Consider the following 40,773-nt stretch of genomic DNA (forward strand, 5'->3'; position numbering starts at 1 on the left):
CCGCCACCGCCGCCGCGCCCAGCAGCACCGCCGCGCCCGCCCGCCCGCGCGCGGGCAGGACGGAGAACACGGGCAGCGCGGGCGCCGGGGAGTGGGGCAGCCGGCGCCACGCCCGGACCAGGAAGGCCGCGACGGCCACCAGGGCCACTGCGGAACCGCCGTACTGGAGCTGGTGGTAGAGGGGCACGCCCAGCACCCGCTCCTCCAGCACCGAGATCCACCGCACGCCCCACCGGTCCATGTGCGTGAACGAGTCCCACAGGACGTGGGTCGCGGCCCCCAGCGCCGCGGACACCCAGCACCACGCCAGGAGGGCGGCGAGCGGCCGGCCGCGCCAGGGACGGCCGCGGGTGAGCGCGTACGCCCGCCCCCGCGCCTTCTCGGGCAGCAGGGCCAGCAGCGGCTCCCGCAGCAGCAGCCACACCCCCAGCAGCACCGCCGCGAGCAGGACGTCCACGGTGACCGTGCCGAGCGCCGAGTGGGTGTACCCGCCCAGCCGCATGATCCGCGGGTCGGCGCTGGCCGCGTAGTACAGCGTGTCCGGGGCCAGCGTCCCGGCGACCAGCGCGGACGCCACCAGCGGCCCCCGCCCCCTCCCGTCCGCGCGGATCCCCGGCAGCACGGCGGCGGCGTGGCTGAGCGTGAACGGCATGCATCCCCCCGGGCCGTCTCGGTGCCCCCGGCCGCACCCTATCCGTACCGCCCGGCCGTCCGGGGCGGTACGGCGGTCCGGGGCGGCCGGACGGTACGGGGCGGTACGGAGCGGAGCCGTCCGGGACGGTCAGCCGTTCGGGGCCGGGAAGCGGAAGCGGCGCGCGGAGCGGGGCGGACGGGGGGACGCGGACGGCAGCGGACCGGCGCCCCGGTCCCAGGCCGCCCCGGCGGGGTCCCGACCGGAGTCGCCGCCGGCCGGGCCGCCGCCCGCCCCGGAGCCCGCCGCGGTCACGGCCGCCTCCGCCTCCCGCTCCCCCGCACCCGTCAGCCGCTCGTACAGCGCCTGCGCGTCCGCCGGCAGATCACGCCGCCAGCCGCACGCCACCACCGGCCACAGCAGCACCATCGCGCCCCCCAGCGCACACCGCACCCCCACCTCCACCCGGCATCCGCCCCCCTCCCACGGCCACAGCCGGAAGTCGAACCGCGGCACCTGCCATCCCAGCGGCGTCCACATCCGCTGCCCCTCGAACGACACCCGCGCCGGCGGCTCGCACACCACCCGGCGCAGCAGGCACTCCCGCCGCCGCCCCGGGAACCGGTACCGGTACTCCCCCTCCCGCGAATCCACCCGGCGCGCCGAGACCACGCCCGAGTGCCAGGCCGCCAGCCCGCACCCGTCGGCCAGGCGCCCGAACACCTCCTCCACCGGCAGCGGTATGGACACGTACACCCGCACCTGCGGCATCCGGCACCTCCAGCGAGCGACAGCGCCGGCCACGCGATCGGCCGAGCACCCCGGCCCGTCCGGGCCCACCTCTACACAGCCAGGCTGGAGGCGCACGCTCCCGGTGTCCTGCGGTCGGGAGCCGTTCGGGTTACGTCCGCGGGCGCTCCGCCGGCCGGGGGACGCCGTGAAGGCCGGGGGTGCCAGGGGCGCTGGGGGCACCGGAGGCGCTGGGGACGCCGGGGACGTCGGGGAGGAGCCAGCCGTGGTGGCCGGGCGCCGGGAGGACGAGGTGGGGCGGGGGCGTCCAGGTGTTCCCCGCCGCGGCCAGCGACCGGTACACGCCCCACCAGACGCTCGCCGGGGCCGTACGGGTGCTCATACGGCCGTCAGGGGCCGGCGCCCCCCGGAGCGGCCGTCCGCCGCGGAAGCCTCCTGGCCGGGGGCCTCCGGCGCGGGCGGGGCGTCGGCGCTCCAGTTCCACAGGCGGCTCACCGCGTCCAGGTCCAGAGCGTGCCCCTCCTCCCACAGCCGGGCCGCGGCGGTGAGCACCGACCGCCGGTCCTCCTCCGGGCCGCCGGGGCGGGCCGGCAGCATCGGCACAACCGCGCTGGCCTTCAGCCGCACCGCCTGGTGGCGGCGGGCGAACGCGGTGAGCGTCTGCCGGGGACCCGCCTCGACCAGCAGCATGTCGTCGGCCGCGAGCAGTTCGTCCAGCGCGGGCCTGAAGTACACGGTGTCGGTGAGCTGGCGCGCCCAGAAGTCCGGCCGCAGGGCGTCGTCGGGGCCGAGCGGGCCCCCGGTGTAGCCGGAGTAGAGGGGGAGCGCGGGCGGGCGCAGCCGTACGCCCCGGTAGGCGCGCTCGACGGCCTCGGACGCCGGCGCCATCGCCGGGCAGTGGAACGGGCTGGTGGCGGGGACGGCGACGACGGTGTGGCCGTCGGCGCGCAGCCGCGCCGCCACCTCGTCCAGCGGCGCGCGGGAGCCGGCCAGCATGGTCTGCCGGCCCGCGTTGACCGCGGCGATGGCGACGTCGCCGCGCAGGTACGGGCGCAGTTCCTCCTCGGAGGCGGCGACCGCGAGCATCCCGCCGGGCGGTATCTCCACCGCGTACCGCACCCGCTCGCGCATCATGCCGACGGCGTCCGGCAGCGACACCACGCCCGTGAAGACCGCGGCGACCAGTTCGCCGGCGCTGTGGCCGAGGAAGGCGGTGGGACGCACGCCCCAGCCGAGGACGGTGCGGCCGAGCGCGTAGTCCACGGCGAACAGCAGCGGCTGGGCGCGGCGCACGTCGTCGATGTCGATCGCGGGCGTGCGGGTGGTCCCGTCGGCCAGCCAGTCGGCCCGGACGTCCTCGCCGTCCTCGCCGAACAGGTCGAGCACGGCGTCCATGGCGGCGGTGAACACCGGCTCCCGGCCGTACAGCCCGGCCGCCATCGCGGTGTGCTGGGAGCCCTGGCCGGGGAAGAGGAGGGCGACCGGGCGGGGGCGGCCGGTGGCCACGGCCTTGGCCCCGAGCACCGCCCGGGCGGCCCGGTCGGCGGTGGTGACCGCCGCGGCGCGCACCGGGCCGGGCTCCTGTCCGCAGGGCACGGCGGTGGGCAGGACGGGGAAGGCCTCGGGGAAGAGCCGGTCGACCATGGGGCGCAGCTCACCGCGCACCCGGGCCTCGTCGGCCTCGTCCCGGCCGGACCACAGCAGCAGCCGTACGCCGCCGGGATCGGTGCTCCGGCCGCCGTGCCGCAGGGGGCGGACCACGGGTTCGTCGTCGGATGCGTCGAGGGTGCCGGGGGCGTCCGGTACGTCCAGTACACCCAGCACGCGGTCGCCGTCCGCGACGGCCTCGGCCGCGCGCCGCACGGCGTGGACGGTGACCGCCTCCGACCGGGGCTCGCCGAATCCGGCGACGAGTGCGAGGTCGACGTTCTTGGCGAGGAGTTCGCGGTGCGCCCGGCGCAGCGCGCGGCCGGGCGAGGAGGCGGTGTGCACGGGGAAGCCCTCGTGCTCCGCGCCCAGGCCCGCGGCGGTGCGGGCGGCGCCGACGAAGACGGCCGTACGCGCGGGCAGGTCCTCCGGCGAGCGGCCGAAGGCGCGCAGCACCGCGGAGACGGCGGCGGCGGTGGCCGTGACCGGTTCGCCGCGGCCGGCCTCCCCGGCCGGCGCGCCCTTGGTGCTGACCACGAGTCTGCGGACCACGGCGGTGTGTTCGGTGAGCGGCATGGGCCCTCCTGTCGGCGGCCGGATCCCCGGCGGCGGATGGCTTCGGAAAGCGGGAGGCGGACGGCTGGCGGCGGACGGCGGGTGTCGGGTGTCGGGTGCCCGGTGCCGGACGGGACGGGAGGTGCGGGAGGGCGGGGTGCGGAGAGCCGGGGCGGCCGCCCTGCCGGAGAGCGTTCGGCAGGGCGGCCCGGGGCCGGCTCAGGCGGGGGAGGCCTGGCCGGAGTTGATGAGGTCCAGCAGGGCGTGCGGGGTCTCGGCGTCGACGACCGCGTCGTCCGGTATCGCGATCCCGTACTCGCGCTGGATCTGGCCGATGACCTGGAGCAGGGCGAGGGAGTCGTAGCCGAGGTCGATGAACGGGGTGTCCAGGACATCGCCGTCCAGGTCCACGCCCTCCTCCTCGCCGGCGCTCTCGCGCAGCATCCGGGTCAGGTCGGCCAGGGTCACCTCGGTCTTCGTGGTGGTCGTGGACATGTTGGTTCCTCTCTGTGGTGTGCGTGGATGCGGCGGTGCGTGTGTGGGGGGTGGGGGGTCGGGGGCCGGCGGGACCGGCCGGGTCGGCGCGGCTCGGTCGGTAAGGCTCGGTCGGCGCGGCTCAGTCGGCGCGGCGCAGGACGAGCGCCGCGTTGAAGCCTCCGTGGCCGCGGGCCAGCACCAGCACGGTGCGCAGGTCGGCCTCGCGGGCGCCGGTGACCAGGTCGATCCGGTGGCCGGGGTCGGCCTCGGCGACACCCGCGGTCGGCGGGATGACGCCGTCGCGCAGCGCCAGCAGCGCGGTGGCCGCGTCCAGCGCGGCGCCTCCGGCGAGCAGCCGCCCGGTCATGCTCTTGGGCGCGGTGACCGGTACGCCGCGGGCACCGAAGACTTCCTCCAGCACCTTCGCCTCGGCCCGGTCCAGCTCGGGGGTGCCCGCCGCGTCGGCGAAGACGACGTCGACGTCCGAGGGGGTCACTCCGGCGTCGGCCAGGGCGTTCTCGGCGGCCCGGCGCAGCGCGGACGGCCGTCCGCTGCCGGGCGCGGGGTCGAGGGTGGCCGCGTAGCCGGCGACGGTGCCGTAGACGTGCTCGGCACCGCGCTCCCGGGCGGACTCGGCGTCCTCCACGATGAGGATCGCCCCGCCCTCGCCCGGCACGTATCCGCTCGCCTCCGCCGAGAAGGGCAGATAGGCGCGGGAGGGGTCGGACTCGGTGCTCATCAGACCGGAGGCGATCTGCGGGACCCAGCCCCAGGGGCACAGGGCCGCGTCGACGCCGCCGGTGACGACCACGGGCACGCCCTTGCGGACGTGGCGGCGGGCGTGGCCGATGGAGTCGACGCCGCCGGCCTGCTCGGTCAGCAGCACCCCGCTGGGGCCGCGCATCTTGTGGCGGATGGAGATCTGGCCGGTGTTGACGGCGTAGAACCAGGCGAAGGACTGGTACGCGCTGACGTACTCCTTGCCCTGGCTCCACAGGTTCTGCAGCTCGCGCTGGCCGAACTCCACCGCCCCGCCGGAGGCGGCGGTGACCACACCCATGCCGTACTCGGGCAGGTCGCCGGGGACGATCCCGGCGTCGGCCACGGCCCAGTCGGCCGCGGTGAGCGCCAGGCGGGTCATGTGGTCGGTCTGCGGCATCAGCCGGCTGGGGATGTGCTCCTCGGCGACGTAGCCGGGGACCTCCCCGCCGACGGTGGAGGGGTACTGGGACGGGTCGAAGCGGGTGACGCGCCCCAGGCCGCTCTCGCCGGCCAGGGTGGCCCTCCAGTAGTCCTCGGTGCCCAGGCCGTTGGGGGCGGCGATGCCCAGGCCGGTCACGACCGCGGTGGTCCGTACGGCCGGCGCGGTCGCAGCCGCGGGCCGTACCGCGGGCGCCGTCGGTGATGCGGTCATCGGGCACTCCTCTCCGGCCGGGCGAGCAGCATGGCGCTCTGGAAGCCGCCGAAGCCGCTGCCGACGCTGAGCACCGTGTCGGTCTTCCTCTCCCGGGCGGTCAGCGGGATGTAGTCGAGGTCGAGTTCGGGGTCCGGCTCGTGCAGGTTGGCGGTGGGCGGCAGGACGCCGTGCTCCATCGCCAGCGCGCAGGCCGCGATCTCCAGGGAGCCGATGGCGCCCAGCGAGTGGCCGATCATCGACTTGATGGAGCTGACGGGGGTGGCGTACGCGTGGTTGCCCAGGCTGCGCTTGAAGGCGCCGGTCTCGTGGCGGTCGTTCATCTTGGTGCCGGAGCCGTGGGCGTTGATGTAGTCGATCGCCGTCGGGTCGATGCGGGCCTCGTCCAGGGCCGCGTCGATGGCCTCGGCCATCTCGCGGCCGTCGGGCTTGAGACCGGTCATGTGGTACGCGTTGCAGCGGGCGGCGAAGCCCGCGATCTCCGCGTAGATGTGGGCCCCGCGCCTGCGGGCGCTCTCCAGCTCCTCCAGGACCAGGATCGCCGCGCCCTCGCCCAGGACCAGGCCGCTGCGGGTCCGGTCGAAGGGACGGCAGGCGCTCTCGGGCGTGTCGTTGCGGGGCGTGGTGGCGTGGATGGCGTCGAAGCAGGCCGAGGTGATGGGCGAGATCGGCGCCTCCGTCGCGCCGGCGATCATCACGTCGCAGGTGCCCTCGCGGATCAGCTCGACCGCGTGGCCGAGCGAGTCCAGGCCGGAGGTGCAGCCGGTGGAGACCACCGCGGCCGGGCCCTCGGCGCCGGCCTCCTGCCCCACCTCGGCGGCCATGGAGCTGGGCACGAAGTGGCGGTACAGCTCGGGCACCGCGTACTCGTGGTCGACGTTCCACTTGCGGCCGCCGTCGCTGACCACCACGTACTCGCGCTCCAGGCTGGTGGTGCAGCCCACCGCGCTGCCGAGCGAGGTGCCGATCCGGGACGGGTCGAGGGCGGAGACGTCCAGGCCGCTGTCGGCCAGTGCCTCGCGGGTGGAGACCACGGCGAACTGGGCGGCCCGGTCGAGCCTGCGGATCTCCTGCGGGCTCAGGCCCGCGGCCGCGGGGTCGAAGTCGCACTCGGCGGCGACCCGCGAGCGGAAGGGGGAGGCGTCGTAGAAGGAGATCGCGCGGGTCGCGGTGCGTCCCGCGGTGAGCAGCTCCCAGTACTCCTTGACGCCGACCCCGCCGGGGGCGACGACGCCCAGACCTGTGATCACGACTCTGCGTACCACCGCTTACCTCCCCTTCGACGGGACCGGATGCCGCTTTCGGCATCCGGCGGTTGGAACTGTGCGGGCCACTGCCGTTCCCTTCGTCCGTGACGCTCTCGTGGCGTTTGCTGAGGGTTTCGGCGGCCGGGGCGGTTCGGGGTTCGGTCCCTCGCCGCCCCGGTGCCGGGCCGGGCGACCGCCCGCTCGTGACGCGCCGCCGCTTCCGGTGACCCCATGGTTGAAGCCGCCCCTAGACGGCGACTCGCGCCCCTCTGGACGGGCCGGCTGCCACCGCTTCCGGGGGCCTTCGGGCACTACAGCGGGACGTTGCCGTGCTTGCGCTCGGGCAGGTCGGCCTGTTTGCGGCGGAGCATGGCCAGGGAGCGGGCCAGGACCCGCCGGGTGTCGGCGGGGTCGATGACGTCGTCGACCAGGCCGCGCTCGGCCGCGTAGTAGGGGTGCATCAGCTCGGACCGGTACTCCTCGACCAGTTCCGCCCGGGTGGCCTCGGGGTCGTCGGCGGCGGCGATCTGCCGCCGGAAGACGACGTTCGCCGCGCCCTCGGCGCCCATCACGGCGATCTCGTTGGTCGGCCAGGCGTAGGTCAGGTCCGCGCCGATGGACTGGGAGTCCATCACGATGTACGCGCCCCCGTAGGCCTTGCGCAGCACGACGGAGACGCGCGGCACGGTGGCGTTGCAGTACGCGTACAGCAGCTTGGCGCCGTGGCGGATGATCCCGCCGTGCTCCTGGTCCACGCCCGGCAGGAAGCCGGGCACGTCGATCAGGGTCACCAGCGGGATGTTGAAGGCGTCGCAGGTGGAGACGAACCGGGCGGCCTTCTCGGAGGCGTGGATGTCCAGCACCCCGGCCAGCTGCTGGGGCTGGTTGGCCACCACGCCCACCACCTGGCCGTCGATGCGCGCCAGTGCGCACACCACGTTGCGCGCCCAGGCCTCGTGCACCTCGAAGTACTCGCCGTCGTCGACGATCTCCTCGATCACCGCGCGCACGTCGTAGGCCCGGTTGCCGTCGGCGGGGACGAGGTCGGCCAGCGCCTCGCAGCGCCGGTCGGCCGGGTCGCCGCCGCGGACGGCGGGCGGCAGCTCACGGTTGTTCTGCGGCAGCAGGGAGAGCAGGTAGCGGACGTCCTCCAGGCACTCGGTCTCGTCGTCGTGGGCGAAGCCGGCGACCCCGGAGGTCGCGGCGTGCGCGTCCGCCCCGCCCAGCCCGTTGTGGGTGATCTCCTCCCCGGTGACGGCCTTGACCACGTCGGGGCCGGTGATGAACATCTGCGAGGTCTCGCGGACCATGAACACGAAGTCGGTCAGCGCCGGGGAGTAGGCAGCCCCGCCCGCGCACGGGCCCAGCATCACCGAGATCTGCGGGATGACGCCGGAGGCGGCGGTGTTGCGGCGGAAGATGCCGCCGTAGCCGGCCAGCGCGGTCACGCCCTCCTGGATGCGGGCGCCGGCCCCGTCGTTGAGGGAGACCAGCGGCGCGCCCGCGGCCCGCGCCAGGTCCATCACCTTGTGGACCTTGGCGGCGTGGGCCTCGCCCAGGGCGCCGGCGAAGACGCGGAAGTCGTGGGCGTAGGCGAAGACGGTGCGGCCGTGGACGGTGCCCCAGCCGGTGATGACACCGTCGCCGTGCGGCTTGCGGTCCTCCAGGCCGAAGCCGGTGGCGCGGTGGCGGCGCAGCGGCTCGATCTCGGTGAAGGTGCCCTCGTCGAAGAGGACCTCCAGCCGCTCGCGGACGGTGAGCTTGCCCTTGGCGTGCTGCCGGCGGGTGGCCTCCGGATCGGGGCCCCGGCCCACCTCCTCCTTGAGCCGGAGCAGTTCGGCGGTGGCCCGGCGCAGGTCGGGCCCGGGTTCCACCACCTGGTCCGGGGCTGCCTGCGATGCCGGTGCGCTCGTCGTGATGTCGTCGAGGATCGTCATCGGCCGAACGTAGGAACGCCGCCTAGAGGTCGGCTGGAGCAGCCGGGCCGCTTCCGCCCCGGTCGCCCCGGCCGCGCCGGTCAGCGCGCCGCGTGCGCCGTGGCGTCGAGCTGCGGGTCGCCGGAGAGCACCGCGTGGTGCAGCCGCTGGAGCTTCGGCGAGGGCTCCATGCCCAGTTCGTCGATGAGCGTGCTGCGCAGCCGCTGGTAGGACTCCAGGGCCCGCCAGGAGTTGCCCGAGCGGTGCAGGGCCACCATCAGCTGGGCGCAGAAGTTCTCGTGCATGGGGTGACGGGCCGACAGGACCCGCAGCTCGGGAACGAGTTCGGTGTGCCGGCCGAGCCTCAGGTCGGCGTCGACGCGGCGCTCCAGAGCCGCCATCCGGTCCTCCTCCATGCGCAGGACCTCCAGCTCCAGGACGCTTCCGACCCTCACGTCCACCAGTGCGGGGCCGTGCCACATCTTCAGTGCGCGGCCCAGCAGTTCGGAGGCCGTGCGGTCGTCGCCGGCGTCGTAGGCGGCCCGGCCGGACGCGGCGAGCTGCTCGAACTCCTGGACGTCCACCTGGCCGGGCTGCACCTGGAGCAGATAGCCGCCGTGCTGGGTGATCAGCACGTCCTTGGCCTCCCGCGCCGGGTCGTCCTCCAGCGCCACCGCGATCCTGCGGCGCAGCTGGAGTATGTAGGTCTGCAGGGTGGTGGCGGCGCTGCGCGGGACGTTCTCGCCCCAGATCTCCTCCATCAGGGTCGGCACGGTCACCACGTGGTCGGCCTGTAGGGCGAGCAGTGCGAGGATCTGCCTCGGCTTGGCGGCGCTCGGAACCACAGACACTCCCCGCTCCACCGCCGCGAGCGGACCCAGAACCTTGATCTCCATGGTGTGCTCTCCCCTTGTCGAGCCTTACCCGCCGGCAATCCGCCTGGCGGTTCCTCTCGGAGCATTGAGCGAGGCTCGCACGGTGCGGGAGCGGCGCACAGTGAGGCGCTCATGAGCGCGGTCGTGAAAATCTCATGGGTCGGTGGTGAACCCCGCACTGGGCCCCCGGGTGGCATGGATCACACAATCATCACGATTGATTCGAACGCCCGGTCGTCCGACTCACAGGGGGTCTTCAGATGCGAACCGACACGCCCGCCACCACCTCGACGGAGCACAGCGGCACGGAGGACCGGCGCTTCGCCGAGCTGGCCGTCCGAACCGGGCTGGAGCCAGGCCTGGAGGCCCGCTACACCGCCGACCCGGTCGCGGTGCTGGCCGGGTTCGGCCTGTCCGCCGCCGAGGCGCCCTACGGCGGCGTGCCGGACTCCGTGGCGATCCTCGCGGAGCTCGGCCTGTGCGCCTCCGAGCCGGCCTACGCCGGCGATCCGCTGCTCATCGAGGACCTGGAGCAGCTCGACGCCCGTGACGCCGAGCAGCTGGCCTGCTTCGGCTGCACCCGCGCGGACGCCTTCCACCTGGAGGTTCCGGGAACGGTGGGGGCGTGAGACAACGCGAGGAGGCTGCCGACGGCGGCCCCTTCGTGGGCTTCCGTCGCCATCTGCGGGCCGAGGTGGTGCCCGGCGAGGCGGTCTACCTGCTCTCGCCGCGCGGGGTCAGGGCGCTGTACGGCAGCCGGGCCGAGGTGCTCGCCCCGCTGCTGGACGGCACCCGCACCGTGGCCGGGGTGCTGCGCGAGGCCGGCGCCCTGGTCCCTCCGGCGGAGGCCGGCCGGATCATCGGGGAACTGGCGCGGGCCAACCTCGTCGGCTACCGGTCCGCTCCGGGTGAGGGGACCGACGTCTCGGCTGCGGCCTACTGGGAGCTGGCCGGCCTGGACGGCGGCGCCGCGGACGCGGCGCTGGCCCGCACCGCCGTACGGCTGGTCACCGTCGGCGGCGTGGACGGCGACCAGGCCCGCGCGGCCTGCGAGGAGTCCGGCCTGAGGGTGCTGGGTCCGCTCCCCGCGCCGGAGGGGGAACCGGAGGGCGGCGGGGGTGACGGCGGCGGAGGCGGCGGTAACGTTTTCTCGCTGGTGCTCTGCGACGACTACCTGGCCCCCGGACTGCGGTCCGTGGACGCCTGGCACCGCGAGCGGGGGCTGCCCTGGATGCTGGCCGGCCCGTACGGCCCCGAGCCCTGGGTGGGGCCGGTGTTCCGGCCGGGCTCGGGGCCCTGCTGGTCCTGCCTGGCGCACCGGATACGCATCCACCGCCGCTCGGAGGTGCCGCTCCAGCGGGCCATCGGCAGCGACGCGCCCCTGCCCCGCCCGTCCGCCTCCCTGGCGGCCGGGCGCGGGATGGGGCTGCGGATGGCGGTGCTGGAGGCGGCCAAGTGGCTGGCGGGAGTGCGCAACGAGGGGCAGGACGCCGTCCGCGTGCTGGACACCCTCACCCTGCGCACCGGCCAGCACACGGCGCACCGGCGCCCCCAGTGCCCGGAGTGCGGCGACCCGTCGCTGGTCTCCGGGCTGGTGCGGCGGCCGGTCGCCCTGGCGGCCCGGCCGAAGGCGGCGCGGAGCGGGAACAACGACCGCGCCCTCACCCCCGAGCAGGTCCTGGAGCGGTACGGGCACCTGGTGGACCCGGTCACCGGGATCGTGCGCGAGGTGCGGCGGGACGCCCGGCTGCCCGACGGCCTCAACTCCTACGTCTCGGGCCACAACCTGGCGCTGGACGCCCACACGCTCGCCGATCTCCGCGGCGGGCTGCGCAGTCTCAGCGGCGGCAAGGGCGTCACCGCCCTGGAGGCCGAGGTCGGCGCCCTGTGCGAGGCGGTGGAGCGCTACAGCGCCACCCGCCAGGGCGACGAGCCCGTGGTGTACGACAGCCTGCGGGGCCTGGGGGAGGGGGCGATCCACCCCAACGCGTGCCAGCTCTTCGACGAGCGGCAGTTCCGGGACCGGGAGAGCTGGAACGCCACCGCATCCCCCTTCCACCAGGTGTGCGCGCCCTTCGACGCCGACCGCCCGGTGGAGTGGACGCCCGTGTGGTCCCTGACGGACCGGGTCCACCGGCTGCTGCCCACCTCCATGCTGTATTTCGGCCACCGCGCCTCCCCCGGCTCGGGCGAGCCCCGCGCCGACTCCAACGGGAACGCGGCGGGCGGCAGCATGGAGGACGCCGTCGTCCAGGGCTTCCTGGAACTGGTCGAGCGCGACGCGGTGGCCCTGTGGTGGTACAACCGCACCCGCCAGCCGGCCGTGGACCTGGACGCCTTCGACGAGCCCTGGCTCACCGGGCTGCGGGACGTCTACGCACGGATGAAGCGGAAGCTGTGGGTCCTGGACCTCACCGCCGACCTGGGTGTTCCCGTGATGGCGGCGCTGTCGCGGCGCACGGACAAGCCCGCGCAGGACATCGTCCTGGGGTTCGGCGCCCACTTCGACCCCCGGCTGGCACTGCGCCGCGCGCTGACGGAGATGGGGCAGCTGGCCGCCTCGGTGGCCCGTGTCGGGGAGAACGGGGCCGGGTACGGTGCCGCGCCTCCCGAGCTGTTGTCGTGGTGGACCCGTGCGACCGTAAGGAATCAGCCATATTTGGCTCCGGACCAGTCAACGATCCCCCTCACCCCCTCCGACTACGCGCACACCCCTCGTCACGATCTGTACGACGATGTGGAGACAGCCCGATCCCTCCTCGAAGCCCGTGGGACGGAACTGCTGGTACTCGACCAGACGCGCCCTGACGTGGGCGTTCCGGTGGTCAGGGTGATCGCTCCCGGTCTGCGTCACTTCTGGGCGCGTTTCGCGCCGGGGCGCCTGTTCGACATACCGGTGACACTCGGCCGACTCACGCGCCCGACGGCCTACGAGAATCTGAACCCGATCCCGCTGTTCGTCTGATTTCGGACGCCGCTCCTCCTCGGTGGCCAGAGTCAAGCCATGGCCAATACGATGCGGTCAACTCGTGGTTCAACGTCATGGCTTCTGACCGAGGAGCAGCCAGGTGCACGACACCCCGGACAGCGCCGCCTCCTCCCTCCGGGCTCCCGCTCAAGCGGGGGCCCGGAGCACGTATTCACGGTGGTCGCAGGCGCGCCACCGGGAACTGCCCGCACCGAAGCTGGCCAGGACCATCGCGGTCGCCACCCTGGTGTACTACTCGGGGATCTCGCTGCTCAACGTCCTGCGCAGCGGTGCCGAACGGAGCCAGGTGCTGCTGTGCCTGGGGTGTGTGGCCGCGGTCTTCGTCTTCCAGTTCCTCCACATATCCCCCCGGGCGCAGCGCTGGTCGTTGAGGCGGCGCTGCGCGACCCTGCTGGCGCAGGCCGTACTGACCTATCTGCCGTTCCTCTTCTTCGGTCTCAACTGGGGGAGCATGGCCGGCCCGCTGGCCGGCTCGATGCTCCTCCTGCTGCCCGGCCGGGTGGCCTGGCCCTCCTACGGCGTGATCGCGGGCACCATGCTGGCCATGACCGTCTCGGCGGGTCTGGACTGGGTGACGATCGCCTATCTGACGACCTCGACCATGATGGCGGGGCTGATCCTCTACGGGACGGCGAGGCTGAGCGACCTGGTGGCCGAGGTCCAGGCCTCACGGGCGGAGATGGCCCGGATGGCGGTCACCGAGGAGCGCCTGCGGTTCGCCCGCGACCTGCACGACCTGCTGGGGTACAGCCTGTCGGCCATCACGCTCAAGAGCGAGCTGATCTACCGCCTGGTGCACTCCCGGCCCGACCGGGCGCGTGAGGAGATCGCCTCCGTCCTGGAGGTTTCCCGGCAGGCGCTGTCGGACGTGCGGCTGGTCGCCAGCGGTTACCGCGACATGTCGCTGGCCGCGGAGGCGGAGTCGGCCGCCGCGATCCTCTCGACGGCCGACATCCGGGCGGAGACGGACGTCTCCTGCGGCCGGCTGCACCCGGTCACCGACACCGTGCTCGCGACGGCGCTGCGGGAGGGCGTCACCAACATCCTCCGCCACAGCAAGGCCCAGACCTGCGTGATCTCGGTCGAGTCCGACGGGGAGACGGTGGTGCTCCGCCTGGTCAACGACGGGGTGGCCGGGCAGCGCCCGGACCGCTCCCCGCACAGCGGCAGCGGCCTGGGCAACCTCCGCACCCGGCTCGCGGCGATCGGCGGCGAGGTGGAGGCGGGGGTCCGCGAGGACGGCCGGTTCCACCTCGCCGCCCGGGCGCCCGCGCACCCCGCCGCGGCGGCGCACACGCCGGAGGCCGGGGGGCTGGGCACGGCGGACACCGCGAGATCCGCGGCCTGACACGAGCGTTCCGGTCCGGGGGCCGGACACCATCCTGGTCTGGGGGGCCAATGCTGTCGGTGAAGATCCTGCTCGCCGAGGATGTGCACATGATCAGGGGGGCCCTGGTCGCCCTGCTGGAGCTGGAACCCGACTTCAGCGTCGTGGCCGCAGTGGACCGGGGGGACCTCGTCGTGGAACGCGCCCTGGAGACCCGGCCCGACGTGGCCGTCCTGGACGTCGACCTCCCCGGTGTCGACGGACTCACGGCGGCGGCCGAGCTGCACGAGCGGCTTCCCGCCTGCCGGACCCTGATCCTCACCAGCCTGGGCCGCCCGGGCACCCTGCGCCGGGCCCTGGCCGCGCACGTCACCGGGTTCCTGCTGAAGGACGCCCCCTCCGACCGGCTCGCCCACGCCGTGCGCTCCGTGGCCCAGGGCCAGCGCGTCATCGACCCCCAACTGGCCCTGTCCGCCTGGGACTGCCCCGACAACCCCCTCTCCCCGAGGGAGCTGGAGGTGCTGCGGCTCGCCGCGCAGGGTGCCGACGCCGCCGAGATCGCCGGCACCCTCTACCTGTCCAAGGGGACCGTCCGCAACTACCTGACGACCATCGTCGCCAAGCTCAACGCCCGCAACCGCATCGACGCCGTGCGGATCGCCGAGGAGGCCGGCTGGATCCCCTGAAGCCGCGCGCCCCGGGGACCGGCCGTTCACGCCCGCGTTCCGGGCGCGGTCGGCGGGGCCGCCGCGCCGAGCAGCGCGTCGAGGAGGCCGGCGTCCAGGGCGGTGCGCACCGACAGGTCGGAGTCCTCGCCGAACCCGGAGTCGTACACGGCGGTGCCGACGACGTACTCCCCGGCGTCCCCGGCGCTCCCGCCGTCCCCGTCACCGTCCCGGCCGCCCGGGCCGCCGCCCAGCACGCCGGTGCCGAACGTCCACTCGCCACCGCCCGCCGGAGTGCCGTCGGGCCGCACCAGCCGGATCCGGTCAGCGCCCAGGTCGAAGCCGAACTCGGTGAACCGGAAGCGCAGCCCCTGGCCGAGCGCCTTGCTGTACGCCTCCTTCAGGGTCCACAGCCGCACCAGCGCGGCGTTGCGGTCGCCCTCCTCCCCCTCGTCCAGCCGGGCCAGCTCGTACGGGGTGCAGCCCTGGGACTCCGAGCCGGTGCCGGCCATCCGGCGGTCCGCCGACTCGACGTCCACCCCGATCCGGCCCCTGCGGGTGATCCCGACGACCAGCGTCTCGCGGGTGTGGCTCAGGCTGACGTCGATCTGGTCGCAGCCGCGCACGTACGGCCGCCCGCCGGGCTGGTACGCCAGGTCCACCTGCTCCGGAGCCGTGTCGATCGCCGCGGCGACCACGTGCCGCAGCAGCAGCCGGGATGCGGCGAAACGTTCCTTCATGAGGGGTCGCGACATCGCCTCGTAGCGGTGCCAGTCCCGGCCCAGCATCCGGCGCAGCGCCGCGTCCCCGTCCGGCGGCCGCCAGTCGGGCAGCCGTCCGGCCACCACCGCGCTCCCCCGGTGCGCCAGTTCCCCGCGGACCCCTTCCCAGGGGCCGCGGGGGCCCGCGGCCCTCAGGAGGACCGGCGCCCCTCCCCCGTGCCCCCCGCTTCCCGCGGCATCCCCGGAAGGCGCCATCTCAGCCCTCCGCCAGGGACGCGGAGAGCGGACCGGCGTCCAGCTCGGACAGCACTCCGGCGAGGTCCACCGCGTTGCTCTCCGGCCCGCGGCACACGGCCAGGCAGACCGGCCCCCGGCTGCCGCCCATGCGCCGCACGAAGGGGGTGAGGACCGCCTTGGGACCGATCTCGACGACATGGGTCGGGGTCTGCTGGGCGAGCAGCTGCCGGGCGGCGTCGGCGAACCGCACCGTGGAGGTGATCTGGAGGGACCAGTAGGGGGCGTAGAGCGGCTCGCCGGTGTAGCCGCCCCGCACCGTGGAGTAGAACGGCACCCGCGGCGCGCCGCCGGGCAGTCTCCGGGCCACCTGCTCGAACCGCGGCAGGACCGGCGCCATCAGCGGGGAGTGGAAGGCGTGCGTGACCTTCAGCGGGGTGGCGGCGATGCCGCGCGCGGCCAGCTTCTCCTGGACCCGCTCCAGACCGGCGAGTTCACCCGACAGCACGGTGGCCTTCGCCGCGTTGACCGCCCCGATGCTCACCCCGGGCTCGCCGGACAGCAGCTCGACGGCCTCGTAGGCGGGGGCGCAGGTGGCCGTCATCCCCCCGCCGGAGGGCAGGTACTGCATGAACGCGCCCCGCAGCGCCACCAGTTGGGCGGCGGCCTCCAGCGTCAGCGCCCCGGCGGCGGTGGCGGCGGCGAACTCGCCGATGCCGTGGCCCAGCACCGCCACCGGGCACACCCCCGACTCCTCCAGCGTGCGGGCCAGGGCGTACTCGACGGCGAACAGGGCGGGCTGGGTGAACGCCGTCTGGTGGATCCGCGCGTCCCCGCTGAGGATCAGGTCGACGACCGACAGGCCGGTGTAGGGCAGCAGCGCGTCGGCCGCCTCGTCCAGGTGCGTGCGGTAGCCCGTGGAGTGCAGGTACAGGCCGGCGGTCATGCCGGGGTGCTGGGATCCCTGCCCGGTGAAGACGAACGCCGCGCGCACCCGGCCGTCCCCGCCGGGCCGGGGGTCCCGCAGCGCCAGGTACCGCGCCAGGGCGCGCACGGTCGGGTACGCCCAGACGTCGGTGGGGTCGATCAGCGGGCCGAACCTCTCCTCGATGTCGCCGTAGAGGCTGAGCGCGGCCACGGAGTCCAGACCGTGCTCGGTGAACGACACGGCCTCCTCCACCGGCCGGTCGAGGTAGTGGGCCAGGCGCTCCGTCAGCCATTCCGCGTACGCCTGCTCGCGCACCCGGCTGGGGGGTACGGACATCTCGCGCTCCTTTTCAGCGGCTCGGAAGGGGGGTGGCGCGGAGGGCGGTCAGGCCAGGTCCGTGCCGTAGAGGTCGTAGCTGCGCCGTCCGTGCAGCCGTGCCAGGACCTCGGCGAGCACCCGGCTCTCGCACGCGGCCGGACGCTCCGGGAGCGGCAGCCCCAGCCGCCGGCACAGGCGGTGGAGGGCCGCGGTGGGCCAGGCGGGATCGGCGAGGAAGGCGCCGGCGGGCCCGCCGGCGCCGGAGCGCTGCTCCCGCCACACGCCTAGGCAGGCGGCGGCGGCCAGCACCAGGGCGTACCGGTCGGCCAGCGCGAAGCTGCGCGGATCGACCAGGGCGGCGCGGTCGTCCGCGCCGATCCCGGCGAAGGCCGTGCGCAGCTCGCCCAGTTCGGCGACGAGGGTCCGGGTGAGCGCGCCGAGCGCCTTCCGGTCCCCCGGGGCGATCCCGCCGGACACCGCGTGGTCCGGGCCGTCGGAGCCCAGCAGGCCGTCGGTGGCCACCAGGGTCGCGGCGAGCGGATCGCCGTCGCCCAGCAGGGCGGCCCCGGCCGGCTCCAGCGGCGGCAGTTCGCCGTGGAGCCGGAACAGGGCGGCGGGCGCCTCGGCGTCGGTGAACCACACGTGCCGCGCGAAGAAGGGCAGTTGGGGAAGGAGGCTGACCTGGCGGCCCGCGCTGCCGGCGTGGCCCAGCGAGGTGACGGGCAGGTCGCGCAGCTGCTTGGCGAACATCGCGTACGCGCCGTCCTGGGCGAGGCTCTCCTCACCCAGGACCGCGGACATCTCGTCCATCGACTCCGCGATGATCTTCGGGGCCAGATAGGCCGCCGCGGCGGCGTACGCGCTGGTCTGCCGGGGCATCAGATGCAGCCCGCGGGTGGCCACCAGGGCCAGGCAGTCGCTCAGCAGCAGGTCGAGGAAGGCGCCGGTGAGGACGTCGCGCACGTGCTGGACGTCCAGCGGGGAGCGCCCCCCGGCCCGGCGGCGCACCGCGAAGCGGGCCACCGTGCGCAGCGCGGTGTCCGCACCGGCCAGCACGATGGACGGGATCAGGCCCCGGATGAGCAGCGAGGAGCGCAGGGACAGCTCGTAGCCGCCGCCGAGCCCTCCGACCAGCGCCCCGGCCGGCACCGGGCAGCCGGTGGCCCGCAGCCCGCCGAACTCGGTGCCGCGCATCCCGTTGGTGGAACGCCGGGCGAGGTCGGTCAGCCGGCCCTCGGGCAGCCCGGTCCGGTCCAGCAGCATCACCGAGTGGCTGCGTCCGCCGCCGCCCTCGGAGGTGCGCGCGAAGACGACGAGCCCGGCGGCCCGCGAGGCGTTGGCGATCACCGGCTTGCTGCCGTCGAGCAGGAACCCGCCGCCGGCGGCGGGCCGGGCGGTGAACTCCTCGCGGACGAAGTCGTTGCCGTGCGCCACCTCGTGCCGCACCACGGCGACGCGGCGGCCCTGGAGCAGGTGCCCGGCCACCTCGGCCCGCTGCCCGGCGCCGCCGGCGATCCAGACGGGGGCGGCGGCGAAGAAGCAGTTGAGCCCGTAGCCGAAGCCGAGCGAGGCGTCCCGGCGGAAGACCGGCCGCAGCACCCGGCCCAGGCCGTCCATCCGCGACAGCGCGCCGCCCAGCTCCACGGGAACGAACTCGGCGTTGAAGCGGTGGGCGTCGAGGACCTCCTCCGCCCCGGCCGGCGTCCTGCCCTCCGCGTCGGCGGCCAGGATCGCCTCCCGGCCCAGCGGGTTGGCCGGGTCGTCCAGCGGGCCGAAGGCGCGCTCCAGCGCGTCGGCGCGGTCCTCGTACGCCCCCATCACCGTGCCCCGGCCGTCATCAGTTCCCTGACCTCGGGCAGGATCTCCTCGTGCAGCGGCCGCAGTTCGCCGCGGAGGAACAGGCCGCGCATCGCGGCGCGCTCCACCTTGCCGCTGGTGGTGCGGCGCACCGTGCCGGGGCGCACCAGCAGCACCCCGCCGGGCCGCACCTCGAACTCCTCGGTCAGGCGGTTGCCCACCGCCGCGGCCAGCGCGGCCAGGTCTATGTCGTACCGGCCGCGGGCGCGCAGCTCCTGGACGACGACGATCCGGTCCCGGTCGCCGGACACCGCGAACGCGGTGGCGGCCCCGAACAGCGAACTGACCCGCTGCACCGTGCGCTCCAGGTCCTGCGGGTAGAGGTTGCGGCCGGCCACCACGATCATGTCCTTGAGCCGGCCGGTGACGTACAGCTCGCCGTCCACGACGGTGCCCAGGTCCCCGGTGCGCAGATGGCCGCCGTCCCCGTCCGCGGTGCGTCCGCCGAAGGTCAGCGCGGTCTCCGCCGGGCGGCCCCAGTAGCCGCGGGCGACACCGGGGCCGCGCAGCCAGATCTCCCCGATGCGGCCCTCGGGCAGCACCTCGCCGCTCTCGGGCTCCACCACGCGCAGTTCGCCGTCGGCGGCGGGACCGCAGGAGACCAGGGTGCGCCGCGCGGCGCCGGGGGCCGGGGCGCGCAGTTCGTGGCGCTCCAGAGCGGCGGCGTCCACGACGATCCGTGCGGGCTCCCCGCCGGGCCCGCACACGGCGCCGGTCGCCAGCAGGGTGGCCTCGGCCAGCCCGTAGCAGGGGGTGAGCGCCCCGGGCCGCAGCCCGGCCGGGGCGAAGCGCTCGGCGAAGGCGCGCAGGGTCTCGGCGCACACCGGCTCGCCGCCGCTGACGGCGGTCTCCCAGCCGGACAGGTCCAGGCCCGCGAGCTGCTCGTCGGTGATCCGGCGCAGGCACAGGTCGTACGCGAAGTCCGGGGCGCCGCTGACGCGCACGCCGTACCGGGAGATCGCCTCCAGCCAGCGCACCGGCCGCTTGACGAAGGCGGCGGGGGCCAGCAGCACGGCGGTGCCGCCCAGCCACAGCGGGTGCAGTAGCTGGCCCACCAGCCCCATGTCGTGGTGGAAGGGCAGCCAGCCGCCCAGCCGGTCGCCGGGCCGGGTGCGCAGGGCGCGGCCGATCGCCGCCTGGTTGGCCATGATGTTGCCGTGGGTGACCACCACGCCGCGGGGGTCGCGGGTGGAGCCGGAGGTGTACTGGAGGAAGGCCACGGAGTCGGGGCCGAGATCGGGCCTGTGCCACGGCCCCGCACCGGGGACGGCGTCCACCGGCAGGCAGGCGACGTCCCCGTACCCGGCGCGGGCCAGCAGCCGCGAGACCTCGGGGGCTTCGGCGGCCTCGGTCAGGGCGATCCGCACGGCGGCGTCCTTGACGATGCCGGTCACCCGCTCCTCGTGGTGGCGGCGGCCGCCCGCGGGCGGTACGGGGACCGCGACGGCCCCCGCGTACAGGCAGGCCACCAGGCTGACGGCGAACAGCCGCCGGCAGGACTGCAGGACCAGCACCCGCTCGCCCCGCGCCCCGTGCTCCTGGAGCCAGCCGGCCAGCGCCCTGGCCTCCCGGTCCAGCTCCCCGTAGGAGACGGTCCGGGCGGTCTGCTCACCGCCGGGGCCACTGGCCTCGTCCAGCAGGACGAGCGCCGCCCGTCCGGGCGTCTCCCGGACCCTGGACAGAATGAGATCGGTGAAGCTCCGGTAACCGTTCATCGCCTCCCCCTCGCGTGCCGTCGTGGCCGCCGCGTCCGCGGCGCCGGCCCGTGTGACTCCTCCGGGAAGGTACGAACACCCTCTCGAACCGGGCTCGACATCCCCCGGACCGCCGGCGCCTCCCGGGGCCCGGGCACGCCGCCCGGTCCGGCGGATCCGCGCGCTGCCGTGCCCGCGGTCATGCCCGCGACCATGCCGTGGGCGGGCGGTAGCCGGCCCACCCGGCGGACCAGGCGGCGCGGACCGCGGACGCCTCCGGACCGCCGGCGTCGGCCGCGGCCTCGGGTCCCCCCGGATCGCCCGCGTCCGCCGGCTCCCGGTGGGCCGACAGCGCCAGCAGTACGGCGGTGACGGCGGCCAGCTCCCCCGCGTCGGGGTTTCCCCGTACGACGGTCAGCAGGGCCTGTGGTGTGTCGTTGGCCATGCGGGCAGGGTGCGCCCCGCGGCTAGAGGGAGGCTCGCGGAACGGACGCGGACGCGGAAGGGGCACGGAGAAGGGACACGGAAGGGAAGCGGAACGGGCAGGACGGGCCGGGCCCCCGGGAGGGGGCCGGCCCGTCCTGCCCGGTGCGCCGTGCTCAGCCGGTGAGGCCGCGCTCGTAGGCGATGTGCCGGGTGCGCTCGACGCGCAGCCGCGCCACCCGGGCCAGCCCGTCGTACGCCCCGTCGCGCTCGGCCCCGGCCAGGGCCCGGTCGCAGGCGGCGGTGTCGGTCCACCACACCATGCCCAGGTACCGCTGCGGCCGGAAGGTCGAGCGCAGCAGGTCGAAGCCCCCGAAGCCCTCGGTGCGGGCCAGGCCCCGGGACAACTCGCGGGCCTCCTTCTCGAACTCCCGGACCCCGCCCAGCACCGTGCACGACAGCAGCACCACGTTGTCGTGCCCGGGCCGCGCGTTGCGCACCAGCAGGCGGTCGACGCTGACCGCCTGGTCGGCCTCGGTGTCCACCATGGGCTCCAGGCACCGCACGTGTTCGAGGAAGGTCTCGGTGTGCACGGTCTCGATGAAGCCCTCCAGACTCCGCCAGTGCCCCACGTGGACGTAGGAGGCCGGGGAGTCCAGCAGCCGCACGGTCACCAGATAGGAGAAGTCCCGCCGGCGGCGCAGGTACTGGGAGTGCTCGCGGAACTCCCGCTCGAACCGGTGCGGGTCCCCCCTGACGGTGAACCGGTGGACTGTGGTCAGCGGACTGCTGAGGTCACGGTCGGTCATGGACGTTCTCCGCGAACCGCTTGGCGTGCCGGAGGGTGGTGGTGCTGTTGGCTCCCAGGGCCTGCCGGACCTTGGCCCGCGCCTCGGCGAGCGTGGCCTCGGGGCCCAGCAGCTGCCGTACGCCCTCGGGGTCGAGGGTGACGGTGTGCCAGGAGGTGGCGCGTACGCCCTTGCCGTGGGGCTCGATCTCCCAGCGGCCGGTGTGCCCGCTCATCGCCACCGGCACCCGGAGCTGCTTGTAGACGATGACGGCCCGGTCGGGGAAGCACACCCGCACGGACATGGTGTTGTGCAGGGAGCCGTCCGGGCTGCGGGTGTCCATGTCCATGCGCTGGACGGTGGAGCCGCCTCCGTCGGAGGGGGACTCCTCCAGATCGATGCGTGCGACGTGGGGCAGGCGCTCGGGCCACAGGTCGGCGCGGTCGAGGAAGGCGAAGACGTCCTCGGCCGAGCCGTTGACGTCCACCGAGTCGCTGAAGGTGAAGCGCAGCCCGCCGTCCTCCGCGCCGTCCTCGGTGCCGCTCTGCTCCGCGGCGTTCTTCAGGGCCGTCAGCTCGGCGCGGCTGTTGCGGTCCACCGCCCGCTCGATCAGCTCGACCGCCGCCGGGTCGTCGTCCACGGCGGTGTAGTCGTGCAGCAGGACGACGCGGCTGCCGCCGTCGTCGTTGGGCTCCACGAGCCACTTTCCGCCCATCGACGCCACCGGGGGCGCGGAGACCACCTGACGGAAGGAGACGGTGCGGCTGCGGCTGTCGAGGATGCGGTGCGAGGTCCACGAGCGGACCTGGTCGTTGGCCGTGGCCCAGATCCGCAGGAGCTGCTCGTCGGCGTGCTCCTCCAGCACCTCGACGTGGATCGTGGGGCCGAAGACCTGCGGCCACGCCGAGACGTCGGCCACCAGGCCGTAGACGGTGTCCGCGGGCGCGTCGACGACGACGGTGTGCTCGGTGACATGGGCCCGGGCGGCTCCGGTGGTCCCGGCGGCTTCGGTTCCGGCGGCTTCGGCGACGGCGGTAGCGGGGTTCGGCACCACGGCGGATCTTCCCTTCGGGTCGCGCCGCTCGCACGGCGCCTGTGTCAGGTTGGCAGAGGGCGCTCGAGCAGGACTGGAGCGCCGGAAGAGGGGGTTTCGAGCCCGCCGGCGGATCGCCGGCGGGAGTCACGGGCCGGGCGGCGGTGCCCGGCCGCCGCGCCAGGGTTTCGGACGGCTCGCGCCGCCGAGCCCGGGCGGCGCGCCCGAGTGGCTTGTTCAGGCGGCGTGCGCCCAGTCGGGCCGCTCCAGGATCTCCACGACCGCCGAGCCCCAGCTGTAGCCGGCGCCGACGCCGACCAGCAGGCAGCGGTCGCCGGGCGCCGCCCGGCCGGAGGCGACCAGGTGGTCCAGGCTCGCGAACTGGTCGCCCGCGCCCAGGTGCCCGACCGTGCGGCTCCACTCCCAGGCCGTGCGGGCCGGGTCGATGCCGAACGGCTGGTAGTAGATCGACTGGAGCCGGCGCCGCCCGAAGTGCGGCAGCACCACCCAGTCGACCTCGCCCAGTTCCAGGTCGGCGTCGGCCAGCGCCTGCTTGAGGACGGTCTGCTGCCCGGCGTGGGCGCGGGTGACGGCGTACGACATTCCCACCCGGGCCACGAACGAGCGTTTGGCCTCCTCGAAGTCCACCGGGATGCGGTGCGAGAAGGGCGCCCGCCCGAACGGCTCGTCGCCCCGGTGCAGGGGCTCCAGCTCCGGGTCGGCGAGCATCGCCAGGGAGCGCAGCCGGGCGTACCCGCCGCGCCGGGAGAGCACCAGCGCGGTGGCTCCGTCGGCGTACGGGGTGCCCGGGTCGGTGTGCCAGCGGTCGATGCCCGGCTCGCAGAACCGGTCGGCGGTGGTCAGCAGCGCGTCGCGGCGTCCGGGGACGGCCGTGAGGTAGGAGTGGGCGAGGTCCAGGGCGGCCATGCCGCCGTTGGACATCTGCCGGATCTCGATGGCCGGGCAGCTGTTCCCGAGCGTCTCGCGCTGTACGTAGGAGGCGACGGGCCACAGGTCCTGGCCCTGGTGGTAGGTGTCCGCGTGCAGGATCAGGTCGGTGTCGCCGCCGCTGCCGCCCGCCCTCTCCAGGGCGGTGCGGGCGGCGTGCACGGCCATCTCGGCGGCGGACTCGTCCGGCGAGTACGCCACCGAGACCATGCCCGTGGCCGCGGCCACCCGCGCCGGGCAGTCGCCCGACGCCACCGCGTCGGCCACCGGCAGGGACGCGGGGAGCCGCACTCCGGTCCCCCGTATGTAGAGGTCTTCCACTCGCACGGTCCACTCCCTGTCTCGTCCGGGTGTCGTCGGTGCCGTCCGGGACGGCGCGGTCAGCCCGCGACCGCCACCGCGGGGGCGGTCGCGGCGGCGGCCGCGTCCGTACGGCGCCCGGCGCGGTGGTCGGCCCCGCGCTCGGTCAGCAGGACGTAGCGGACCGCGTCCAGCAGGGCCCGCCAGGAGGCGGCGACGGTGTTCCCGTCCACGCCGACGGTGCCCCAGTGGCGGCGGCCGTCGGTGAAGGTGATCAGGACGCGCGCGGCGGCGGCGCTGCCCGAGCCGTTCCCCAGCACCCGGACCTGGTAGTCGGCCAGTTCCAGCCGGGCCAGCTCGGGGAAGAAGGGGTCGAGCGCCTGGTGCAGCGCCCGGTCCAGGGCGTTGACGGGCCCGTTGCCCGTGCCGGTCGCGGCCAGCGGCGTGCCATCGATCCGCAGCCGCACCGATCCCTCGGTGCGCACCTCGCCGCCGGACCGCTCCTCGACCCCGACCTTCCAGGCGTCCACCTCGAAGGAGTGCTCCAGACCGCCGCCGGCCAGCTCCTCCAGCAGCAGCAGTTCGAAGGAGGCGTCGGCGGACTCGAAGCTGTAGCCGCGCCCCTCCAGCTCCTTGACCCGGGCGGCGGCCCGCGCCACCGGCTCGGAGCCGGCCGAGACCTCGTAGCCCAGCTCCCGGGCCTTCAGCTCGATGGAGGAGCGTCCGCCCATGTCGGAGACCAGGGTGCGCATGGCGTTGCCCACCCGGGCCGGGTCGATGTGCTGGTAGAGGTCGGGGTCCACGCGCAGGGCGGAGGCGTGCAGCCCGGCCTTGTGCGCGAAGGCGGAGGCGCCGACGTACGGGGCGGCCGGGTGGGCGTGCACCCCGGTCAGCTCGCCGATGGCGCGGCCCGTCTCGGCCATCTCCCGCAGCCGTTCGGCAGGGACGACGTCGGTGCGGCCCCGCTTGAGGATCAGGTTGGCGGCGACGGTGAACAGGTTGGCGTTGCCGCACCGCTCCCCGTAGCCGTGGGCGGTGCCCTGCACGTGGTCGGCGCCGGCGTCCACGGCGGCCAGGGTGTTGGCCACCGCGCAGCCGGAGTCGTCGTGGCAGTGGATGCCCAGGCGCGCGCCGGTGGCGGTGAGGGTGTCGGCCACCACCGCGCCGATGCCGTCCGGCAGGGAGCCGCCGTTGGTGTCGCACAGCACGACGGCCTCGGCACCGGCCTCGGCGGCGGCGCGGACGACCTCCAGTGCGTACTCGCGGTTGGCGAGGTGGCCGTCGAAGTAGTGCTCGGCGTCGACGAAGACGCGGCGGCCGGCCCGCACCAGGTGCCGCACGGTGCTGCCGATCATCGCCAGGTTCTCGGCGAGCGTGGTACGCAGGGCGAGTTCGACGTGCCGGGTGTGGCTCTTGGCCACCAGGGTCACCACCGGGGTCTCGGCCTCCAGCAGTGCCCGCACCTGCGGGTCGGTGGTGACCAGGGTGCCGGGCCTGCGGGTGGCGCCGAAGGCCGCCAGCTCGGCGTTGTGCAGGGTCAGTTCGGTGCGCGCCCGGCGGAAGAACTCGGTGTCCCTGGGGATGGCCCCGGGCCAGCCGCCCTCGATGAAGCCCACCCCGAAGGCGTCCAGGTGGCGTGCGACGGCGAGCTTGTCCTCGACCGTCGGCGCCAGGCCCTCCTGCTGTGTTCCGTCGCGCAGGGTCGTGTCGTAGAGCTGGAAGCGCCGCTCGGCCATCGTCCCTCCCTCGTCGTGCCCCGGCAGCCGAACGGCGCCGTGGGAGGTGCCACCGTCCGGCGACCGGCTGGAGGAACGCTCGAGCACGGGTCGTCCGCGCGGACCGGGCCGCACCGGACGGTGAGCGCACGGGGCCGGTGCGCATACGCTGGTCCGCCATGTCCACTCATGCGTCACCGGTTCCGGTACTCGGCCGGCGCGCTCTCAACCGCGCCCTGCTGACACGTCAACTGCTTCTCGAGAAGGCCGGGATGACCGCCCTGGAGGCGATGGAGCACCTGGTCGGCCTGCAGGCGCAGTCGCCCAAGGCCCCCTACGTCGGCCTGTGGACGCGGCTGCGGGACTTCCGCCACGAGGAGGTGTCCGAACTGCTGACCTCCCGCAGGGCGGTGCGCATCGCCCTGATGCGCGGAACGGTCCACCTGGTCAGCGCGCGCGACTGCCTGACGCTGCGCCCCCTGATCCAGCCGCTGTTCGACCGCGGCGTCCTGCCGACATACGGCAGGGACCTCGCCGGCCTGGAGCCCCGCGAGGTCGCCGAGGCGGGCATGGCCCTGCTCGCGGACGGCCCGCGCAGCGCGGCGGAGCTGGGGAAGCTGCTGCGGGAGCGGTGGCCCGACCGGCCGCCGTCCGTGCTGGCCAACGTCTTCCGTTTCGCGGAGGCGCTGGTGCAGACCCCGCCGCGCGGGGTCTGGGGGGCCTCCGGGCAGCCGGTCTACGCCCACGCCGAGGACTGGCTGGGCAGCCCTCTGGACGGCGGGGCCTCACCGCACTCCATGGTCCTGCGCTACCTGGCCGCCTTCGGCCCGGCCACCGTGCAGGACATCCAGACCTGGTCGGGGCTCACCCAGTTGCGGGAGATCACCGAGGAGCTCCGACCCCGGCTGCGGACCGCCCGCACCGAGGACGGCGCCGAGCTCCTGGACGTGCCCGGCGCTCCGCTCCCCGACCCCGACACGCCCGTACCGCCGCTCCTGGTCGCCGAGTTCGACAACCTGATCCTGTCCCACGCCGACCGCTCCCGGGTCATCAGCGACAGCGCCCGCAAGGCGATATACACCAAGAACGCCCAGATCCCGGGGACGTTCCTGGTGGACGGCTTCGTCCACGGGAAGTGGAAGATCACCCAGCAGCGGCGCGCGGCGACCCTGACCCTCACCCCGTTCTCGCCCCTGCGGGAGAGCGACGCGGAGGCGCTGACCGCCGCGGGCGCCGAACTGCTCGCCTTCGCCGCCGACCGGGCCGAGACCTTCGACGTCCGGATCGAGCAGCCGCCGGGCTGATCCCCGGACGGGTCCGCCCACGTGTCTGTCGAGTGCCGCTCAAGCACCTCACGGAAGACTCGCGGCGGCGTCTTCGTTCCGACCAGGCCGACCGGGAGACCCGATCCATGACCACCGAAGCCGTTCCCCCGCCTCCCGGGAAGTACGGCCGGCGTCCCACCCCGGCGGGGACTTCCCGGAGGAGCACACCGAGACCGCAGGGACCGCAGGGACCGCCGAGGCCCCGGTCCGCGAGCCAGGGGGCGGAGAGCCGTCCGTACGCGACGACCTCCTCCAGGCCGGTGCCGTGACGCAGGACCCGGTGGAGCGGGACGCCGGGCCGCCGATGCCGCCGTTCCGGGCCGGCGACAGCCTCGGCGGCTTCCCGCGCCCGGGGATCATGTCCGCCGCCGTGCGGCAGATCTCCGTCCGCCCCTTCGCCGCCCACCGCGCCCCCGGGCGGATCCGGGCGTGGAACCAGCACTTCAGCACCTGGCTGCGGGAGGGGAGGTCCGTCTTCCCGCACACGATCGTCGAGGGCGGCCGCACCGAGACGCCCAACGCACTGACGGCGATGCTGGCCGGCAAGTACACCGGCGACGTCGTGGTCAGGATCTCCTGAGACCGGAGGGTCACACCATGCCGATGCCACAGCCCACCGAAGAACTGGGCGCGTTCCTCTCCCAGCCGCTCCAGTGGTCGCCGAGCGACACCGAGGAGGGGCTCGAACTCGCCTCCGTGGAGGTGCCGCTGGACTACGCCGACCCCGGCGGCCGGCGCATCTCGATCGCGGTCAGCAGGCGCCGGGCGGCGGATCCCGCCCGGCGGCGGGGCGTCCTGCTGTCGGTCCACGGCGGGCCGGGCGGCGACAACGGCCACGGCCGGATGATGCCGGTCGAACTCCACCGGACCACCCCGCTGAACGAGGTCTACGACCTGATCGGCTTCGACCCGCGCGGCACCGGCGCCTCGACCCGGCTGGACGGCGAGGACACCCCGGCGCGGGCCGTCTTCGACTCGCGCCCGCCGGACTCGGCGTTCGCCCTCCTCACCGAGGACATGCGGGCCCGCGAGGAGGGGTGCCGGCGTGCCGGGGGCGAGCTGCGCCGGCACGTCAGCACCCGCAACACCGCCCGCGACATGGACCTGCTGCGCGCCGTCCTCGGCGAGGAGCGGATCAGCTTCGTCGGCTACGCCTACGGCACGCTCGTCGGCGCGGTCTACGGCACCATGTTCCCCGCGCGCCTGGACCGCAGCGTGCTGGACTCCTCCGTCCACCCCGGCTGGGACTGGCGGCGGCAGTTCATGGCGCAGGCCCTGGCCGTCCGGGAGAACGTGGACGCGTGGGCGGCGTGGGCCGGCGAGCGCAACAGCCGCTACGGCCTGGGCACCGACGCCGCGCAGGTGCTGGCCTCCGTCGAGGAGACCGCGTCCCTGCTGGCCGCCCGCACCCCGGACGCGTCGCTGCGCACCTCCTTCGACGGGATCATGGGCACCCTCGCCCCGCTGCGTCCGCGCTGGGACGTGCTGGCCCTGCTCGTCGGCGACCTGCACAAGGCCGCCGCGTCGGGGAGCACCGAGCAGGCCCGGGAGCTCCTCGCCGGGCAGTCGGCCTGGCGCCCCGGCTCGGCCGCCGGCCAGGTGCGGGAGGCGGTGCTGGAGGCGGTGACCTGCGAGACCGACTGGCCCGCTGACCTGGAGGTCTACTACCGGGACATGCGGCGCTTCCGGGAGGAGTGCCCCTATGGCTACGGCGTGCTGCGCGCCCAGCCGTGGGTGGGGACGTTCCGCTCGTTCACCCCGGCCGAGGAGGCCACCCGGGTGCGGCGCGAGGGATACCCGGCCGGTCTGGTGGTCCAGGCCGACGGCGACCCCCTGGACCACCACGAGGGCGCGACGGCCATGGCCGAGCGGCTGGGGCACCGGCTGGTCCTCGTGACCGACTCCGGCGCCCACGAGATCTACGGGTTCGGCGGCAACGCCCTCGTGGACGAGCACGTCAACCGCTATCTGCTGGAGGGCGTCCTGCCCGGCGGCACGGTCCGCTGCCCGGGCGAGCCGCGGCCGGACGTTCCGGCGGACGCGGAAGCGGAAGCGGTGTAGAGCGGCACAGGCGGTGCGGGCCGTTCCTCCCGGCGGCCCGCACACGTGCGGTACGGGGGTACGGGAGGCACGGGGGGAGGCCCCGGGGCCGCAACGCCTTCAGGCGTGACGGGCCCCGGGGCCTCGCGGCGCGCCCCCGCGTCCGCACGCACCGTGCGGACGCGGGGCACGGAACGCACGGAGCACGGAGAACACCGGCAAGGGGGCCGGCCCGGGAGTTCCGCACTCCCGGGCCGGCCCCCTCCACGGAGACCGTTCAGCATGTGGGGGTGGTGCTCACCCGCTCGACCGAGACCTTGGCCTCCACGCTGGTGAGGTAGGTGCCGGCCGCGTCGTACACCCGGGAGGTGCCGGAGCTGTCGAACGCCTCGCTCTGCTGGACGGCCTTCTGGTTGACGTCCACATAGCCCACGGTGGTGCCGTCGGCTTTGAACATCCTCTCCACGAGGCGGTAGGTGAAGGTGCCGTCACCGGTCTGGTTCCATATGCCCAGGCCCTGGCCGCCGCCGTCCGAACCGTCGCCGGCGGACAGGCACACCAGGCCGCCCTTGTGGAAGGAGACGGTGATCTGGCCGGATCCGTCACCGTGGTCGACGGTGCCCCGCCAGGTGCCGACCGGGGTGGTGGTCGTGGCGGTGCCCGCGGTGGTGGCGGTGGCGGCTCCCGGCGCCATGACACCTACGGTCGCGGCCAGTCCGAGGACCGACAGCACGTTTCTGATCTTCCTGTTCACGGTGTTCCCCGTTCTCTCTGTTCGGCGGCGCCGGTTCCCGGCGCCTTTGCATGGGGGGGGTGGACGCGGCCGGAACCGCGGTGTGGGGAGTTCGGTGCTCCGCCGCACGTCAGCGCAGGGTGCGGCGGAAGGTGCGGAGTTCGGCGGCCAGTACCTCGGGCCGCTCCAGGGCCGGGAAGTGGCCGCCGTCCTCCAGATCGCGCCAGTGGCGCAGGTCGGTGAAGCGCTCGCGGGCCCATGCCCGGGGCAGCCAGGCGTCCTTGGGGAAGACCGAGCACCCGGTGGGCACGTCCGTCGGGCGCATCGGCTCCTTGTCGAAGCTCTCCCAGAACAGCCGGGCCGAGGAGGTCCCGGTGTTGGTGAGCCAGTACGTCGTGACGATGTCCAGCAGCCGGTCGCGCGGCACGGCCTTCTCCAGGTCGCCGTCGTGGTCGGCCCACTCCCAGAACCTGTCGGTGATCCAGGCGAGCTGGGCGGCCGGCGAGTCGGCCAGCCCGTAGCCGAGCGTCTGGGGGCGCGTGCCCTGGATCGCGGCGTAGCCGGAGCGGTTCTTCCCGAACCCGGCCATGCGCGCCATGGCGGCACGGTCCCGCTCGTCCAGCTCGACCTCCCGCTCCGGGGGCCTGGCCAGGGGCATGGTGAGGTGGATGCCGGCCAGGTGCCCGGCGTCGGTGCTGCCCAGCGCGGCCGAGACCCAGGAGCCCCAGTCGCCGCCGTGGGCGATGTACCGGTCGTGGCCGAGCCGGGCCATCAGCTCCGCCCAGGCCTCGGCGGTGCGCTGGACCGTCCAGCCGGTGCCCTCCGGCCGGTCGCTGAACCCGTGGCCGGGCAGGGAGGGGCAGACGACGTCGAAGGCGTCCGCAGGGTCCTCCGGGTCGGTGAGCGCGGTGATGATGTCGAGGAACTCCACCACCGAGCTGGGCCACCCGTGGGTCATCAGCAGCGGTGTGCTCCCCGGGTGGGGTGAGCGCACGTGCAGGAAGTGGATGCCCACGCCGCCGATCTCGGTGCGGAACTGCGGCAGCGCGTTCAGCCGCGCCTCGGTGGCCCGCCAGTCGTACTCCTCGGCCCAGTACCGGCACAGCTCCCGGACCTGCTCCAGCGGGGCGCCCTGGGACCAGTCGTCCACGGTCTCCGCGTCCGGCCAGCGGGTTCCGGCCAACCGCCGGCGCAGGTCGTCCAGAGCCGCCTGCGGGATCTCCACCCGGTAGGGCTCGATCACTGCGTTCACCCTTCCGCCTCCTCTCCGCCGCGGCCTCTTCCGGTGCGGCCCTCGTCACGGCGTCTCGTCACGGCTTCTCGTACGGGGAAGCTAGAAGGAGCGGCTACAGCCCCGGTCGAGTCGGCGGGGACGGCAGCAGCCGCGCGATCTCCGCATCGGACAGTCCGCTTTCGGCCAGGACCTCCCGGGTGTGCTCACCGCAGCGCGGCGCCGGGCCCGGCAGCCGTGCCGCCGTCCGGCCGAACCGCGGCGCGGGTGCGGGCTGGAGCAGCCCGCCGGCCTCGCGGTACGTGTCCCGGGCCCGGTTGTGGGGGTGCCCGGCCGCCTCCGCCAGGGTCAGCACGGGGGTCACGCACGCCTGGGTGCCGTCGAAGGCCTCCGTCCACTCCCGCCTGGTCCGGGACGCGAAGCGGCGCGCGAACTCCCTTCGCAGGGCGGGCCATTCGCCCGGGTCGCCGCGGTCGGGCAGCTCCTGCGGATCCAGACCGAGCCCCGTCAGGAACTCCAGGTAGAACCGTTCCTCCAGGGCCCCGACCGCCATGTGGCCGCCGTCGGCGCACTCGTAGACGTCGTAGAAGGGGGCGCCGGTGTCGAGCAGGTTGCCGCCCCGCTCCGGGCTCCACCGGCCGGCCCCGGTCATCGCCGTCAGCATGCCCAGCAGCGACGCGGTGCCGTCCACGATCGCGGCGTCCACGACCTGTCCGAGCCCGGAGCGCTGCCGCTCGTGCAGCGCCGCCAGGATCCCCACGGCCAGCGGCAGCCCGCCGCCGGCGAAGTCCCCGAGGAGGTTCAGGGGCGGTACGGGCGGGCCGCCGGCCCGCCCGACGGCGTCCAGGGCGCCGGTCAGCGCGATGTAGTTGATGTCGTGCCCGGGCGCGGCGGCCAGCGGGCCGGTCTGCCCCCAGCCGGTCATCCGGGCGTACACCAGGCGCGGGTTGCGGGCGCGGCACTCCTGCGGTCCGACGCCCAGCCGCTCGGCGACGCCCGGGCGGAAGCCCTCCACCAGGACGTCGGAGCGCTCCACGAGCCGCATCAGCGCTTCGGCGGCCGCGGGGTCCTTCAGGTCCAGGGCGACCGACCGGCGGCCCCGGTCGAGCACCCGGTGCCAGCTCCCGAAGGGCCGGTCGCCGCCGGGCCGGTCGACCCGGACCACCTCGGCCCCCAGGTCGGCCAGCACCATGCAGGCGAAGGGCGCGGGACCGATGGCGGCCAGTTCCAGGATCCGCAGCCCGCTCAGCGGTCCGCCGCCGGTGTCTGTCTCCATGGCCGCGACGCTAGGAACCCCTTCTGCAGCCGCCCTTGAGCCGGCCTCGTACCGCCCGCGCGGGCGCGGGCGGTACGGGCGGACCGTCCGCCGCGATTCGACCTGTGCCCTAGCCGCCGTCCCTAGCCTCGGCGCACCCGTCTTCCCGCTGCCGCCCGTCACCGCGACGGGAGGGCGGGGAGGCCGTCAGCCAGCTGATCAGCAGGAGGAACCCCGGATGACCACCAGCGCGATCGAAACCGGCGGCGAAGCCGAGACCGAGGCCAAGACCTTCCCCTACCAGCGCGCCTGCCCCTTCAGCCCGCCGTCCGAGTACACGGAGATGGTCCAGGAGGACGTCTCCCAGGTCACCCTGACGGGGTCCGGTCTGCGCATCTGGACGGTCACCGGCTACCACACCATCCGCCAACTGCTGACCGACCCCAGGGTCAGCGCCTCGCGCAAGCACGCGAACTTCCCCTTCTACTTCATCGCTCCGCCCGAGTTCCGCACCGAGACCTCGTTCATCGGCTACGACGGCCAGGAGCACGTCAACACCCGGCGCAAGGCCGCCCTCACCTTCACCAGCCGGCAGGTGCGCAAGCTGCGCCCGCGGATCGAGGAGATCGTCGACGAGCACATCGACAAGATGCTGTCGATGTCCCCGCCCGTCGACATGCACCGGGTGTTCTCGCTCGCCGTGCCGATGACCGTCATCTGCGAACTGCTGGGCATCCCCCAGGACAAGCACGACTTCTTCATCAAGCACGGCACCGCGCTGCTGGGCGGCCACAGCTCGGCCGAGGAGCGCAAGGCGGCCATCGTGGAGGTCAACGCCTACGTCGACGACCTCATCCAGCTCAAGAAGCGCGAGCCGGGCGACGACCTGCTCAGCAGGGCGATGGCCGACTACGCCTCCTCCGGCGAGGAGTACACCGACCGCGACCTGTTCAACATGGTCCGGCTGCTGATGAACGGCGGCCACGAGACCACCGCGAGCCAGATCTCCCTGGGCACCGCCTGCCTGCTGGAGAACCCCGACCAGCTCGAACAGCTCAAGGCGGACCCGGACCTGGTCAAGCCCGCGGTCGACGAGCTGATCCGGATCGCCACCATCGGCGACACCGCCGTCCCCCGCGTCGCCCTGGACGACATCGAGATCGGCGGCAAGGTCATCCGCAAGGGCGACGGCATCCTCTGCCTGGGGATGGCCGCCAACCGCGACCCGGAGGTCTTCCCGGAGCCCGACAAGGTCATCCTCAGCCGCGGCAGCCGCAAGCACCTGGGCTTCGGCCACGGCGTGCACCACTGCATCGGCGCGGACCTGGCCCGCCTGGAGCTGGAGATCGTGTGGAGCAAGCTGTTCCACCGCATCCCGACGCTCCGGCTGGCCAAGCCCTTCCTGGAGATCCCCCGCAAGGAGGGCGCGGTCATCTACGGCCTGTGGGAGCTGCCGGTCGCCTGGTGACCCACCGCGGTCCCGCGCACACCGGCGACAGCCCGACGAGTCGAGTCCGAAGAGCCCGAGGAGAGATCCATGGCCAAGATCACCTACAAGCACCCCAACGGCACCGACACCGTGGTCGACGTCCCGTCCCCGAACACGGTGATGCGCGGGGCGAAGATCAACAACATCGACGGCATCGAGGCCCAGTGCGGCGGTTCGGCCCAGTGCGGCACCTGCCACGTCTACGTCGACGAGGCCAACGCCCTGCCGCTGCCGCCGATGCACGAGTCCGAGGACGACGTGCTGTACGGGACGGCGTGCCCCCGCCGCCCCAACAGCCGGCTGAGCTGCCAGCTGCCCGTCACCGACGAGATCGACGGCCTGGTGGTGCACCTGCCGGAGGCCCAGTCCTGATGGCGGGGTCTCCGGCGCCCCCGGTGTCGTCCGTCGTCATCGTCGGGGCGGGACAGGCCGGCGGGGACACGGCCGCGGCCCTGCGCGGCCGCGGCTTCTCCGGCCGCATCACCCTGGTGGGGGAGGAGGAGGCACTCCCCTACCGGCGCCCGCCCCTGTCCAAGGGCTACCTCGGCGGCACGGTGGACGCCGGGGACCTGGAACTGCTGCCCGCCTCCTCCTACGCGGACCAGGGGATCGATCTGGTGCTCGGCGACCGGGCCGCGCGGATCGACCCCGAGGAGCGGTCCGTCGTACTGGACTCGGGCACACGGCTGCCCTACGACCGGCTCGTCCTGGCCACCGGCGCCCGTCCCCGGCGGCTCCCCGTGCCCGGCGCGGGCCTGGACGGGGTCATGACCCTGCGCGGTCTGGCCGACGCCGCCGCCCTGCGGGAGGCGCTGCTCGGGACCCTGCGCGAGGGCGGGCACCTGCTGGTCGTCGGCGGCGGCTTCGTCGGCCTCGAACTGGCCGCGACCGCACGGGGGATGGGGCTGGAGGCCACGGTGGTGGAGGTGGGGCCGCGGCTGATGGCCCGCGCCCTGAGCCCCGGCATGTCGGAGCACCTGCGCGCGGAGCACCTGCGGCAGGGCGTCCGGGTCCTCCTGCGCCGGGAGGTGGCGGCCCTGCGGGGCGACGCCTCCGGGCACGTGAGGGTGGCGGAACTGGACGGCGGCGAGCGTGTGCGGGCCGATCTGGTGGTGTTCGGCGTGGGGGTGCGGCCCGGGGCCGAACTCGCCGCCGCCGCCGGTCTGGAGGTCGGCGACGGCATCCTCGTCGACCGGTGGCTGCGCACCAGCGACCCGGCCGTCCACGCGATCGGGGACTGCGCCCGCTTCCCCAGCGCGCGCTACGGCCGGCAGTTGCGCCTGGAGTCGGTGCAGAACGCCTCCGACCAGGCCCGCTGCGCCGCCGCGGCGATCTGCGGGGATCCGGCGCCGTACGAGGCGGTCCCGTGGTTCTGGACGGAGCAGTACGCGACCAGGCTGCAGATCGCGGGGATCACCGACGGGCACGACCGCGCGGTGACCGTGGGGGATCCCGCCGGCGGCCGCTTCTCGGTGCTGTGCTTCCGCGGGGAGCGGCTGCTGGGCGCCGAGTCGGTCGGCCGGCCCGCGGACCACATGATCGTCCGCCGGCTCCTGGCGGCGGAGGGCGGCCCCGGCCTCTCCCCCGGGGAGGCGGCGCGTCCCGGTTTCGACCTGAAGGAGTACCAGGGCCGGTCGCGGCAGCCGGCCTGATCCACCGCGCCGTCCGTCCCTCCGGGCCGGGCGGCGCGGAACCGGTCGTACGCAACGGCCGGGCACAGCGGGGGAACAGCCGGCGTCCGCCGGAGTGGAACGCGGAGGGGGCCGGGGTCCGTTCGGACCCCGGCCCCCTCCGGCCGTACCGGCGGACGCCCGCCGCTACCCCTGCGCCGGGCCGAGCAGCGCCGTCGCGTAGCTGCCGCGTGCCGAGGTGTCGTACTGCAGCGCCACATGGCTGGCCGCCACGGTGACGTCCCGCCAGAAGCGCTGGAGGGGCTGCGCCGGCGCCAGGCCGCCGGTCCCGGCTCCGTGGACCAGCAGGTCCACGGCCTCGGTGAGGAGTTCGGCGGCGGTGGCGGCGTTCCGCTCGCTGTGGGCCAGGACTTCCCGGGTGAACGCGCCGCCGTCGGCGGTGGCGGCGTTCCGCTCGATCAGGAGCCGGGCGGCGTCGATCCGGCCGGAGGCGCGGACCAGCTTCGTCTCGGCCGTCTGAGTGCGCCGCCGCCCGGTCAGCGTGGCGGCGAAGGCGTCCAGCGCCCCGGCCGCGGCGCCCGCCGCCGGGGCGGCGAAGGCCAGCCCCGCGGCGGCCGGCAGCGGGACGTTGTGGACGGCCCCGGCGGAGTGCGCGTTGCGCCCGGAGAGCACCTCCATGCGGTCGAAGGACAGGTGCCCGGGCACCAGGACGTCCTCGACCACCACGGTGTGGCTGCCGGTGGCGCGCATACCGATGCTGTCCCAGGTGGGGTGGACGGTGCACGCCCGCCCGGGCACCGCGAAGAAGCGCATCGCGGGAGGGCCCCCGGCGGGCGCTCCGGCGGGGGGTCCTCCGGCAGCAGGTCCTCCGGCGGCAGGTCCTCCGGCGGCGGGCGCCATTGCGCACAGCAGGACCCAGTCGGCGTGCTCGACGCCGCTGACGTAGCCCCAGCTTCCGCTCAGCCGCCATCCGCCGTCCGCGGGGACGGCCCGGCCCGCCGGGGGCAGGCCGGCGGCGACGACGGTGTCGGGTCCGCCGCCCCAGAGCTCGCGCCGGCCCTCCTGCGGGAGATGGGCCGCGAGCCGCGCCGAGTGGGCGGTGAGCGAGGCGATCCAGGCGGTGGCCGGGCAGCCCCGGGCGATCGTGAGGACGGCCCCGGTCAGCTCGCCGAACGTCCCCTCGGCACCGCCCCACGCGGCGGGCACGAAGTGCCGGGCGAACCCGTGCGAGCGCACCGCGTCGACGACCTCGGGGGCGAGGACGCCGCTGCCGTCGGCCGCGGCCGCGTGCCCGGCCGCGAGTTCGCGCAGTTCCTCCGCTCCCGCGGCCACACCGGCGGCGGGGCGGGTCCCGGTCCCGGCGGTCACCGCTGGACGGCCTTCGCGAACAGCTCGAGCGTCTCGCCCGGGCTGGGGCCGTCCAGCGCGCGGTGGATCGCCTGCGCGTCGGGGCCGTGCCTGTGCAGCTTCACATGGGCCAGTTCGACCCTGGTCGTGGCCGCGTCGACGGGGGTGATCGTCACCTCGATCTCGCTGGCGCGCTCGTCGTCGGGAATGGACTGCCAGCGGCCGTCGATCCGCCAGGTCATCGAGAGGCCGCGGGGAGGCTCCCAGGTGAGGACGCGCCCCCAGTCGATCTCGTTGCCCTCCGCGTCCCACTCGTAGTAGCGCCCGCCCTCGCCCGGCTCGAAGGCGAGTCCGACGCGCTCGTTCTTCAGCAGGACGTGCGTGGGCGGCCACCAGTCCTCGGGCCGCTCGGTGAAGACCTTGAAGCAGTGCTCGGGCGTGGCCGCCACCGTCACCGACTTCCGTACGTCCGGGACTGACTGCTCGGGCTGATCGGCCATGTGGGGCCTCCTCGCTGCGTGTCTTGCGCACATCGGACGCGCACCACCGTCGCGGTCCGGGCTCGACGGGGTGTCGAGCCCGGCTCGAAGAGCCGGCCGGCGCGCGCCCGGGGCCGCACCGGCCGGTTCGAGGGGGAATCGAGATCCGCGCAAGGCGCAGGGGTCACGGTCGTCGTCACCCAAGCCACCTCACGGAAACGGGAGAGCACGATGACAGACGCAGGACGGCGGGTCGCCTTCGTCACCGGCGCCACCAGCGGTATCGGCCTCGCCGTGACCGAGCTGCTGGCCCGGCAGGGCATGGCGGTGTTCGGCGTGGCACGCTCCGGGGAGAGCGTGAAGGCCATGGTCAAGCGGCTCCGCGCGGAGGGCGCGGAGGTCTCGGGCGCGGTGTGCGACGTCTCCTCCACCGAGCAGGTGCGCGAGGCCGTCGCCGTGGCGGTGCGCGAGTACGGGCGCGTGGACGTCCTGGTCAACAACGCCGGCCGGGGCGGCGGCGGGGTCACGGCCGAGATGTCCGACGACCTCTGGCTGGACGTGATCGACACCAACCTCAACGGCACCTTCCGCGTCACCCGCGAGGTGCTGGCGAACGGCCGGATGCGGGAGGGCGGCTGGGGACGGATCGTCAACATCGCCTCCACCGGCGGCAAGCAGGGCGTCGAGCTCGCCGCGCCGTACTCCGCCTCCAAGCACGGGGTCATCGGCTTCACCAAGGCCGTCGGCAAGGAGCTGGCCAAGAGCGGCATCACCGTGAACGCCGTCTGCCCCGGCTACGTGGAGACCCCCATGGCCCAGCGGGTGCGCCAGGGCTACGCGGGCCACTGGGGTGTGACGGAGGAGGAGGTGCTGGAGAAGTTCGAGGCGAAGATCCCGCTGGGCCGCTACTCCACGCCGGAGGAGGTCGCCGGCCTGGTCGGCTACCTGGTCTCCGACACCGCGGCGTCCATCACCGCCCAGGCGCTCAACGTCTGCGGCGGCCTCGGCAACTACTGACCCGGCAGGCGCACCGAGACCTTGGAGCCGCAACCATGAGGCCTGACAGCACCACACTGACCCCCGAGTCGGACATCGCGGCCTTCCGGTCGGCCATGGGGTGCTTCCCGACCGGGGTGGCGCTGCTCTCCCGGGGAAGCGGTGCCGGGGCGTCCGTCGTCACCGTCAACAGCCTGACCTCCGTCTCCCTCGACCCCCTGCTCCTGCTGGTCTGCCTCAAGTCGGACAGCCGGATGGTCCGGCGGGTCTCGGAGGCCGGGAGCTTCGCGGTGAACGTGCTGGACGAGAACCAGCGGGACCTGTCGGCCCTGTTCGCCCGCCCCGACCGCCCGTCGGGGGAGTCCGCCATGCGGCTGCTGGACGCCGTGGAGGGCGCCACCGGGAACGCGGTGCTGCCCTCCGCCGCCGCCTTCTTCGAGTGCCGGCTGTACGCGGAGCACGCGGGCGGCGACCACGTGGTGTTCCTGGGCCGGGTCGTCGCCATGCACCGCTCGACACCGGACCGCCGTCCGCTGCTGTTCCACCACGGCCGGTACGCGGCGCTCGCCTGAGGCGTCCGCCGGCCCACGACCGCACGGGAGACCGCATGACCCTGTCCACCGGCACCGGCGCCCTCGCCGCCGGCACCCTCGACCCCGCCTCCCCAGACCCGGCCGCCTCCCCGGCCGTCGGCGCGCCCTTCCTGGAGGAGGTCGCCGACGGCGTCCACGCCTTCGTCCAGCCGCCGGGCGGCTGGTGCCTGAACAACGCGGGCCTGGTGACGGGCCGGCCCGGCGGCGAGGGCCCGCCCGTCCTGATCGACACCGCGGCCACCGAGTCCCGCGCCCGGCTGCTGCGCCGGGAGGTGGAGCGGGTCGCCCCGGGCGGGCCGGGCATCGTCGTCAACACCCACTTCCACGGCGACCACACCTTCGGCAACAGCCAGTTCACGCCGCGGGCGGTGGTCGTCGCGCACGAGGGCACCCGCGCCGACAGCGCCGAGGCGGGGCTGGGGCTGTGCGGGCTGTGGCCGGACGTGGAGTGGGGCGAGATCCCGCTGACCCTGCCGACCCTGACCTTCCGCGACGGGCTCACCCTCCGTGCCGGGGGCCTGCTCGTGGAGCTGCTGCACCTGGGCCCCGCGCACACCGCCGACGACACGGTGGCGTGGGTGCCCGAGCGCGGTGTGCTGTTCACCGGCGACCTGGTCTGGTCGGGGGTGACTCCGTTCGTGCTGATGGGCTCGGTGACCGGTTCGCTGCGGGCGCTGGAGCGGATGCGGGTCCTCGCCCCCCGCGTCGTGGTCCCCGGCCACGGGCCGGTGGGCGGTCCGGAGCTGCTGGACGCCACCGAGGCGTATCTGCGGTGGCTGCTGCGGGTCGCGCGGGAGTCCGTGCGCGACGGGCTCCCGCCGCTGGAGGCGGCGCGCCGCGCGGACCTGGGCGGCTTCGCCGGCCTGCTCGACCCCGAGCGCCTGGTCGGGAACCTGCACCGGGCCCGCGCGGAGCTGGAGGGACTGCCGCCCGGAGCGCGGATGGACGTGGCCGGCCCCTTCGGGGAGATGGTCGCGTACCACGGAGGACTGCCGGACTGCCACGCCTGAGGCGGCGTGCCGGATCCGGCGGGGAGGAGATGACGATGATCACCGATGCGCCGGAGCGTGAGCCCCTGAACCACGACTTCTGGGACATCCCCGTTCCCCTGCTGGCCGGAGAGGAGGAGGACGCATCCGAGCCGCACATCTGGCGGGGCATCGACTGACGGGCCCTTCCAAACCTCGGAACGGCAGCGGTGCACAGGTGGTACGGGCGGCGCGACGGTCGCCGCACGGCACCACGGCGGTGGCCCCCCGGTGGGATCCGGGGGGCCACCGCCGTGGTGCCGTGCGCGGCCCGGCGCGGGGCGCCGCGCCGCGGGGGCGCCTCAGGAGGCGGGGAGCTCCACGGGGGTGTCGCGGTGGATGACCCGCGAGCGCGTGAGCAGTTCGCCGTCGCGCCGCACCAGCACGTCCTCGACGGTGAAGGTCGGCTGGAAGGAGACCTTCCCCTCGCGGTCGGTCTGGGTGACGAGCGTGTAGTACGACACCCGCAGGGTGTCCTCGTCCGCGGGGTCGGTCTCGATCAGCAGGTGGTCGAACCAGTGCCGGACGGCGATGTCCCGGTAGCGCGGCAGGTTGGCCCGCATCCCCGCGACCATCCGCTCCCGGCCCTGCGCCCGCTCGCCGTTGGCGTGCACCACCACTCCGTCGTCGGTGAAGGTGTCCGCGAAACCCTCGATGTCCAGGGCGTCGACGCGGCGCATCTGCCGCGCGTAGAACGTCTGCACCTCCGCGTAGAGGTCCCCGGTGACCTTGCTCCTGGTTGCCTGGACCGCCTGAGACACGGCGACTCCCTTCGATGACGGCCTGCGCCGCCGAAGGCCGGCGGCGCGATCGCCACCACGCTGCCGCGCCCGGCTTCAGCACCGCTGGAGACCGGCTCGTACGGGCCGGCTCGTACGGGCCGGATCGGGCGGGCCGGATCGGCCCCGGGCCGGTCACTCGTCGCGCACCGCCACGGCGAGCTGGGCCCGGCCGCGGACGCCGAGCTTGCGGTAGATGCGGGTCAGCCGGGCCTCGACGGTCTTGACGCTGAGGAACAGCCTGGCCGCCGCCTCCTGGTTGCTCGCCCCCTGCCCGACGAGGAGGGCGAGCCGCCGCTCCGCCTCGGTGAGCCCCTCGGTGAGCCCGGCCGGCCCGCCGGGGAACGGGTCGGCCCCGCCGCGCGGCGGGGCGCCGCCGGCCAGCCGGGCCCAG

The 40,773-nt window shown here is 74.7% G+C and carries 39 protein-coding genes; 14 read left to right on the top strand and 25 right to left on the bottom strand.

Annotation, left to right across the window (positions count from 1 at the left end; translation table 11 throughout):
* The 9 genes from ACLIYP_RS11445 to ACLIYP_RS11485 form a co-directional block, all read right to left on the bottom strand.
* Positions 1-652 (bottom strand): DUF4184 family protein (locus tag ACLIYP_RS11445; RefSeq protein ID WP_412713022.1); only part of this gene is annotated, 652 nt, incomplete at its 3' end.
* Positions 653-781: 129 nt separating this feature from the next.
* Complete coding sequence (locus ACLIYP_RS11450) at positions 782-1,402, bottom strand: SRPBCC family protein (protein WP_412713023.1); 621 nt, start codon at positions 1,400-1,402, stop codon at positions 782-784.
* Between the two features lie 130 nt (positions 1,403-1,532).
* A complete protein-coding gene (locus ACLIYP_RS11455; protein ID WP_412713024.1) occupies positions 1,533-1,763 on the bottom strand; it encodes a hypothetical protein in 231 nt (76 codons plus the stop codon).
* Positions 1,760-3,604, bottom strand: coding sequence for an acyltransferase domain-containing protein (locus tag ACLIYP_RS11460; protein WP_412713025.1), 1,845 nt, complete (start codon positions 3,602-3,604; stop codon positions 1,760-1,762). Before ACLIYP_RS11460 ends, ACLIYP_RS11455 begins: the two co-directional genes overlap by 4 nt.
* A gap of 198 nt (positions 3,605-3,802) precedes the next feature.
* Positions 3,803-4,078, bottom strand: coding sequence for an acyl carrier protein (locus ACLIYP_RS11465; protein WP_093657622.1), 276 nt, complete (start codon positions 4,076-4,078; stop codon positions 3,803-3,805).
* Between the two features lie 121 nt (positions 4,079-4,199).
* The gene (locus ACLIYP_RS11470) at positions 4,200-5,474 is read right to left on the bottom strand and encodes a ketosynthase chain-length factor (RefSeq protein WP_412713026.1); all 1,275 of its coding nucleotides are present in this window, start codon (positions 5,472-5,474) and stop codon (positions 4,200-4,202) included.
* Positions 5,471-6,739 carry a beta-ketoacyl-[acyl-carrier-protein] synthase family protein gene (locus ACLIYP_RS11475; RefSeq protein WP_412713027.1) on the bottom strand — a complete coding sequence of 423 codons (1,269 nt, stop codon included), beginning with the start codon at positions 6,737-6,739 and terminating at the stop codon, positions 5,471-5,473. The genes ACLIYP_RS11470 and ACLIYP_RS11475 overlap by 4 nt, the downstream gene beginning before the upstream one ends.
* Positions 6,740-7,032: 293 nt before the next feature.
* Positions 7,033-8,658, bottom strand: a complete 1,626-nt coding sequence (locus tag ACLIYP_RS11480; RefSeq protein WP_412713028.1) for an acyl-CoA carboxylase subunit beta — start codon at positions 8,656-8,658, stop codon at positions 7,033-7,035.
* A gap of 80 nt (positions 8,659-8,738) precedes the next feature.
* Complete coding sequence (locus tag ACLIYP_RS11485; RefSeq protein WP_093657614.1) at positions 8,739-9,533, bottom strand: AfsR/SARP family transcriptional regulator; 795 nt, start codon at positions 9,531-9,533, stop codon at positions 8,739-8,741.
* 239 nt (positions 9,534-9,772) lie between these two features.
* On the opposite strand from ACLIYP_RS11485, the gene ACLIYP_RS11490 reads away from it, so the two are divergent.
* The 4 genes from ACLIYP_RS11490 (at position 9,773) to ACLIYP_RS11505 (ending at position 14,514) form a co-directional block, all read left to right on the top strand.
* Positions 9,773-10,141 carry a hypothetical protein gene (locus tag ACLIYP_RS11490; protein WP_412713029.1) on the top strand — a complete coding sequence of 123 codons (369 nt, stop codon included), beginning with the start codon at positions 9,773-9,775 and terminating at the stop codon, positions 10,139-10,141.
* On the top strand, positions 10,138-12,477 hold the full coding sequence (locus tag ACLIYP_RS11495; RefSeq protein ID WP_412713030.1) for a TOMM precursor leader peptide-binding protein: 2,340 nt from the start codon (positions 10,138-10,140) through the stop codon (positions 12,475-12,477). The genes ACLIYP_RS11490 and ACLIYP_RS11495 overlap by 4 nt, the downstream gene beginning before the upstream one ends.
* Before the next feature lie 103 nt (positions 12,478-12,580).
* On the top strand, positions 12,581-13,849 hold the full coding sequence (locus ACLIYP_RS11500; protein ID WP_412713031.1) for a sensor histidine kinase: 1,269 nt from the start codon (positions 12,581-12,583) through the stop codon (positions 13,847-13,849).
* 50 nt (positions 13,850-13,899) lie between these two features.
* Entirely contained in the window at positions 13,900-14,514 is a 615-nt protein-coding gene (locus ACLIYP_RS11505; protein ID WP_412713032.1) for a response regulator transcription factor, read from the top strand.
* A gap of 26 nt (positions 14,515-14,540) precedes the next feature.
* Here the strand turns inward: ACLIYP_RS11505 and ACLIYP_RS11510 are convergent, their stop codons facing one another.
* The 9 genes from ACLIYP_RS11510 to cimA all read right to left on the bottom strand — a co-directional run bounded on the left by ACLIYP_RS11510 (position 14,541) and on the right by cimA (position 25,474).
* Entirely contained in the window at positions 14,541-15,338 is a 798-nt protein-coding gene (locus tag ACLIYP_RS11510; RefSeq protein WP_412713033.1) for a 4'-phosphopantetheinyl transferase family protein, read from the bottom strand.
* Between the two features lie 133 nt (positions 15,339-15,471).
* A complete protein-coding gene (locus ACLIYP_RS11515) occupies positions 15,472-16,713 on the bottom strand; it encodes an acyltransferase domain-containing protein (protein ID WP_412713034.1) in 1,242 nt (413 codons plus the stop codon).
* Between the two features lie 48 nt (positions 16,714-16,761).
* Positions 16,762-18,513, bottom strand: coding sequence for an acyl-CoA dehydrogenase family protein (locus tag ACLIYP_RS11520; protein WP_412713035.1), 1,752 nt, complete (start codon positions 18,511-18,513; stop codon positions 16,762-16,764).
* On the bottom strand, positions 18,513-20,267 hold the full coding sequence (locus ACLIYP_RS11525) for a fatty acyl-AMP ligase (RefSeq protein ID WP_412713036.1): 1,755 nt from the start codon (positions 20,265-20,267) through the stop codon (positions 18,513-18,515). The genes ACLIYP_RS11520 and ACLIYP_RS11525 overlap by 1 nt, the downstream gene beginning before the upstream one ends.
* A 178-nt stretch (positions 20,268-20,445) precedes the next feature.
* Entirely contained in the window at positions 20,446-20,691 is a 246-nt protein-coding gene (locus ACLIYP_RS11530) for an acyl-CoA carboxylase subunit epsilon (RefSeq protein ID WP_412713037.1), read from the bottom strand.
* Positions 20,692-20,845: 154 nt separating this feature from the next.
* Positions 20,846-21,478 (bottom strand): antibiotic biosynthesis monooxygenase family protein, encoded by a 633-nt coding sequence (locus tag ACLIYP_RS11535; protein WP_412713038.1) that lies wholly within the window; start codon positions 21,476-21,478, stop codon positions 20,846-20,848.
* Positions 21,465-22,508: an aromatase/cyclase gene (locus ACLIYP_RS11540; RefSeq protein WP_412713039.1), complete on the bottom strand. Its 1,044-nt coding sequence runs from the start codon at positions 22,506-22,508 to the stop codon at positions 21,465-21,467. Before ACLIYP_RS11540 ends, ACLIYP_RS11535 begins: the two co-directional genes overlap by 14 nt.
* Before the next feature lie 219 nt (positions 22,509-22,727).
* On the bottom strand, positions 22,728-23,765 hold the full coding sequence (locus ACLIYP_RS11545) for a ketoacyl-ACP synthase III family protein (protein ID WP_412713040.1): 1,038 nt from the start codon (positions 23,763-23,765) through the stop codon (positions 22,728-22,730).
* Positions 23,766-23,818: 53 nt separating this feature from the next.
* The gene (gene cimA, locus ACLIYP_RS11550) at positions 23,819-25,474 is read right to left on the bottom strand and encodes a citramalate synthase (protein WP_412713041.1); all 1,656 of its coding nucleotides are present in this window, start codon (positions 25,472-25,474) and stop codon (positions 23,819-23,821) included.
* Between the two features lie 158 nt (positions 25,475-25,632).
* Here cimA and ACLIYP_RS11555 point away from each other — a divergent pair, with 158 nt between their 5' ends.
* From ACLIYP_RS11555 to ACLIYP_RS11565, 3 genes are all read left to right on the top strand, one after another.
* Complete coding sequence (locus tag ACLIYP_RS11555) at positions 25,633-26,757, top strand: winged helix DNA-binding domain-containing protein (protein ID WP_412713042.1); 1,125 nt, start codon at positions 25,633-25,635, stop codon at positions 26,755-26,757.
* A 286-nt stretch (positions 26,758-27,043) separates the two neighbouring features.
* Entirely contained in the window at positions 27,044-27,358 is a 315-nt protein-coding gene (locus ACLIYP_RS11560; RefSeq protein ID WP_412713043.1) for an MDR/zinc-dependent alcohol dehydrogenase-like family protein, read from the top strand.
* A gap of 23 nt (positions 27,359-27,381) precedes the next feature.
* On the top strand, positions 27,382-28,839 hold the full coding sequence (locus tag ACLIYP_RS11565) for an alpha/beta fold hydrolase (RefSeq protein ID WP_412713044.1): 1,458 nt from the start codon (positions 27,382-27,384) through the stop codon (positions 28,837-28,839).
* 256 nt (positions 28,840-29,095) lie between these two features.
* Here the strand turns inward: ACLIYP_RS11565 and ACLIYP_RS11570 are convergent, their stop codons facing one another.
* From ACLIYP_RS11570 to ACLIYP_RS11580, 3 genes are all read right to left on the bottom strand, one after another.
* Positions 29,096-29,572, bottom strand: coding sequence for a hypothetical protein (locus ACLIYP_RS11570; RefSeq protein WP_412713045.1), 477 nt, complete (start codon positions 29,570-29,572; stop codon positions 29,096-29,098).
* 109 nt (positions 29,573-29,681) lie between these two features.
* Complete coding sequence (locus ACLIYP_RS11575; protein WP_093657585.1) at positions 29,682-30,803, bottom strand: epoxide hydrolase family protein; 1,122 nt, start codon at positions 30,801-30,803, stop codon at positions 29,682-29,684.
* 94 nt (positions 30,804-30,897) lie between these two features.
* Complete coding sequence (locus ACLIYP_RS11580) at positions 30,898-32,058, bottom strand: CaiB/BaiF CoA transferase family protein (protein WP_412713046.1); 1,161 nt, start codon at positions 32,056-32,058, stop codon at positions 30,898-30,900.
* 217 nt (positions 32,059-32,275) lie between these two features.
* Here ACLIYP_RS11580 and ACLIYP_RS11585 point away from each other — a divergent pair, with 217 nt between their 5' ends.
* From ACLIYP_RS11585 to ACLIYP_RS11595, 3 genes are all read left to right on the top strand, one after another.
* Positions 32,276-33,505: a cytochrome P450 gene (locus ACLIYP_RS11585; RefSeq protein WP_412713047.1), complete on the top strand. Its 1,230-nt coding sequence runs from the start codon at positions 32,276-32,278 to the stop codon at positions 33,503-33,505.
* Positions 33,506-33,574: 69 nt separating this feature from the next.
* On the top strand, positions 33,575-33,898 hold the full coding sequence (locus ACLIYP_RS11590; protein ID WP_412713048.1) for a 2Fe-2S iron-sulfur cluster-binding protein: 324 nt from the start codon (positions 33,575-33,577) through the stop codon (positions 33,896-33,898).
* Positions 33,898-35,178, top strand: a complete 1,281-nt coding sequence (locus ACLIYP_RS11595; RefSeq protein WP_412713049.1) for an NAD(P)/FAD-dependent oxidoreductase — start codon at positions 33,898-33,900, stop codon at positions 35,176-35,178. The genes ACLIYP_RS11590 and ACLIYP_RS11595 overlap by 1 nt, the downstream gene beginning before the upstream one ends.
* A 165-nt stretch (positions 35,179-35,343) precedes the next feature.
* Here ACLIYP_RS11595 and ACLIYP_RS11600 read toward each other — a convergent pair whose 3' ends face one another.
* Together ACLIYP_RS11600 and ACLIYP_RS11605 are read right to left on the bottom strand one after the other, a co-directional pair.
* Positions 35,344-36,525 (bottom strand): acyl-CoA dehydrogenase family protein, encoded by a 1,182-nt coding sequence (locus ACLIYP_RS11600; RefSeq protein WP_412713050.1) that lies wholly within the window; start codon positions 36,523-36,525, stop codon positions 35,344-35,346.
* Positions 36,522-37,004 carry an SRPBCC family protein gene (locus ACLIYP_RS11605; protein ID WP_412713051.1) on the bottom strand — a complete coding sequence of 161 codons (483 nt, stop codon included), beginning with the start codon at positions 37,002-37,004 and terminating at the stop codon, positions 36,522-36,524. Before ACLIYP_RS11605 ends, ACLIYP_RS11600 begins: the two co-directional genes overlap by 4 nt.
* A gap of 210 nt (positions 37,005-37,214) precedes the next feature.
* Here ACLIYP_RS11605 and ACLIYP_RS11610 point away from each other — a divergent pair, with 210 nt between their 5' ends.
* The 4 genes from ACLIYP_RS11610 to ACLIYP_RS11625 are packed head-to-tail and all read left to right on the top strand — an operon-like array spanning position 37,215 to position 39,740.
* Positions 37,215-38,000 carry an SDR family NAD(P)-dependent oxidoreductase gene (locus ACLIYP_RS11610; protein WP_412713052.1) on the top strand — a complete coding sequence of 262 codons (786 nt, stop codon included), beginning with the start codon at positions 37,215-37,217 and terminating at the stop codon, positions 37,998-38,000.
* Between the two features lie 35 nt (positions 38,001-38,035).
* Positions 38,036-38,551: a flavin reductase family protein gene (locus tag ACLIYP_RS11615; RefSeq protein ID WP_412713053.1), complete on the top strand. Its 516-nt coding sequence runs from the start codon at positions 38,036-38,038 to the stop codon at positions 38,549-38,551.
* Between the two features lie 35 nt (positions 38,552-38,586).
* Positions 38,587-39,582, top strand: coding sequence for an MBL fold metallo-hydrolase (locus tag ACLIYP_RS11620; RefSeq protein WP_412713054.1), 996 nt, complete (start codon positions 38,587-38,589; stop codon positions 39,580-39,582).
* Positions 39,583-39,617: 35 nt separating this feature from the next.
* Positions 39,618-39,740: a hypothetical protein gene (locus ACLIYP_RS11625; protein ID WP_277622935.1), complete on the top strand. Its 123-nt coding sequence runs from the start codon at positions 39,618-39,620 to the stop codon at positions 39,738-39,740.
* Positions 39,741-39,902: 162 nt separating this feature from the next.
* Here ACLIYP_RS11625 and ACLIYP_RS11630 read toward each other — a convergent pair whose 3' ends face one another.
* Both ACLIYP_RS11630 and ACLIYP_RS11635 read right to left on the bottom strand, forming a co-directional pair.
* Positions 39,903-40,361, bottom strand: a complete 459-nt coding sequence (locus tag ACLIYP_RS11630; protein ID WP_412713055.1) for a nuclear transport factor 2 family protein — start codon at positions 40,359-40,361, stop codon at positions 39,903-39,905.
* Positions 40,362-40,514: 153 nt separating this feature from the next.
* Positions 40,515-40,773, bottom strand: a 259-nt coding sequence (locus ACLIYP_RS11635; RefSeq protein ID WP_412713056.1) for a response regulator transcription factor, incomplete at its 5' end; no start/stop codon positions are given.

The organism is Streptomyces nanhaiensis (genome assembly GCF_046614825.1).
In the GTDB taxonomy this organism is placed as follows: domain Bacteria; phylum Actinomycetota; class Actinomycetes; order Streptomycetales; family Streptomycetaceae; genus Streptomyces; species Streptomyces radiopugnans.

Excerpts from the sequence above, each read along its gene's own strand:
- ACLIYP_RS11450 (WP_412713023.1), bottom strand. The coding sequence starts at position 1,402 with ATGCCGCAGGTGCGGGTGTACGTGTCCATACCGCTGCCGGTGGAGGAG.
- ACLIYP_RS11455 (WP_412713024.1), bottom strand. The coding sequence starts at position 1,763 with ATGAGCACCCGTACGGCCCCGGCGAGCGTCTGGTGGGGCGTGTACCGG.
- ACLIYP_RS11460 (WP_412713025.1), bottom strand. The coding sequence starts at position 3,604 with ATGCCGCTCACCGAACACACCGCCGTGGTCCGCAGACTCGTGGTCAGC.
- ACLIYP_RS11465 (WP_093657622.1), bottom strand. The coding sequence starts at position 4,078 with ATGTCCACGACCACCACGAAGACCGAGGTGACCCTGGCCGACCTGACC.
- ACLIYP_RS11470 (WP_412713026.1), bottom strand. The coding sequence starts at position 5,474 with ATGACCGCATCACCGACGGCGCCCGCGGTACGGCCCGCGGCTGCGACC.
- ACLIYP_RS11480 (WP_412713028.1), bottom strand. The coding sequence starts at position 8,658 with ATGACGATCCTCGACGACATCACGACGAGCGCACCGGCATCGCAGGCA.
- ACLIYP_RS11485 (WP_093657614.1), bottom strand. The coding sequence starts at position 9,533 with ATGGAGATCAAGGTTCTGGGTCCGCTCGCGGCGGTGGAGCGGGGAGTG.
- ACLIYP_RS11490 (WP_412713029.1), top strand. The coding sequence starts at position 9,773 with ATGCGAACCGACACGCCCGCCACCACCTCGACGGAGCACAGCGGCACG.
- ACLIYP_RS11505 (WP_412713032.1), top strand. The coding sequence starts at position 13,900 with ATGCTGTCGGTGAAGATCCTGCTCGCCGAGGATGTGCACATGATCAGG.
- ACLIYP_RS11515 (WP_412713034.1), bottom strand. The coding sequence starts at position 16,713 with ATGTCCGTACCCCCCAGCCGGGTGCGCGAGCAGGCGTACGCGGAATGG.
- ACLIYP_RS11520 (WP_412713035.1), bottom strand. The coding sequence starts at position 18,513 with ATGGGGGCGTACGAGGACCGCGCCGACGCGCTGGAGCGCGCCTTCGGC.
- ACLIYP_RS11525 (WP_412713036.1), bottom strand. The coding sequence starts at position 20,267 with ATGAACGGTTACCGGAGCTTCACCGATCTCATTCTGTCCAGGGTCCGG.
- ACLIYP_RS11530 (WP_412713037.1), bottom strand. The coding sequence starts at position 20,691 with ATGGCCAACGACACACCACAGGCCCTGCTGACCGTCGTACGGGGAAAC.
- ACLIYP_RS11535 (WP_412713038.1), bottom strand. The coding sequence starts at position 21,478 with ATGACCGACCGTGACCTCAGCAGTCCGCTGACCACAGTCCACCGGTTC.
- cimA (WP_412713041.1), bottom strand. The coding sequence starts at position 25,474 with ATGGCCGAGCGGCGCTTCCAGCTCTACGACACGACCCTGCGCGACGGA.
- ACLIYP_RS11555 (WP_412713042.1), top strand. The coding sequence starts at position 25,633 with ATGTCCACTCATGCGTCACCGGTTCCGGTACTCGGCCGGCGCGCTCTC.
- ACLIYP_RS11565 (WP_412713044.1), top strand. The coding sequence starts at position 27,382 with ATGCCACAGCCCACCGAAGAACTGGGCGCGTTCCTCTCCCAGCCGCTC.
- ACLIYP_RS11580 (WP_412713046.1), bottom strand. The coding sequence starts at position 32,058 with ATGGAGACAGACACCGGCGGCGGACCGCTGAGCGGGCTGCGGATCCTG.
- ACLIYP_RS11585 (WP_412713047.1), top strand. The coding sequence starts at position 32,276 with ATGACCACCAGCGCGATCGAAACCGGCGGCGAAGCCGAGACCGAGGCC.
- ACLIYP_RS11590 (WP_412713048.1), top strand. The coding sequence starts at position 33,575 with ATGGCCAAGATCACCTACAAGCACCCCAACGGCACCGACACCGTGGTC.
- ACLIYP_RS11595 (WP_412713049.1), top strand. The coding sequence starts at position 33,898 with ATGGCGGGGTCTCCGGCGCCCCCGGTGTCGTCCGTCGTCATCGTCGGG.
- ACLIYP_RS11605 (WP_412713051.1), bottom strand. The coding sequence starts at position 37,004 with ATGGCCGATCAGCCCGAGCAGTCAGTCCCGGACGTACGGAAGTCGGTG.
- ACLIYP_RS11610 (WP_412713052.1), top strand. The coding sequence starts at position 37,215 with ATGACAGACGCAGGACGGCGGGTCGCCTTCGTCACCGGCGCCACCAGC.
- ACLIYP_RS11615 (WP_412713053.1), top strand. The coding sequence starts at position 38,036 with ATGAGGCCTGACAGCACCACACTGACCCCCGAGTCGGACATCGCGGCC.
- ACLIYP_RS11620 (WP_412713054.1), top strand. The coding sequence starts at position 38,587 with ATGACCCTGTCCACCGGCACCGGCGCCCTCGCCGCCGGCACCCTCGAC.
- ACLIYP_RS11625 (WP_277622935.1), top strand. The coding sequence starts at position 39,618 with ATGATCACCGATGCGCCGGAGCGTGAGCCCCTGAACCACGACTTCTGG.